The sequence below is a fragment of the Pantoea sp. 18069 genome (assembly GCF_902706035.1).
Taxonomy (GTDB): domain Bacteria; phylum Pseudomonadota; class Gammaproteobacteria; order Burkholderiales; family Burkholderiaceae_C; genus Comamonas.
On the sequence record NZ_CACSJA010000021.1, the window covers coordinates 1 to 56,054 of the forward strand.

General features: G+C 64.9%; 51 protein-coding genes (1 of these 51 running past the window's edge). 27 read left to right on the forward strand and 24 right to left on the reverse strand.

Annotated features, from left to right (window positions below):
- Positions 1-326: 326 nt before the first annotated feature.
- Positions 327-1,586: an MFS transporter gene (locus tag GVL12_RS16410; RefSeq protein WP_159915932.1), complete on the reverse strand. Its 1,260-nt coding sequence runs from the start codon at positions 1,584-1,586 to the stop codon at positions 327-329.
- Positions 1,587-1,671: 85 nt separating this feature from the next.
- Between GVL12_RS16410 and GVL12_RS16415 the strand changes: the two genes are divergently transcribed.
- A complete protein-coding gene (locus tag GVL12_RS16415; protein ID WP_200843820.1) occupies positions 1,672-2,556 on the forward strand; it encodes a helix-turn-helix domain-containing protein in 885 nt (294 codons plus the stop codon).
- 36 nt (positions 2,557-2,592) lie between these two features.
- Here GVL12_RS16415 and GVL12_RS16420 read toward each other — a convergent pair whose 3' ends face one another.
- From GVL12_RS16420 to mnmG, 7 genes are all read right to left on the reverse strand, one after another.
- A complete protein-coding gene (locus tag GVL12_RS16420; RefSeq protein WP_159915936.1) occupies positions 2,593-3,696 on the reverse strand; it encodes a GGDEF domain-containing protein in 1,104 nt (367 codons plus the stop codon).
- A 13-nt stretch (positions 3,697-3,709) separates the two neighbouring features.
- Positions 3,710-4,621 (reverse strand): ParB/RepB/Spo0J family partition protein, encoded by a 912-nt coding sequence (locus GVL12_RS16425; RefSeq protein WP_159915938.1) that lies wholly within the window; start codon positions 4,619-4,621, stop codon positions 3,710-3,712.
- A gap of 5 nt (positions 4,622-4,626) precedes the next feature.
- On the reverse strand, positions 4,627-5,181 hold the full coding sequence (locus tag GVL12_RS16430; protein ID WP_159915940.1) for an alpha/beta hydrolase: 555 nt from the start codon (positions 5,179-5,181) through the stop codon (positions 4,627-4,629).
- Complete coding sequence (locus GVL12_RS16435) at positions 5,181-5,951, reverse strand: ParA family protein (protein WP_159915942.1); 771 nt, start codon at positions 5,949-5,951, stop codon at positions 5,181-5,183. Before GVL12_RS16435 ends, GVL12_RS16430 begins: the two co-directional genes overlap by 1 nt.
- A gap of 16 nt (positions 5,952-5,967) precedes the next feature.
- Positions 5,968-6,582, reverse strand: coding sequence for a LysE family transporter (locus GVL12_RS16440; RefSeq protein WP_159915944.1), 615 nt, complete (start codon positions 6,580-6,582; stop codon positions 5,968-5,970).
- Between the two features lie 87 nt (positions 6,583-6,669).
- Positions 6,670-7,329: a 16S rRNA (guanine(527)-N(7))-methyltransferase RsmG gene (rsmG, locus tag GVL12_RS16445; protein ID WP_159915946.1), complete on the reverse strand. Its 660-nt coding sequence runs from the start codon at positions 7,327-7,329 to the stop codon at positions 6,670-6,672.
- A complete protein-coding gene (gene mnmG / locus GVL12_RS16450; protein ID WP_159915948.1) occupies positions 7,326-9,299 on the reverse strand; it encodes a tRNA uridine-5-carboxymethylaminomethyl(34) synthesis enzyme MnmG in 1,974 nt (657 codons plus the stop codon). The genes rsmG and mnmG overlap by 4 nt, the downstream gene beginning before the upstream one ends.
- A 260-nt stretch (positions 9,300-9,559) precedes the next feature.
- Here mnmG and gstA point away from each other — a divergent pair, with 260 nt between their 5' ends.
- The gene (gene gstA, locus GVL12_RS16455) at positions 9,560-10,165 is read left to right on the forward strand and encodes a glutathione transferase GstA (RefSeq protein ID WP_159915950.1); all 606 of its coding nucleotides are present in this window, start codon (positions 9,560-9,562) and stop codon (positions 10,163-10,165) included.
- Between the two features lie 279 nt (positions 10,166-10,444).
- The gene (locus tag GVL12_RS16460; protein WP_159915952.1) at positions 10,445-11,563 is read left to right on the forward strand and encodes an alkene reductase; all 1,119 of its coding nucleotides are present in this window, start codon (positions 10,445-10,447) and stop codon (positions 11,561-11,563) included.
- 63 nt (positions 11,564-11,626) lie between these two features.
- Here the strand turns inward: GVL12_RS16460 and GVL12_RS26910 are convergent, their stop codons facing one another.
- Positions 11,627-13,306: a methyl-accepting chemotaxis protein gene (locus tag GVL12_RS26910; RefSeq protein WP_159915954.1), complete on the reverse strand. Its 1,680-nt coding sequence runs from the start codon at positions 13,304-13,306 to the stop codon at positions 11,627-11,629.
- A gap of 105 nt (positions 13,307-13,411) precedes the next feature.
- On the reverse strand, positions 13,412-15,712 hold the full coding sequence (locus GVL12_RS16470) for a cation-translocating P-type ATPase (RefSeq protein WP_159915956.1): 2,301 nt from the start codon (positions 15,710-15,712) through the stop codon (positions 13,412-13,414).
- Positions 15,713-15,867: 155 nt separating this feature from the next.
- Here GVL12_RS16470 and GVL12_RS16475 point away from each other — a divergent pair, with 155 nt between their 5' ends.
- Together GVL12_RS16475 and cueR are read left to right on the forward strand one after the other, a co-directional pair.
- Complete coding sequence (locus GVL12_RS16475) at positions 15,868-16,062, forward strand: heavy-metal-associated domain-containing protein (protein ID WP_159915958.1); 195 nt, start codon at positions 15,868-15,870, stop codon at positions 16,060-16,062.
- A 72-nt stretch (positions 16,063-16,134) separates the two neighbouring features.
- Positions 16,135-16,590: a Cu(I)-responsive transcriptional regulator gene (cueR, locus tag GVL12_RS16480; protein WP_159915960.1), complete on the forward strand. Its 456-nt coding sequence runs from the start codon at positions 16,135-16,137 to the stop codon at positions 16,588-16,590.
- Between the two features lie 290 nt (positions 16,591-16,880).
- Here cueR and GVL12_RS16485 read toward each other — a convergent pair whose 3' ends face one another.
- On the reverse strand, positions 16,881-17,537 hold the full coding sequence (locus GVL12_RS16485) for a TetR/AcrR family transcriptional regulator (RefSeq protein ID WP_200843821.1): 657 nt from the start codon (positions 17,535-17,537) through the stop codon (positions 16,881-16,883).
- A 134-nt stretch (positions 17,538-17,671) separates the two neighbouring features.
- On the opposite strand from GVL12_RS16485, the gene GVL12_RS16490 reads away from it, so the two are divergent.
- Genes GVL12_RS16490 through GVL12_RS16525 form a run of 8 tightly spaced genes read left to right on the forward strand, consistent with a single transcriptional unit; the run spans position 17,672 to position 26,371 of the window.
- Positions 17,672-18,541, forward strand: a complete 870-nt coding sequence (locus GVL12_RS16490; RefSeq protein ID WP_159915964.1) for an ABC transporter ATP-binding protein — start codon at positions 17,672-17,674, stop codon at positions 18,539-18,541.
- On the forward strand, positions 18,541-19,419 hold the full coding sequence (locus tag GVL12_RS16495) for a branched-chain amino acid ABC transporter permease (RefSeq protein ID WP_159915966.1): 879 nt from the start codon (positions 18,541-18,543) through the stop codon (positions 19,417-19,419). The genes GVL12_RS16490 and GVL12_RS16495 overlap by 1 nt, the downstream gene beginning before the upstream one ends.
- Positions 19,420-19,423: 4 nt before the next feature.
- The gene (locus tag GVL12_RS16500) at positions 19,424-20,461 is read left to right on the forward strand and encodes a branched-chain amino acid ABC transporter permease (RefSeq protein WP_159915968.1); all 1,038 of its coding nucleotides are present in this window, start codon (positions 19,424-19,426) and stop codon (positions 20,459-20,461) included.
- Between the two features lie 34 nt (positions 20,462-20,495).
- A complete protein-coding gene (locus tag GVL12_RS16505; RefSeq protein ID WP_159915970.1) occupies positions 20,496-21,677 on the forward strand; it encodes an ABC transporter substrate-binding protein in 1,182 nt (393 codons plus the stop codon).
- Positions 21,678-21,693: 16 nt separating this feature from the next.
- A complete protein-coding gene (locus tag GVL12_RS16510; protein ID WP_159915972.1) occupies positions 21,694-22,512 on the forward strand; it encodes an ABC transporter ATP-binding protein in 819 nt (272 codons plus the stop codon).
- A gap of 20 nt (positions 22,513-22,532) precedes the next feature.
- On the forward strand, positions 22,533-24,353 hold the full coding sequence (locus GVL12_RS16515) for an AMP-binding protein (protein WP_159915974.1): 1,821 nt from the start codon (positions 22,533-22,535) through the stop codon (positions 24,351-24,353).
- Positions 24,350-25,156, forward strand: coding sequence for an enoyl-CoA hydratase/isomerase family protein (locus tag GVL12_RS16520; RefSeq protein WP_200843822.1), 807 nt, complete (start codon positions 24,350-24,352; stop codon positions 25,154-25,156). Before GVL12_RS16515 ends, GVL12_RS16520 begins: the two co-directional genes overlap by 4 nt.
- A gap of 27 nt (positions 25,157-25,183) precedes the next feature.
- Positions 25,184-26,371 carry an acetyl-CoA C-acyltransferase family protein gene (locus GVL12_RS16525; RefSeq protein WP_159915976.1) on the forward strand — a complete coding sequence of 396 codons (1,188 nt, stop codon included), beginning with the start codon at positions 25,184-25,186 and terminating at the stop codon, positions 26,369-26,371.
- A 562-nt stretch (positions 26,372-26,933) separates the two neighbouring features.
- On the opposite strand, the gene GVL12_RS16530 is transcribed toward GVL12_RS16525, so the two are convergent.
- The gene (locus GVL12_RS16530; RefSeq protein ID WP_159915978.1) at positions 26,934-27,974 is read right to left on the reverse strand and encodes a recombination-associated protein RdgC; all 1,041 of its coding nucleotides are present in this window, start codon (positions 27,972-27,974) and stop codon (positions 26,934-26,936) included.
- A gap of 3 nt (positions 27,975-27,977) precedes the next feature.
- The gene (locus tag GVL12_RS16535) at positions 27,978-28,142 is read right to left on the reverse strand and encodes a hypothetical protein (RefSeq protein ID WP_159915980.1); all 165 of its coding nucleotides are present in this window, start codon (positions 28,140-28,142) and stop codon (positions 27,978-27,980) included.
- 136 nt (positions 28,143-28,278) lie between these two features.
- On the opposite strand from GVL12_RS16535, the gene GVL12_RS16540 reads away from it, so the two are divergent.
- Together GVL12_RS16540 and GVL12_RS16545 are read left to right on the forward strand one after the other, a co-directional pair.
- A complete protein-coding gene (locus tag GVL12_RS16540) occupies positions 28,279-28,824 on the forward strand; it encodes a Spy/CpxP family protein refolding chaperone (RefSeq protein ID WP_159915982.1) in 546 nt (181 codons plus the stop codon).
- A gap of 244 nt (positions 28,825-29,068) precedes the next feature.
- Positions 29,069-29,647, forward strand: a complete 579-nt coding sequence (locus GVL12_RS16545) for an acyloxyacyl hydrolase (RefSeq protein ID WP_159915984.1) — start codon at positions 29,069-29,071, stop codon at positions 29,645-29,647.
- Between the two features lie 1,470 nt (positions 29,648-31,117).
- On the opposite strand, the gene GVL12_RS16550 is transcribed toward GVL12_RS16545, so the two are convergent.
- The gene (locus GVL12_RS16550; protein WP_159915986.1) at positions 31,118-31,474 is read right to left on the reverse strand and encodes a zinc ribbon domain-containing protein YjdM; all 357 of its coding nucleotides are present in this window, start codon (positions 31,472-31,474) and stop codon (positions 31,118-31,120) included.
- 76 nt (positions 31,475-31,550) lie between these two features.
- Complete coding sequence (dinG, locus tag GVL12_RS16555; protein WP_159915988.1) at positions 31,551-33,713, reverse strand: ATP-dependent DNA helicase DinG; 2,163 nt, start codon at positions 33,711-33,713, stop codon at positions 31,551-31,553.
- Between the two features lie 1,018 nt (positions 33,714-34,731).
- On the opposite strand from dinG, the gene GVL12_RS16560 reads away from it, so the two are divergent.
- Complete coding sequence (locus GVL12_RS16560) at positions 34,732-35,955, forward strand: diguanylate cyclase (protein WP_159915999.1); 1,224 nt, start codon at positions 34,732-34,734, stop codon at positions 35,953-35,955.
- Positions 35,956-35,997: 42 nt separating this feature from the next.
- Here GVL12_RS16560 and GVL12_RS16565 read toward each other — a convergent pair whose 3' ends face one another.
- Complete coding sequence (locus GVL12_RS16565) at positions 35,998-36,978, reverse strand: XdhC family protein (protein ID WP_159916001.1); 981 nt, start codon at positions 36,976-36,978, stop codon at positions 35,998-36,000.
- A gap of 234 nt (positions 36,979-37,212) precedes the next feature.
- Positions 37,213-37,509 (reverse strand): transposase, encoded by a 297-nt coding sequence (locus GVL12_RS16570; protein WP_200843823.1) that lies wholly within the window; start codon positions 37,507-37,509, stop codon positions 37,213-37,215.
- A 98-nt stretch (positions 37,510-37,607) separates the two neighbouring features.
- On the opposite strand from GVL12_RS16570, the gene GVL12_RS16575 reads away from it, so the two are divergent.
- Together GVL12_RS16575 and GVL12_RS16580 are read left to right on the forward strand one after the other, a co-directional pair.
- A complete protein-coding gene (locus GVL12_RS16575) occupies positions 37,608-39,047 on the forward strand; it encodes an RNA-guided endonuclease TnpB family protein (protein ID WP_159916003.1) in 1,440 nt (479 codons plus the stop codon).
- Positions 39,048-39,206: 159 nt separating this feature from the next.
- Positions 39,207-41,267 carry a carboxypeptidase-like regulatory domain-containing protein gene (locus GVL12_RS16580; protein ID WP_159916005.1) on the forward strand — a complete coding sequence of 687 codons (2,061 nt, stop codon included), beginning with the start codon at positions 39,207-39,209 and terminating at the stop codon, positions 41,265-41,267.
- A gap of 107 nt (positions 41,268-41,374) precedes the next feature.
- Here GVL12_RS16580 and GVL12_RS16585 read toward each other — a convergent pair whose 3' ends face one another.
- Positions 41,375-43,111 (reverse strand): alpha/beta fold hydrolase, encoded by a 1,737-nt coding sequence (locus tag GVL12_RS16585; RefSeq protein WP_235033890.1) that lies wholly within the window; start codon positions 43,109-43,111, stop codon positions 41,375-41,377.
- A gap of 225 nt (positions 43,112-43,336) precedes the next feature.
- Between GVL12_RS16585 and GVL12_RS16590 the strand changes: the two genes are divergently transcribed.
- Together GVL12_RS16590 and GVL12_RS16595 are read left to right on the forward strand one after the other, a co-directional pair.
- Entirely contained in the window at positions 43,337-44,410 is a 1,074-nt protein-coding gene (locus GVL12_RS16590) for a UxaA family hydrolase (protein ID WP_235033891.1), read from the forward strand.
- Between the two features lie 76 nt (positions 44,411-44,486).
- Positions 44,487-45,419, forward strand: coding sequence for a dihydrodipicolinate synthase family protein (locus GVL12_RS16595; protein WP_159916009.1), 933 nt, complete (start codon positions 44,487-44,489; stop codon positions 45,417-45,419).
- An 8-nt stretch (positions 45,420-45,427) separates the two neighbouring features.
- On the opposite strand, the gene GVL12_RS16600 is transcribed toward GVL12_RS16595, so the two are convergent.
- Positions 45,428-45,715: a hypothetical protein gene (locus tag GVL12_RS16600; RefSeq protein ID WP_159916011.1), complete on the reverse strand. Its 288-nt coding sequence runs from the start codon at positions 45,713-45,715 to the stop codon at positions 45,428-45,430.
- Here GVL12_RS16600 and GVL12_RS16605 point away from each other — a divergent pair.
- The 4 genes from GVL12_RS16605 to GVL12_RS16620 are packed head-to-tail and all read left to right on the forward strand — an operon-like array spanning position 45,706 to position 49,180.
- A complete protein-coding gene (locus GVL12_RS16605; protein ID WP_159916013.1) occupies positions 45,706-46,647 on the forward strand; it encodes an ABC transporter substrate-binding protein in 942 nt (313 codons plus the stop codon). The two genes, GVL12_RS16600 and GVL12_RS16605, sit on opposite strands and share 10 nt — an antisense overlap.
- A 40-nt stretch (positions 46,648-46,687) precedes the next feature.
- On the forward strand, positions 46,688-47,581 hold the full coding sequence (locus tag GVL12_RS16610; protein WP_200843826.1) for an ABC transporter permease: 894 nt from the start codon (positions 46,688-46,690) through the stop codon (positions 47,579-47,581).
- Positions 47,574-48,371, forward strand: coding sequence for an ABC transporter ATP-binding protein (locus tag GVL12_RS16615; protein ID WP_159916015.1), 798 nt, complete (start codon positions 47,574-47,576; stop codon positions 48,369-48,371). Before GVL12_RS16610 ends, GVL12_RS16615 begins: the two co-directional genes overlap by 8 nt.
- Complete coding sequence (locus GVL12_RS16620; RefSeq protein ID WP_159916017.1) at positions 48,371-49,180, forward strand: alpha/beta hydrolase; 810 nt, start codon at positions 48,371-48,373, stop codon at positions 49,178-49,180. The genes GVL12_RS16615 and GVL12_RS16620 overlap by 1 nt, the downstream gene beginning before the upstream one ends.
- A gap of 137 nt (positions 49,181-49,317) precedes the next feature.
- Here GVL12_RS16620 and GVL12_RS16625 read toward each other — a convergent pair whose 3' ends face one another.
- From GVL12_RS16625 to GVL12_RS16635, 3 genes are all read right to left on the reverse strand, one after another.
- Positions 49,318-49,995 (reverse strand): GntR family transcriptional regulator, encoded by a 678-nt coding sequence (locus GVL12_RS16625; RefSeq protein ID WP_159916018.1) that lies wholly within the window; start codon positions 49,993-49,995, stop codon positions 49,318-49,320.
- A 32-nt stretch (positions 49,996-50,027) separates the two neighbouring features.
- Positions 50,028-51,824 (reverse strand): allophanate hydrolase, encoded by a 1,797-nt coding sequence (gene atzF / locus GVL12_RS16630; protein WP_159916020.1) that lies wholly within the window; start codon positions 51,822-51,824, stop codon positions 50,028-50,030.
- A 97-nt stretch (positions 51,825-51,921) separates the two neighbouring features.
- Complete coding sequence (locus tag GVL12_RS16635) at positions 51,922-52,599, reverse strand: GntR family transcriptional regulator (protein ID WP_159916022.1); 678 nt, start codon at positions 52,597-52,599, stop codon at positions 51,922-51,924.
- Positions 52,600-52,753: 154 nt separating this feature from the next.
- On the opposite strand from GVL12_RS16635, the gene GVL12_RS16640 reads away from it, so the two are divergent.
- The 3 genes from GVL12_RS16640 (at position 52,754) to GVL12_RS16650 (ending at position 55,189) form a co-directional block, all read left to right on the forward strand.
- Entirely contained in the window at positions 52,754-53,152 is a 399-nt protein-coding gene (locus tag GVL12_RS16640) for a carboxymuconolactone decarboxylase family protein (protein ID WP_159916024.1), read from the forward strand.
- 10 nt (positions 53,153-53,162) lie between these two features.
- Positions 53,163-54,026, forward strand: a complete 864-nt coding sequence (locus GVL12_RS16645; RefSeq protein WP_159916026.1) for an NAD(P)-dependent oxidoreductase — start codon at positions 53,163-53,165, stop codon at positions 54,024-54,026.
- A 194-nt stretch (positions 54,027-54,220) separates the two neighbouring features.
- Positions 54,221-55,189, forward strand: coding sequence for a tripartite tricarboxylate transporter substrate-binding protein (locus tag GVL12_RS16650; RefSeq protein ID WP_159916028.1), 969 nt, complete (start codon positions 54,221-54,223; stop codon positions 55,187-55,189).
- A gap of 28 nt (positions 55,190-55,217) precedes the next feature.
- Here GVL12_RS16650 and GVL12_RS16655 read toward each other — a convergent pair whose 3' ends face one another.
- Positions 55,218-55,433, reverse strand: a complete 216-nt coding sequence (locus GVL12_RS16655; RefSeq protein ID WP_159916030.1) for a molybdopterin-binding protein — start codon at positions 55,431-55,433, stop codon at positions 55,218-55,220.
- Positions 55,434-55,480: 47 nt separating this feature from the next.
- A protein-coding gene (locus GVL12_RS16660; protein WP_235033892.1) for an LLM class flavin-dependent oxidoreductase crosses the window boundary here: on the reverse strand, positions 55,481-56,054 show its 3' end. The gene runs 797 nt beyond the window's last position; the window shows 574 of its 1,371 coding nt (coding positions 798-1,371); its start codon lies off the right edge, out of view — the gene reads right to left on this strand; the stop codon is at positions 55,481-55,483.

Below are 56,054 nucleotides of genomic sequence, written 5' to 3' on the forward strand. Positions count from 1 at the left end.
CAGGGCCAGCAGCGGATGAACAGTCCGTACTGCATCGAAAGGCCGGATATAAGGTTGCAATGAACCGCCGAGTCAAAACTTCAAAAGTTTGCTTGCATCACGGGAGGTGTCCATATAAGTTCTGCGGCGCAGCCCGGGACCGAGCACGGCAGGTTGCCCGTAGCGCAGCGGAGGGTCGCAGACAGCAGGGCTCGCCTTTCTTTTGGGTACTTTTCTTTGGCGACGCAAAGAAAAGTACCTCGGCCGCCGGGCCGAGACCCGGCCCCTGCCCGCGGCAAAGGCATGCCGTTAAAACCGCCCCCAACGCTGGCCCAACAGAAACTTGCTTACGCTGCGGCGTACCGCTGCGCCACCTTCTGGCCCACGAAGGCCGCCGACACCACGCTCAGCGCCAGCGCCGTCGCCGAGCCAAAGAACACGCCGCCGTAGAAGTGGGCATCGAGCATCGCGCCAAACACCGGCGCGGCCAGGCAAAAGCCCAGGTCCAGCCCCGAATACACCGTGCCATAGACCCGGCCGGTCGCGCCCGGGGGCGCGGCCTTCTTGATCAGCATGTCGCGCGAAGGGCCGGCGATGCCCGTGCCCAGGCCGGCGACGGCCGCGACGGCCAGCGCCACATAGCCCGGCAGCAGGCCCGAGCCCACGACGGCCAGCAGCACGGCCGACGCCAGCAGGCTGATCGCGATCAGCTTTTCCAGCCGCTGCACGCGGCCGACGAGAAAGCCGCCGATCAGCATGCCGGCCGCGCCGCACAGCATATAGCCCGTGGCCACCAGCGCCGTGAGGCTCAGTGGCAGCCCGTACATCGACTGCAGCGCCGGGCTCGCAAAGCTCTGGATGGCGCTGAGCGCGCAGGTGCTCCAGAAGAAGAACGAGAAGCACAGCCAGACCGAAGGCAGGCGCAGGAAGGCCATGGGATGCTCCACAGGCGCGTTCGCCGCCATGGGCCGGACCGCGGCAGGCACCAGCGGCTTGCGGTCATCCAGCGCGTCGCGGTTGAGCACCATGATCAGCAGCACCAGCGCCGCCAGGCCCGCGCCGCACAGGCAGGCTATGCGCCACGAACCCGTGGCCGTCGTGATGCCGGCCATGAACACCGGCGCCAGCGCCCAGCCCAGATTGCCCGAGATGCCATGCACCGAGAACGCATGGCCTATGCGCGGCGCCGAGACGCGCTTGTTGAGAATGGTGAAGTCCACCGGATGGAACGGCGCATTGCCCAGGCCCGCGAACACCGAGGCCAGCAGCAGCGTCGCGTAGCCCTGGGCCGAGCTCGCGATCACGCCGGCAACGATGAAGCTGGTGAGCGCGGCGAACAGGATGGGCCGTGCGCCCAGCCGGTCGACGATAAAGCCCGACAGCGCCTGCCCCACGCCCGACACCACGAAAAACACCGACAGCAGCACGCTGAGCTCGGAATAGCTGTAGCCGAAATCGGCGATCAGCCAGGGAAACAGCGGCGGCAGCAGCAGATGGAAAAAGTGCGAGGAACCATGGGCCAGGCCGATGAGTCCGATGGTGCGCGCATCCTGGTGCAGCGGCGTCGCGGCAGGGGCATTGGCAGAGGTTGACGGAGAAGCGTTCATGCGGCCATCTTAGGCAAGCGCGGCGCGGCATGTATGCGATAGACTGCCAAAAACTATCGCACAAATGCCAAAACCAGCCGCCGCCATGATTCCGTCACCCGCCGTGCGCAAGCTGGCGCGGCCGCTGTCCTATGTGTCCACGCTGGACCCGCATCTGTACGAGCCCAGCGCACAGCGGCCGGTGCGCGCCAAGATGCGCGAACTGCGCCGCGACACCCAGGTCATGCCCCACAGCCACCCCTGGGCGCAGATGGCGATTTCCACCGGCGGCGTGATCCGCCTGTCGATGGAGCATGCGACCTATATCGTGCCGCCGAGCCGCGCCGTCTGGGTGCCTGCGGGCCTGCCGCACGCGGTGACCATGGTCGAGACCGCGCGGCTTTACACGCTGTACTTTCTGCCGGCGCGCGACGGCGCGGGCGTGACGGCCGAATGGATGGACCAGCCGGCCTGGCAGCAGTGCCGCGTGCTCCAGGCTTCGGAGCTGCTGCGCGCGCTGGTGCAGGAGCTGTCGACCGACAGCGATGCCGGCCCGGCGCTGTCGCTCCAGACGCTGCAGCGCGAGCACCATCTGAGCGCCCTGGTCTGCGACGAGCTGCGCCGCGCGCAGGACATGCGCCTGGGCATCGTCATGCCGCGCGACAAGCGGCTGCTGCACCTGTGCGAGGCCGTGCTGGAGCAGCCCACGCGCCATGCAAGCCTGCAGGAATGGGCGCTGGACACCGGCGCCAGCCTGCGCACCGTGGCGCGGCTGTTTCGCAGCGAACTCGGCTGCACGTTCACGCAATGGCACCAGCAGGTGGTACTGGCCCACGCCGTGGCGCTGGCCGCGCGCCAGATGCCGATTGCGCGCATTGCCGCCGAGCTCAACTACACGCCCAGCGCCTTCAGCGCGATGGTGCGGCGCAGCGTGGGAATGACGGCCGCGGCCTTTCTCGGCCAGCACCGGCTGCAGTCCGATATGCCCTGAAGTGAAGCGCCCTGCGCTGCTCGGACCGCAGCGGTTTCACGGGCAGTCGGTGGCGCGAGCGTCATGGATGGCTTCGTCCGCGACGCACACCGTATCACGCCCGGACTGCTTGGCCTTGAGCATGGCAAGGTCCGCGCGGTGCAGCGTCTGCATGACGGATTCGCCTGCACGCAGGGTGGCGATGCCCGCCGAAACCGTGAGCCGCCCATCGGGCCGCGGCACCTGCGCGAGCAGCAGGCGCAGGCGATCCGCGAGCGCCTGCGCCTTGTCTTGCGCCTGTTCAGGCAGCAGCACGCAGAACTCCTCGCCGCCGAGCCGGCCGAACACATCGCTGGCGCGCAGGGCGCGCTGCAGCACGCCGGACATGCCGCGCAGCACGGCATCGCCGGCCGCATGGCCGTGGCCGTCGTTGAGGCGCTTGAAATGGTCGATGTCGAGGTACAGCAGCGTGAGCGGCGCGCCCGTCGCACGGGCCTTGACGGCCGCCTTTTCGGCCTGCTGCAGGAACTCGGCGCGGCTGCTCGCACCGGTGAGCGTGTCGGTCACGGTGAGCTCGGCGAGCCGGCATTCCTGCGCGAAGGCACGGTGCTGCGAGTCCTGGATGCGCAGGTGGCTGACGAAGCCCGTGACCAGCGCCATGCCCGCGAACAGCAGGCTGAACACGGTGTCGGTACGGCTGGCATCGTGCGCGATCACGAACGGCAGGAAGCAGGCATAGCTGACCAGCGCGCCGCCTATCCACTGCGCCCATGTGATCCAGAAGAAGCTCGTTGTGAGCACGATGAGTACGGCCGCGGGCACGAAGTACAGCAGCGGCCGGTCGGTGCCCAAGGCGCCGAGGTAGCTGTTCAAGCTGACCGTGCCAATGGTCGCCATGCAGCACCAGCCGTAAGCGCGCACCGAAGGCGCGCGCACGATGAGGTAGGCAAACAGCGCGGTGAGCGGCAGCAGCAGCACGCGCAGCTCCAGGTACTGCGGCGTGGGAATCAGCAGCCGCGCGAGCAGCGCCGCCACCGAGCCCAGCACGGCCGTCACGCCCATCTCGACGGCCGTGCCCTGCAGGCGCTTGAGCGTCTGCTCACGGTAGGCCTGCTCGCGGTCGGCAGCGGCTTCGAAGCCCATCAGCTTGCGATGCGGCATCGGTGCAGCACGTTCAGCCGCGCAGGCGCTCGATCAAGCCGTTGAGCTCTTCGATCGAGCCGAACTGTATGGAGACTTCACCCATGTCCTGCACCTTGCCGCGGCGGCGCACGCGTTTCTTGACGCGCACTTCGACCTGGGCCATCAGCAGGTCCGACAGCTCTTCCTCGATGCGCTTGACATCGCGCGACTTGTCCTTTTTCGCGGTCTGGGGCTTGAGGCTGAAGTCTTCGCCCATCTTCTTGACCAGCGTCTCGGCCTCGCGCACCGACAGCTTGCGCCCCGCGATCTGGTTGCCGGCCGTGATCTGCGTCGCGCGGTCGAGCGCGAGCAGCGCGCGCGCATGGCCCATGTCGATATCGCCGGCCATCAGCATTTCCTGCACCGGCTCGGCCAGGTTCAGCAGGCGCAGCAGGTTGGACGCCGCCGAGCGCGAACGGCCCACGGCCTGCGCGGCCTGCTCGTGCGTGAGGCCGAACTCCTTGACCAGGCGCGCCAGGCCCTGCGCCTCTTCGAGCGGGTTCAGGTCTTCGCGCTGGATGTTCTCGATCAGCGCCATGGCCGCCGCGGCCTCATCGGCCACGGCGCGCACCAGCACCGGCACGCTTTCCAGGCCGGCGATGCGCGCGGCGCGAAAGCGCCGCTCGCCGGCGATGATTTCGTACTGGCCCGCGTTCTCGCCTTCGGCCAGGCGGCGCACCAGGATGGGCTGCATGATGCCCTGGGCCTTGATGCTTTCGGCGAGTTCATACAGCGCGCCTTCGTCCATGCGCGTGCGCGGCTGGTACTGGCCGGCGACCATCTGGTCCAGCCGCAGGTCATGGGGCGTTGCCGCTGCATCAGCCTGCACGGCCGACTCCTCGACCTTGGGGCCGAGCAATGCTTCCAGGCCGCGGCCCAGACCCTTGGGTTTCTTTGTCACCATGGCTTTTAGTCTTTCAAAAGGGTTTGCAGCAGCGTCCGGCCCGCAGCCCAGTCACCCCGGGTCGGATCGTCCACCGTGTCGTCTAGCGCCGCGAACGTTGCGCCCCAGGCCTGGGCCAGGGCTTGCGCGCGCTCCAGGCTGCACGCCGCATGCGGCGCGCGGCCCACGAGAATGCTGGGAAAAGGCAGGCGCTGCAGCGCGATCGGCGACCAGCCCGGCAGTTGCTCGCGCAGCGCGGGTTGTTCGACATCGGTCGGCGCGACCAGCAGCGCGCCGCGCACCTTGGCTGCGGCCGGCGAATGCGCGGCCCACCAGGCCGCGAGCACGCAGCCCAGGCCGCTGGCGACCAGCACCACCGGTCCGGGCGCGTCAACCAGCGTCTCCTGCAGGCGCGCGCTCCAGTCGCCGCGCAGCGGCCGCTGCCAGTCGTGCTGCTCGAGCAGCACATCGCCATGCAGGCCCTGCCAGCGCGCGAGCCAGGGCTCGGCACGCGACTGTGGCCCGCCATCGGGCAGAAGCAGGATCTGCGGCTGGGAAGAGGAAGACGCGAACACCGGCATCACATCTTCTGGATGCGTTCCACCATCTCGCGGGCGAACTCGATGAAGGCCTTGCTGCCCTTGGCCGACGGGTCGAACACCACGCCGGGAACGCCGTAGCTCGGCGCTTCGGCCAGGCGCACATTGCGCGGGATCACGGTGTTGAACACCTTGTCGCCGAAATGGTCCTTGAGCTGGTCGCTGACCTGCTGCTGCAGCGTGGTGCGCGTGTCGAACATCACGCGCAGCAGGCCGATGATCTGCAGGTCCTTGTTGAGGTTGGCATGCACCTGCTTGATGGTGTTGACCAGGTCGGTCAGGCCTTCGAGCGCGAAGTATTCGCACTGCATGGGCACGACCACGCCGTTGGCCGCGCACAGGCCGTTGAGCGTGAGCATGGACAGGCTGGGCGGGCAGTCGATCAGCACGAAGTCGTAGTCGGCGTCGACGGCCGCGAGCGCGCCCTTGAGGCGCTTGTCGCGGCGCTCCAGCGCCACCAGCTCGATCTCGGCGCCGGTGAGCTCACGGTTGGCGCCAAGCACGTGGTAACCGACCTTCTCGGAGAACACCGCGGCCTCCTTGACCGACGCGTTCTCGAGCAGCACGTCATAGACCGTGAGCTCGAGGCTGCGCTTGTCCACGCCCGAGCCCATGGTCGCATTGCCCTGCGGGTCCATGTCGATGAGCAGCACGCGCTGGCCGATCTTGGCCAGGCCCGCAGCCAGGTTCACGCAGGTGGTGGTTTTGCCGACGCCACCTTTTTGGTTGGCAATACAGAAAATCTTGGCCATAGGGCTTTCGGATAACTTATTTGGAAATGGCCAGCTTGATGCCAAAGCCGATGAGGAAAGTGCCCGCCGTCTTCTCGAGCGCCTGCACGATGCGCGGGTTGGCGCGCAGGCGGTCGGCCAGATAGTGCGTCAGCAGCACGACGATCAGGGCGTAGAGCAAGGTCAGCACCGCCACGGTCGCCGCCATCACCGCGAAGGTGGTCAGGCCCTGGTGCGTTGCCGGGTCGACGAACAGCGGGAAAAACGCCATGTAGAACACGATGGCCTTGGGGTTGAGCAAGGTGATCAGCGCGCCCTGACGGAAATAGTGGTGCGGCTGCATCTGCAGCACCGGCTGGTCGCCGGGCCGGGCCAGCAGCATCCGGCAACCCAGCCAGGCCAGATAGGCCGCGCCCAGCCACTGCAGCGCGGCGAAGGCCAATGGGTGCGCGGCGAGCAGCGCCGACATGCCGGCCACGGCCAGCCACATCAGCACCTGGTCGGCGGCAATGACGCCGCCGCAGGCGGCCATGCCCGAGCGGACACCGCCCTGCCCGGTCGACGTGATCAGCGCGAGATTGCCGGGGCCGGGAATCAGCAAGAACAGGATGATGGCCGCGACGAACGCGCCGTAATCAGCAACGCCAAACATGATTTCCCCGGCAATAAAAGCCTGAGTTTATGCGAGGCGCAGACAAAGCACAGTCATCCATCCGCCCGAGCGGACCAGTCAACAGGATTACGCAGCCCGCATCCAGACAATGCAGCGCTCGGCATCGAGCGCCGGAACCTGTAATTGTTCCACGTGAAACACCTGCACATCGGCGGGCAGCGCGGCGATTTCCTCGACCGGGTGCTTGCCCTTCATCGCGAGCCAGACGCCGTCGGCCGCAAGCGCCGGACGCGACCAGCTGGTGAAGTCGGGCAGCGAAGCGAACGCGCGGCAGCTGACCACGGCATAGGGGCCGGTCAGCGATTCGACGCGCGCATGGATGCCGCGCAGATTGCGCAGCCGCAGGCTGGCCGCGGCCTGCTGGATGAACGCCGCCTTCTTGGCCACGGTGTCGACGCAGCTGACGTCGACGTCGGGGCAGCAGATCGCGAACACCACGCCCGGCAGGCCGCCGCCCGAACCCACGTCGAGCAGCGGCGTGAGCGCGCCTTCGGCGCGCACCAGACCCTGCACATGCCTTTGCAGCGGCGCGACGGCCGCGAGGCTGTCGAGCAGATGGTGGGTGAGCATTTCCTGCGGGTCGCGCACGGCCGTGAGGTTGTAGACCTTGTTCCACTTCTGCAGCAAGGCCAGGAAGTCGAGCAGCAGATCGACCTGGGCCGCGGACAGCGCCAGGCCCAGCGTGGCAATGCCCTGCTCCAGGGCCGGTCGCAGCGCGGCGCTCATGCGGCGTCTCCCTTGGCCGCGGGCGTGGCCAGCGTGAAGCCGCGAAAGCCGCCCTTCTTCAGATGCACCATCAGCAGCGAGATCGTCGCCGGCGTGATGCCAGAAATGCGCGAGGCCTGGCCCAGGGTTTCGGGACGGTGCTTTTGCAGCGTCTGGCGGGCCTCGAACGACAGCGCCGTGACCTGCAGATAGTCGAGGTCGGCCGGCAGCCGCTGGTGCTCGAGATGCGCCGCGCGTTCGACTTCGTCCTTCTGGCGGTCGATATAGCCCGCGTACTTGGCCGCGATCTCGACCTGCTCGATCACGGAGTCGCTCAGATCGCCCAAGGTTTCACGTGAAACATCGCCAGACACGTACTTGCCTTTGTCCAGGCTGGTGAGCTGCGAGTAGCTGACATCGGGCCGGCGCAGCAGCTCGAACAGGCTGTACTCATGCTCGATCGCCTTGCCCAGCACGCGCGCGGATTCCTCGGCCGGCAGGTTGCGCGGGCTGACCCAGGTCGACTTCAGGCGCTGGGTTTCGCGTTCCACGGCTTCGCGCTTGCGGCTGAACGCTTCCCAGCGCGCATCGTCGACCAGGCCCAGGCGGCGGCCGGTTTCGGTCAGGCGCATGTCGGCGTTGTCTTCACGCAGCTGCAGGCGGAATTCCGCGCGGCTGGTGAACATGCGGTAGGGCTCGGTCACGCCCTTGGTGATCAGGTCGTCGACCAGCACGCCCAGATAGGCTTCGTCGCGGCCCGGCGTCCAGGGCGCGTCGCCGCGCGCCTGCAGCGCCGCGTTCAGGCCCGCGAACAGGCCCTGGGCCGCGGCCTCCTCATAGCCCGTCGTGCCGTTGATCTGGCCGGCGAAGAACAGGCCCTGGATCTGCTTGGTCTCGAAACTCGCCTTGAGCGAGCGCGGATCGAAATAGTCGTACTCGATCGCATAGCCGGGGCGCAGGATGTGGGCGTTCTCCAGGCCCTTCATCGAGCGCACCAGTTCGTACTGGATGTCGAACGGCAGGCTGGTCGAGATGCCGTTGGGGTAGTACTCGTGCGTGGTCAGCCCTTCGGGCTCGAGAAAGATCTGGTGGCTGTCCTTGTCGGCGAAGCGGTTGATCTTGTCCTCGACGCTGGGGCAGTAGCGCGGGCCCACGCCTTCGATCTTGCCGGTGAACATCGGGCTGCGGTCAAAGCCCGAGCGGATGATGTCGTGCGTGCGCTCATTGGTATGCGTGACCCAGCACGGCACCTGCTGCGGGTGCATGCCGGCCTTGCCCATGTAGCTGAACACCGGCAGCTCGCCTTCGTTGATGCCGCCGGGCATGCCGTCGCCGGGCTGGGCTTCGCACTGCGAGAAGTCGATGCTGCGCCCGTCGATGCGCGGCGGCGTGCCGGTCTTGAGCCGGCCCTGGGGCAGCTGCAACTCCTTGAGCCGCGCCGACAGGCTCACCGCCGGCGGATCACCCGCGCGGCCGGCCGCGTAGTTGTTCAGTCCCACGTGGATCTTGCCGTCGAGGAAGGTGCCAGCCGTGAGCACCACGGTGCGCGCGCGAAAGCGTATGCCGACCTGCGTGACCGCGCCGACCACGCGGTCGCCTTCGACCATCAGGTCATCGACCGCCTGCTGGAACAGCCACAGGTTGGGCTGGTTCTCGAGCATGCGGCGGATGGCTGCCTTGTAGAGAATGCGGTCGGCCTGGGCGCGCGTGGCGCGCACCGCCGGGCCCTTGGAGCTGTTGAGGATGCGGAACTGGATGCCGCCCTCGTCCGTGGCCAGCGCCATCGCGCCGCCCAGCGCATCGACTTCCTTGACCAGATGGCCCTTGCCAATGCCGCCGATCGACGGATTGCAGCTCATCTGGCCCAGCGTCTCGATGTTGTGGGTCAGCAGCAGCGTCCTGCTACCCATGCGCGCGGCCGCCAGCGCCGCCTCGGTGCCGGCGTGGCCTCCGCCTACGACGATGACATCAAATTCTTGGGGATACAACATGCAATAACTCCGGGGGCCAATGCTTGGTGCACGGCCCTAATCTGTTCGCAGCGCGCCTGCGCCGGCCCGCGCCACGGATGGCCCCTGTAGCCATCCTTGCGGGAGAACCGGCAATTTTCCCACTTTTGCGTGTTTTTCGCCGCATGACCCCAGGCCACCACGCGAACAGCCGGGAAACCGGCGCGCGCTGCGCCGGCGGCAGGCGCGGCGGCGCCCGGCGCGTTAGCATGGGGTCGTCACCACTTCACTTTACTCCGACCATGAAGCTTTACTACAGCCCCGGCGCCTGCTCCCTGTCCCCGCAGATCGTGCTGCAGGAATCGGGCCTGGCCTACGAGCCCGTGCTCGCCAGCACCAAGACCCACCAGCTCGCCGATGGCACCGATTTCTACACCATCAACCCGCTGGGCTATGTGCCCCTGCTCGAACTCGACAACGGCGCGCGCCTGCGCGAAGGCCCGGCCATCGTCCAGTACATCGCCGACCAGGTGCCCGAAAAGAAGCTCGCGCCCGCCAACGGCAGCTTCGAGCGCTACCAGTTGCAGGAATGGCTGAACTTCATAGGCACCGAAATACACAAGGGGTTCGGCCCGCTGTTCAAGCCGACCACGCCCGAGAGCTACAAGCCCATCGCGCTCGAGGCAGTGACCAAGCGCCTGCAGTGGGTGGACCAGCAACTGGCCGGCAAGAGCTATCTGCTGGGCGAGCAGTTCAGCGTCGCCGATGCCTACCTCTACACCGTCTCGCGCTGGGCCGGTTTCGTCGGCCTCGACCTGTCGGGCATGGCCAACATCCTGGCCTTCCAGCAGCGCATGGCGCAGCGGCCCGCGGTGCAGGCGGCGTTGAAGATCGAAGGACAGAAATAACAAGCACCCCCTGAGCGACTTCGTGGCCGGGCCATCCCGCGCTTCCCCCTCTCAACCTTCGGTGGAGGGGGCGACGGCACCTTCGCGGCGGGGCGGCCCTTGCTCGGTGCCCCCATGCTGGGACATGCTGTAGATTGAGAGTGCCCAAAGCCGATGCCGTGTTCCACGTGAAACACGGCCTCGGCTTTTTGCATGGGGGCCGCGCATACCGTTACAGCCAGCGCGGGCGAACCAGGTCTGCTAAGGTTTTTGCTTACCTGAACAGCCAGAAAGCATTCCATGCCTACCTTGTTCGATCCCCTGCGAGCCGGCAAGCTGCAGCTGCCCAACCGCATCGCCATGGCCCCGCTGACGCGCAACCGCGCGCCCGAGGCCATTCCCACGGCACTGATGGCCACCCACTATGCCCAGCGCGCCAGCGCCGGGCTGCTGATCAGCGAAGCCACGGCGATCAGCCAGCAGGGCCAGGGCTATTCGGACGTGCCAGGTCTTTATGGCTCGGAGCAGCTCGAAGGCTGGAAGCGCGTGACCGACGCCGTGCACGACGCCGGCGGGCGCATCGTGACGCAGCTGTGGCATGTGGGCCGGATCTCGCATGAACTGCTGCAGCCGGGCCACCGCGCGCCCGTGGCGCCCTCGGCGATCACCGCCAAGGCCAAGACCTACCTGATCGATGCGCAGACCGGCAAGGGCCGTTTCGTGCCCACCTCGGCGCCACGCGCGCTGCTCGCGTCGGAGCTGCCCGAAATTGTCCACAGCTTTGTCGCCGCGGCGCGCAACGCCGTCCAGGGCGCGGGTTTCGACGGCATCGAAATCCATGCGGCCAACGGCTATCTGATCGACCAGTTCCTCAAGACCGGTGCCAACCACCGCAGCGACGACTACGGCGGCAGCATCGCCAACCGCGCGCGCCTGCTGCTTGAAGTGACCCGGGCCATCGCCGATGCGATCGGCGGCGGCCGCACCGCCATCCGGCTGTCGCCCGTGACACCCGCCAATGACATTACCGATGCCAACCCGCAGCCGCTGTTCGAGCATGTGGTGCGCGAACTGGCAAAGCTGAACCTGGCCTATATCCACATCATCGAAGGCGCGACCGGCGGGCCGCGCCATCTGCCCGACAGGCCCTTCAACTACCCCGGGCTGCACTCGGCCTACCGCATGGCCGGCGGCCAGGGGGCCTGGATGGTCAACAACGGCTATGACCGCGCAAGCGCCATGCAGGCCGTGGCCAACGGCTATGCCGACATCGTCGCCTTCGGCAAGCCGTTCATCTCCAACCCGGACCTGGTGCGCCGCCTGCACGACAACCTGCCGCTCGCGCCCTGGGACCAGGACCGCTTCTACGGTGGCGGCGAAGAAGGCTATACCGACTATCCGCGCTACACGGCCCCATAGGCCTGCAAATGCAAAAAAAGCCCATGGCCGTGAGGCCATGGGCTTTTTTCGCAGCGTCCTGACTCAGGCGCTGATCCGCGGCCGGCGCGGGGCCGGCGCCGCCAGCGACGGCTCGACCGGTGCGGCCACCTGGCCCTGGCGCGCGCCATAGCCGACGGCGGCCCGCATCATGCCGTTATCGTCCGCAAGGCGGAACTGGCTGACCACCTCGGCCAGGCGCGCGGCCTGCTCGCGCAGCGACTGGGCGGCAGCCGCCGACTCCTCGACCAGCGCCGCGTTCTGCTGCGTCATGCGGTCGATATCGCCCACGGCCTGGTTCACCTGGCCTATGCCCGACGATTGCTCGCCCGACGCGGCCGTGATCTCGCCAATGATGTCGCCCACGCGCTGCACGCTGTTGACGATCTCCTGCATGGCCTTGCCTGCATCCTCGACCTGGCGCACGCCGCCGCCCACGGCCTGCTCGCTGCTCTGGATCAGGCCCTTGATTTCGCTCGCCGCCTGGGCCGAGCGCTGGGCCAGGTTGCGCACTTCACCGGCCACCACGGCAAAGCCGCGGCCCTGCTCGCCCGCGCGTGCGGCTTCGACGGCCGCGTTCAACGCGAGGATGTTGGTCTGGAAAGCGATCGAGTCGATCAGCCCGATGATGTCGCCGATCTTGCGGCTCGAGGTCGTGATCTCGTGCATGCTCAGCACCGCCTGCTGCACGATCTGGCCGCCCTGCGTGGCCGTGCCCGAAGCCGAAGCCGAGAGCTGGTTGGCGAGCTGCGAGGACGACGCCGTCTGCTGCACGGTCGACGTCAGCTGCGACAGCGACGCCACGGTCTGCTGCAGGTTGCTTGCGGTCTGCTCGGTGCGCGCCGACAGGTCCTCGTTGCCCGAGGCAATTTCCTGGCTGGCCGTGGCAATGCTGCCGCTCGCATCGCGCACCTGGCGCACCATGGAGCCCAGGCCGTTTTGCATTTCCTCGAGCGCGCGCTGCAGGTCGGCGACTTCATCGCGGCCCACCACCTCGGTACGCTGCGACAGGTCGCCCTGCGCAATCGCCAAAGTGGTCTGGCGCACGCGTTCGAGCGGACGACAGATCGACACCATGTTCAGCAGCGTCAGTGGCACGACCAGCAAGATGGCGATCAGCACCGCGAGCACGAACAGCCATTGGGTCTGGGTGGCCACGGCCTGCTCCTGGGCGACGAGTTCGTCGACCTGGGAGTTGAGCAGCTTTTCGAGCTCGACCATCAGCTTGTCGGCTTCGGCAAACTCGACCATGGCATTCGCACCCATGCGATTGGCAATGGTCGCGGTGTCGTAGCCGCCGGCTTCGAGCTGGCGCGCCACATGCTGGAACTTCTGGCTGTAGCTGTCCAGGCGCGCAAGAACGTCCTTGACCAGCGCGTTGTCCGCGTCGTCGGCGCCGACAAGGAAGCGCCCGCCGACACTCTTGGCGGCCTCCAGGCCCTGGTTCCATTCACCCATGGCCTTGCGTACCGCTTCGGGACGTTCGTACTGGATGATCATGTCCTTTTCCGCCAGGCGCACATCGCCCATGGACTTGCGCAGCTCCACCAGATGCCGCAGCTTGGTGTGGGACTGGTCGATGAACTGCTGGCTCATGTCATGGATGCGCAGCATCCCCAACATTCCCGCACCTCCCAGAAGTGCCAGCAGCGTGAGCACCATTACTATCGCGCCAATCATCCGCATCCGGATGGTGAGCATCCGCATGAGCACCAAAACATTCATGATCTATCGTCCTCTTCACTGACAAGCAAATTGCGGGAGAAACACGTTCACCTGCACGAACAAAATGTTGCAGTTTGCCAGAGGTCTGGAAAAGAACTCCCTTGATCAACGGGTATATGTGGTCCTTTTTAACAGCAAGGCGTTGGCCATGACCGTGACCGAACTCAGGGCCATGGCCGCGCCCGCGACCACCGGGCTCAGATAGCCCAGCGCCGCGAGCGGGATTCCGGCCACATTGAAGGCGAAAGCCCAGAACAGGTTCTGCCGGATTTTCATCACCGTGCGATGCGAGATGTCGAGCGCCTGCGCCACCAGCCGAGGGTCGCCGCGCATCAGCGTGATGCCGGCCGCGTGCATCGCCACATCCGTGCCGTTGCCCATCGCCATGCCCACATCGGCAGCGGCGAGCGCGGGCGCATCGTTGACGCCGTCGCCCACCATCGCCACGGTGTGGCCCCCTCGACCATCGGCGCGCAGGCGCGCGATCTGCGCCGCCTTGTCGGCCGGCAGCACTTCGGCGAGCACTTCGCCGCGGTCCGGGTCCAGGCCCAGGCGGCGCGCCATCGCATAGGCCGCGCCCTGGTTGTCGCCCGAGACCATCACCGTGCGCAGGCCGCGCGCGCGCAGCTCGGCAAGTGCTTCAGCCGCACCGGGCTTGGGCTCGTCGCCGAAACCCAGCAGCGCACGCAATTGCAGGCCCTGGGCACCGCGCTCGGCCACGGCCGAGACCGTCGCCCCGTCCTGCTGCCATTGCGCCGCCGCCTGCGCCCAGGGCGCCGCGTCAAGGCCGGGCACGGCGAGCTCGCGCATCCAGCGCAGGCTGCCGATCAGCACTTCACGGCCCTGCGCCCGGCCTTCGGTGCCGCGTCCCGGTACGGCACGCACCGCCTCGGGTGCGCCCACATTCAACTGCCGCGCCTGCGCAGCCTGCAGCACGGCGCGCGCCAGCGGGTGCTCGCTGCCGCTTTGCACGCTGGCCACATGCGCCAGCAGGCTGTTCTCGTCGGCACCGGGCGCGACCATGAACTGGGTCAGCTGCGGCCGGCCCTGGGTCAGCGTGCCGGTCTTGTCGAACGCCACGGTATCGATCTTGTGCGCGAGCTCCAGCGTCTGTGCATCCTTGATCAGAATGCCCTGCTTCGCGGCCACGCCCGTGCCGGCCATGATGGCCGTGGGCGTGGCCAGGCCGAGCGCGCAGGGGCAGGCAATCACCAGCACCGCGACCGCGTGGATCAGCGCCTCTTCCGCCGGCGCACCGGCAAGCAGCCAGCCGACCAGCGTCAGCAGCGCGATGCCCAGCACGACGGGCACGAACACCGCCGCCACCTGGTCGACGAGGCGCTGGATGGGCGCCTTTCCGGCCTGCGCATCCTCGACCAGCCGGATGATGCGGGCCAGCACGGTCTCGCTGCCGACGGCGCGCACCAGCACCACGATGCGCCCTTCGCCGTTGATCGAGCCGCCGGTCAGTGCATCGCCTGTTTCACGTGAAACAGGCAGCGGTTCGCCGGTCAGCATGGCCTCGTCGACCTGGGTATGGCCTTCGTGCAGCACGCCATCGACGGGAATGCGCTCGCCCGGGCGCACGACGATCCGGTCACCGACCATGACTTCGGCGACCGGCACGTCGACTTCGCCGTCGCGGCCCAGCAGGTGGGCGGTGTCGGGGCGCAGCGCGTAGAGCGCGCGTATGGCTTCGGTCGTCTGGCGCTTGGCCCGGCCTTCGAGCCACTTGCCGAGCATCACCAGCGTGATCACCACGGCCGAGGCTTCGAAGTACAGGTGCGGCATGGTGCCCGGCGCAGCAGTTATCCACAGCCACATCGACAGGCCCCAGCCGGCCGATGTGCCGAGCGCGACCAGCAGTTCCATATTGCCCGTGCCCGCCTTGAGCGCACGCCAGCCGGCCTGGTAGAAGCGCGCGCCGAGAATGAACTGCACCGGCGTCGCGAGCATGAACTGCAGCCAGGCCGGCAGCATCCAGTGCGCGCCCCAGAGCATGCCGACCATGGGCAGCGCCAGCGGCGACGACAGCGCGATGCCCACGGCCACGGGGCCAAAGCCCGCCCAGGCCGTGACGTCCTGCTGCGGCCCTTCGGATGACAATGTGCGCGGCTCGTAGCCCGCATCGCGCACCGCACGGCGCAGCCGCGCCTGCATCTGCTCGGCGTCTTCGCCCGCGGTCTGCACCTGCACGCGCACGCTTTCGGTCGCCAGGTTGACCGCGGCCTCGGCCACGCCGGGCACGCGCCGCAGCGCACGTTCCACGCGCCCCACGCAGCTCGCGCAGGTCATGCCGCCGACGCCAAAGTCCACCGTGGCCAGGGAGCCGGCGGAATCGCCCGGCGTGGAGACGCCCGACGCGGTCAGCGTTGGGTCCGTGGAGGAAGCGGAAGAAGTATTCATGGCCCGAGGTTAATCCTTGACGCCATGTCAAGGTCAAGCCCCGCAGTGGATCACCCTGTGGATAACTTTGGCGCTTGACCTTTCCATGGTGTTAAGGTTCATCATGCAGCCATGGCCCATCCGGCGCCAGAAGTTATCCACAGGAGTGAAGCAGCATGCAACATGTATTCGAAGTCCAGGGAATGACCTGCGGCCATTGCGAAAAAGCCGTGACCCAGGCGCTGCAGCGCATCGACCCCGAAGCCGCCGTACGCATAGACCGCGCGCAAGACCGCGTCGAAGTCGAGAGCACGGCCGAGCGCTCCGCACTGCAGGCAGCCGTCCAGGAAGAAGGCTACAGCGTGGCCTGAATGCGGGCGGCGGGCGCGGCGCTGCCGCGTTTTCCCACACGCATCCCACAACTCTTCACCAAAGTTATCCACATGGTGTCAACACCGTCTTCCACACAGCAATGGCCGGTGGCCATAGGCGAAGCGGCACGCCGCGCCGGGGTGTCGGCACGCATGCTGCGCCATTACGAAAGCCTGGGCCTGCTGGCGCATGTGGCGCGCAGCGAAAGCGGCTATCGCCAGTACAGCGCGGCCGATGTGCACGCGCTGCGCTTCATCCGCCGCAGCCGCGACCTGGGTTTCTCCATCGAGGAAATCTCCACCCTGCTGGGCCTGTGGCAGGACCAGGAGCGCACCAGCGCCAGCGTCAAGCAGATCGCCCAGGCGCATATAGCCAGCCTGGCCCAGCGCATCGCTGCGATGCAGGCCATGCAGCGCAGCCTACAGTCGCTGGTGCAGTGCTGCCATGGGGATGACAGGCCGGATTGCCCGATATTGGATGATCTGGCGGCGGCGGATGAGGCCTCGGCCTCTGCGCGTTCATACTGAGCTGCCTCCCATCTTGAGGACAGGCCGTTCATCCTTCGACGCGGCCGGCCAGGCAAGCTCTCAAGAAACAGCTTTTTTGCCAACTAAATCAATGACTTAGAAAGCACTCGATTTGAGCAAACAGCGGCGATGGATGGCCGACGCTCAAAATACCGACCCTTCGACAAGCTCAGGGTGAACGGGATTTTGAGGTCATGCCTTACCCTGTCTCTTGATAACGCACGGCGAGACTTCGTCTCGCTTACCCCGCTCAGGGCGAGCGGAAACACAGGTCTGCACTCAAGCCATCGCTAACGCTTTAGCACGCCCCCCAGCAGCGTCTTCAGACAATGCTCCGCCACCTGTTCCGGCGAGTATTCCCCTCCAGGCTGGTACCAGCGGCCTATCCAGCTCAAGGCGCCGCCAATCACGAAAGCCGTCATTTTCGGGTCGCAGGGCGCCAGACTCCCCTCCTCCACGCCCTGGGCCACGAGGCGGCGGAACTCGTGGTCTATCGCCGCCTTGATGCGCCGCAGCTCGGCGCGGTTGGGCTTAGAGATCTGCTCGTCGCCGACGCGGATCAGGCACATGCCGAAGTCCTGCGTGACGATGCGCGCATAGACCTGCATGCAGGCCGTGAGCTGGTCCAGCGCCGTGCCGCCCTCGCTGCGCGAAGCCTCGATGCCGTCGAGCATCAACTGCAGCCCCTGGCGCACGCAGCCCAGCAATATCTCCTCCTTGTTCTTCACGTAGTAGTAGAGCGTGGGCTTGCTCACGCCCAGCCGCGCGGCAATGTCGTCGAGCGACGTCGCATGGAAGCCGCGCTCGTTGAACAGCTGCGCGGCCGCCGACAGCACGGCCTGGCGCTTGGCCTCGCGCTGCTGCGCGCTATGTTGCGTGGCCGGCCAGAGCGGGTCCTCGTCGGCCGCGGCCTCGGGGTTCTGCGTAGGCTTAGAAGAATGGTTCATACGTGTTTCCATGGGTGGCGGGAAAGTACCAATGCCTGCGGCAGTGGACACCCACCAGAATCCTACTCGTGAGTAAGAAGTCTACTGACCAGTAGATCCCCCTCCGGTTCGAACAAACCCGCAGAAGAAGGCCGATGGAGACACACCCCCCAGGCAGCCCCGCTGCCCCCCTGCTTCAGGTCGACGGCATCACGCTGGCCTTTGGCGGCGTCAAAGCGCTCAACGGCGTAGGCTTCGCCGTGCAGCCCGGCTCGATCACCGCGGTGATCGGCCCCAACGGCGCGGGCAAGACGTCGCTGTTCAACACCATCTCGGGCTTTTACCGCCCCGCCCAGGGCCGCATCCTGTTCGAAGGCCGCGACATCAGCCAGGTGCACGCGCCGCAACGCGCGCGCCTGGGCCTGGGCCGCAGCTTCCAGAACATCGCGCTGTTCCGCGGCATGACCGTGCTCGACAACATCAAGCTCGGCCGCCACGCCCACCTCAAGACCAACGTGCTCGACGCGCTGTTCTACCTGGGCCGCGCGCGCCGCGAAGAAGCCGCGCTGCGCGCCGACATCGAGGAGCGCATCATCGACTTCCTCGAGATCGACCACATCCGCCACGCGCCGGTATCGGCGCTGCCCTACGGCCTGCAAAAGCGCGTCGAAATGGCGCGCGCGCTGGCCATGCAACCCAAGGTACTGATGCTCGACGAACCCGTCGCCGGCATGAACCGCGAGGAGACCGAGGACATGGCGCGCTTCATTCTCGACGTGCGCGCCGAATGGGGCGTGACGGTGCTGATGGTCGAGCACGACATGGGCATGGTGATGGACCTGTCCGACCATGTGGTGGTGCTCAACTTCGGCCAGGTGATTGCCCAGGGCACGCCGGCCCAGGTCCAGGCCGACCCCGAAGTGATACGCGCCTATCTGGGCTCGGGCGATGTCGGCGACCTGCGCCAGCGCCTGCATGCGGGCCTGACAAACACGGCCGCAAGCGCCGGCATGGGAGCCAACTGATGGATTGGGCCTACCTGTTTGAAATCAGCCTCACCGGCCTGGCCGGAGGCGGCCTCTACGCGCTTGCCGCGCTGGCCTTCGTGATGGTCTACAAGGCCACGCGCGTGGTCAACATCGCCATCGGCGAAATCCTGATGGTCGGCGCCTACCTGTTCTTCACGTTCTCGGCGAGTTTCGCGCTGCCGCTGTGGCTCGCGATTCCGGCCGCCGTGCTGTGCTGCGGGCTGCTGGGCGCGGTGATAGAGCGCACCATCATCCGCCCGCTGCTGGGCGAGCCGCCGATCTCGGTGTTCATGGTCACGGTCGGCCTGGCCTCGGTATTGGTGGGTCTGGTCGAGATGATCTGGACCGCCGACCAGCGCCGCCTGCCCGACTTCATGCCCACCCAGCCGATCATGGTCGGCGAAGCCTTTCTCGCGCCCAAGATCTTCTGGGGCGCGGTGATCGCCGTGGTATTCATTGCCGTGGTGCTGCTGGTGTTTCGCTTCTGGCGCGGTGGCGTGGCGCTGCGCGCCACGGCCTCGGACCAGGCCGCGGCCTACTCCATGGGCATCAACGTGCCGCGCGTGTTCTCGCTGGCCTGGGTGGTCTCGGCGATGATCGCCGCGGTCTCGGGAATCATCGTCGGCTCGATCGGCGGCATCTCCTCGTCGATGGGCGTGTTCGGCCTGTCCGTGCTGGTGGTGGTGATCGTCGGCGGGCTCGACAGCGTGCTCGGCGCGCTCATCGGCGGGCTGTTCATCGGCCTCATCGAAGCGCTGGCCGGGGCCTTCCTCGGCGGCGAATACAAGCTGCTGAGCACCTTCATCATGCTGGTGATCGTGCTCATGATCCGCCCCTACGGCCTGTTCGGCACCCGCGAAATCGAGAGGTTGTAGTCCCATGAGAATCGGCACGCTCAAGCAAAGTTACGTCGCGGACGCGGCACTGTTCGACTCGCGCACGCAGAAGGTCTGGCTCGCCGTCGCGGCCGCGCTGCTGTTCGTCTTTCCCTTCATGGCCAGCGACTACTGGCTGTACCTCGCCTGCCTGGTGAGCATCAACGTCGCCAGCGCCACCGGGCTCAACATCCTGACCGGCTACACCGGCCTGGTGAGCCTGGGGCAGGCCGCGTTCATGGGACTGGGCGCCTACACCGTCGCCATACTCGAGACGCGCCTGGGCACGCCGTTCCTGCTCAACCTGCTGGCCGGCGGCCTTGTCGCCATGCTCGGCGGCATCGTGGTCGGCATTCCCTCGCTGCGCGTCAAGGGCCTGTACCTCGCGATCGCGACCATCGCGGCCTCGTTCATCGCCCACTTCCTATTTGCCAACCTCGCGCTCACGGGTGGCACGACCGGCATTTCCATGCCACCGGCCAGGCTCTTCGGCGTGCCGCTGGAGACTTCGTTCCAGCTCTACTGGGTGATCGTTCCGGTCACGCTGCTGATGCTGCTGGGCGCGGCCAACCTGTTTCGCACGCGCATAGGCCGGGCCTTCATCGCCATCCGCGACCGCGACATCTCGGCCGAAGTGCTGGGCATTCCACTGCTGCGCTACAAGCTGCTGTCGTTCGGCCTGTCGTCGTTCTACGCGGGCGTGGCCGGGGGCCTGTGGGCCTACTTCTTTCGCGTGGTCACGCCCGAGAGCTTTCCGCTGCTGATGTCGATCTTCTTTCTCGCCGCGATCATCGTCGGCGGCATGGGCAGCATTCTTGGCGGCATCCTCGGCGCGGTCTTCATGACCATGGTGCCCGAGTTGCTCAAGCTGGTGGTCGACCTGCTGCCCGGCGGCAGCGAACTCACGGTGTTTCTCTCGCCCGTGCGCACCATCATCTTCGGCCTGCTGATCATCGGTTTTCTGGTGTTCGAGCCGCTGGGGCTCGCAGAAGTGTGGCGGCGCATTCGCCGCTTTTTCCACCTGTGGCCTTTCCGCAATTGAGCGGCAGCGCCCTGTCATCGACGAGGAACAACGCATGCAACAGAACCTGACATCCCGGCGCCGCCGCTCGCTGCTGCTGGCAGCCGGCGCAAGCCTTGCCGCCCCGCTGGCCGCGCACGCCCAGACCGGCGGCGAAGACATCGTCATCGGCGGCTCGATTCCCATGACCGGCGTGTTTGCGTTCGCGGGCGTGGGCATCAACCTGGGCATAGGCGACTACGTGAAGATGGTCAACGACGCGGGCGGCATCAAGGGCCGCAGGCTGCGCTACGTGCCCGAGGATACGGGCTACAAGGTCGACGTCTCGGTCGCGGCCTACAAGAAGCTCACCAGCCAGAACAAGATCAACCTCTACTACGGCGACTCGACCGGCTTCTCGAAGACCATCAACCCCGAACTCGACCGCAACGGCGGCATCCTGATGGCCGGCGCCTCGTTCGCGACCGAGCTCAACGACCCCAAGAAGTACCCCAACCAGTTCCTCGTCGGCCCCGACTACACCGAGATGTTCGGCATCCTGCTCAAGCACATTGCCAAGGAGAAGCCCGGCGCCAAGGTGGCCTTCGTCTACTCCGACTCCGAGTTCGGCCGCGACCCGATCGAGGCCAGCGAAGCCATGGCCAAGCAGCTGGGCCTGTCGGTGCCCGTCAAGCTGATGACGCCGGCCGGCAGCGTCGACGTGTCGACCGAAGTCATCAAGCTGCGCCGCGCCGCGCCCGACTACACCATCTTCCACGGCTACATCCTCGCGCCGATTCCCGAGTTCATCACCCAGGGCAAGCAGATGGGCATGACCAGCAAATGGATGGGCACGTTCTGGACCATGGACAGCTCCACCGTGATGCGGATGGGCCCGGCCGGCGACGGCTTCATGGGCGTCATGCCCTACCGCTACTACTACGACACTTCGGCGCCCTCGCCCACGCTCGACAGGATCCGCAAGCTGCGCCCCGAATACCAGAGCACGGCCTATATGCAGGGGTATCTTGCGGCCATGCTGTTCGTCGAATCGGCCAGGCGCTGCCTCGACGCGGGCAAGCCGCTCAGCGGCCCCAATCTCAAGGCCGCGCTCAACAGCCTCAAGGACTTCGATACCGGCGGCCTGATCGGCGTGCCCATCACCATCCGCGGCAACTCCATTCCCGTGGGCCGCGTCTACCGCGCCGACATGAAGGAGCAGAAGATGGTGCCGGCCTCGGACTGGATCGCGCTCTGACGCAAGGGAAACACGTATGACCCGACAGGCCCCGGACCTGGTCCTCGAAGTCAACAACATCGAGGTCATCTACAACAAGGTGGTGCAGGCCCTGCGCGGCCTGTCGCTGGTCGTGCCGCGCGGCGAGATCGTCGCGCTGCTGGGCAGCAACGGCGCGGGCAAGTCGACCACGCTCAAGGCCGTCTCCGGCCTGCTGGCGCTCGAGAACGGCGCGCTGGCCAGCGGCAGCATCCTGTTCAACGGCCAGCCGCTGGCCCAGCTCGCCCCGCAGCAGCTGGTGCGCCGCGGCCTGTCGCATGTGATGGAAGGCCGGCGCGTGTTCGAGGACCTCACGGTGGAGGAAAACCTGGTCGCGGCCAGCTACGCGCTCACCGGCAGGCCGAACGCCAGGCCCGACTACGACCTGGTCTACAGCTACTTTCCGCGCCTGCACGAGCGCCGCAAGGGCCTTGCCGGCTACCTCTCGGGCGGCGAGCAGCAGATGCTGGCCATAGGCCGCGCGCTGATCGCCGAGCCCACGCTGATCCTGCTCGACGAGCCTTCGCTGGGCCTGTCGCCCAAGCTGGTCGAGGACATCTTCGGCATCATCGCGCGCATCAACGCCGAGCGCGGCACGTCGATGCTGCTGGTCGAGCAGAACGCCACCGTGGCGCTGGCCGTCGCGCACCGCGGCTACATCATGGAAAACGGCAAGATCGTGATCGACGGCCCGGCCGAACATCTGGCCGGCGACGCCGACGTGCGCGAGTTCTACCTCGGCATGGGCGGCGCGGGCGAAGCCAAAGGCTTCAAAGACATCAAGCACTACAAGCGCCGCAAGCGCTGGCTGTCCTAGGGCCCAGGACCCGTTCACACATGCAAGACGCTTTCACCCTCCCCGACCGCACCCTGCCCCAGCAGCTGCGCGAACTCGCGCGCAGCCAGCCGCAGCGCGTCGCCATCCGGCAAAAGGACTACGGCATCTGGAAGCCCGTGACCTGGGCCAGCTACCACCAGCGCGCGGCCCACTTCGGCCTGGGCCTGCGGGCCCTGGGCCTGCCCGCGGGCGGCCATGTGGGCGTGATCGCCGAGAACCGCCTCGAATGGGTGCTCGCGCAGATGGGCTGCGGCCTGGTCGCGGCCGTGACCGTCGGCGTCTACCCCACGAGCCCGACGAACGAAGTCGCCTATGTGGTCGCGCACGCCGACATCTCCATCATGGTCTGCGAAGACCAGGAGCAGGTCGACAAGCTGCTGGCCGCACGCGCCAGCCTGCCGCGCCTCACGCACATCGTGGTCATGGAAACCAAGGGCCTGCGCAGCTATACGCCCGAAGAGCGCCAGCTGATCGCCACCTTCGACGAAGTCGAGGCGCTGGGCCGCGCGGCCTGGGAAGCGGGCCGGCACACCCTGATCGACGAGGCGCTGGCCCAGCAATCGTTCGACGACATCGCGCTGATGATCTACACCTCGGGCTCGACCGGCAAGCCCAAGGGCGCGATGATTTCCTGGCGCAACATCCGCGGCGTCGCACCCGGAATCATCGAGCGGCTGCAGCTCAGCGCCGAGACGCGCCATCTGTCCTATCTGCCGCTGTGCCATGTGGCCGAGCAGATGCTGACCACCTTCGTGCCCATCTACCTGGGCGCGCAGGTGCACTTCGGCGAATCGATACGCACCGTACAGGAAGACCTGCGCGAAGTCGCGCCCAGCATGTTTCTCGGCGTGCCGCGCATCTGGGAAAAGATGCACGCCAGCCTGAGCATCAAGCGGCTAGAGACCGGGCGCTGGCAGCGCTGGCTGATGGACCGCGCGCTCGCCGCCTGCACGCCGCTGGCCGACAAGCCGCGCGCGCAATGGAGCGTCAGCGACAAGCTCACCTACGGCCTCTGGTACTGGCTGGTGCTGCGCGCGCTGCAGAACTTCCTGGGCCTGCGCTGCGTGGAAGTCGCGCTCACCGGCGCCGCGCCGATTCCCGCCGAAGTCGTGCGCTATTTCCGCGTGCTGGGCATTCCACTGGTCGAGGTCTACGGCCTGACCGAATCGACGGGCATGGTGCTGGGCCACCGCATAGACCAGGTCATTCCCGGTACCGTGGGCGAACCGATTGCGGGCGTCGAATGGCGGCTGGCCGACAGCGGCGAGCTGCAGATCCGCGGCGAGATGGTGTTCGCGGGCTACTACAACAACCCCGAAGCCACGGCCCAGGCGCTGCAAGGCGGCTGGCTGCACACCGGCGACGTGGTGCGCCAGGAACAGGGCCAGCTGAAGATCGTCGACCGCCTCAAGGACATCATGATCACCGCCGGCGGCAAGAACCTCACGCCCTCCGAAATCGAGAACGCGATGAAGGCCAGCCCCTACATCAAGGAATGCGTGATCGTCGCCGAAGGCCGCAAGTTCGTCGCCGCGCTGGTCATGCTCGACGCCGAGACCGTGGGCCAATGGGCGCAGGCGCGGCGCATTCCCTTCACCCATTTCCGCTCGCTGGCCGAGCACCCCGAAGTACTGGCGCTGATCGACGGCGAAATCGCCACGGGCAACGAGCGCCTGGCCCAGGTCTCGCAGATCCGCAAGTTCCATTTGCTGACCAAGGAGCTTGACCACGACGACGGCGAAGTCACGGCCACGATGAAAGTGCGCCGCGCGAGCATCTACCAGGCCTATGGCACTGAAATCGAGGCGCTCTACCGATGAACTCCATGCCCCCCGACTCCCCTCCCTGCGAAGAAGCGCTGCGCATCGAGCGCGACGGCGCCATCGTCACGCTGGTCTTCAACCGGCCCCAGGCACTCAACGCCATCAACGTGGCCATGGCCCAGGCGCTGCTGGCCGCGCTGCAGGACATTGCGCAGGACGACAGCGTGCGCGCGCTGGTGCTGCGCGGCGAAGGCCGGGCCTTCATGGCCGGCGGCGATCTGCTCACGCTGCAGCGCGACCCGCTGGCCGGCGTCGACGCGTTGCTCGCGCCGCTGAACCAGGCGCTGCTGCTGCTGGCCAAGCTGAACGCGCCGGTGATCGCCCAAGTCCAGGGCGCGGCGGCGGGCGCGGGCCTGAGCCTGATGCTGCAGGCCGACTTCGTGCTCGCCGCCGAAGGCGCGCAATTCAACCTTGCCTACATCAACCTCGGCGCGAGCTGCGATGTCGGCGCGTCCTGGGCGCTGCCGCGCTGGGTCGGCCTGCGCCGCGCGCTCGAGATCGCCATGCTCGGCGAGGCGCTCGACGCCTCCCAGGCGCTGCAGATGGGGCTGATCAACCGCATCGTGCCGGCCGCGGAACTGCCGGATGAAGTGCAGCGCCTGGCCGCGCGCCTGGCCCAGGGCCCGACCCAGGCGCTGGGCCATATGCGCCGGCTGATGCGAGCCTCGCTGGAGACAGACCTGCAGGCCCAGCTTCAAGCAGAATGGCAGGCGTTTCGGGCCTGCGCGCAAACCCATGACCTGCGTGCCGGCATCGATGCATTCTTTCAAAAGCAGCCGGCGCGCTTCACGGGCCGTTGACTGCAAAGTTATCCACAGGATCAGGCAATGACTACTCGCGAGATTTTCGTCGTCAGCAGCGCACGCACCGCCATAGGCACCTTTGGCGGCAGCTTGAAGGACGTCCCCAACACGCAGCTCGCCACCACGGCCGTCAAGGCCGCGATCGCGCGCTCTGGCCTCGATCCGCAGGCCATAGGCCATGTGGTCATGGGCAATGTGATTCCCACCGATACCAAGGACGCCTATCTCAGCCGCGTCGCGGCCGTCGACGCCGGCTGCCCGATTGAAACGCCGGCGTTCAACGTCAACCGCCTGTGCGGCTCGGGCCTGCAGGCCATTGTCTCGGCCGCCCAGGCAATCGCGCTTGGAGACTGCGACGTGGCCGTCGGCGGCGGCTCGGAATCGATGAGCCGCGGCCCGTACTTCGACACCGCGGCGCGCTGGGGCGCGCGCATGGGCGACGCCAGGAGCATCGACTACATGCTGGGCATCCTGCATGACCCCTGGCAGAAAATGCACATGGGCATCACCGCCGAGAACGTCGCCGCGCGCTACAAGATCAGCCGCGAGCAGCAGGACCAGCTCGCGCTGCTGAGCCAGCAGCGCGCGGCTGCGGCCATCGCCGCGGGCTATTTCAAGGAACAGATCGTCCCCGTCGAAATCGCGACCCGCAAAGGCACGGTGCTGTTCGACACCGACGAGCATGTGCGCGCCGCGACCACGCTCGAAACCCTGGCCGGCATGAAGCCCGCCTTCCAGAAGGACGGCGGCAGCGTCACGGCCGGCAATGCCTCGGGCCTCAACGACGGCGCCGCTGCCGTGGTGCTGGTCGCGGGCGATCGCCTGGCCGGCCTGAACGCCAAGCCGCTGGCACGCCTCGTGGGCTATGCGCACGCGGGCGTGGAGCCGGCCTACATGGGCATAGGCCCCGTGCCCGCGACGCAGAAGGTACTGGCGCGCACCGGCCTGAAAATCGCCGACATGGACGTGATCGAAGCCAACGAAGCTTTCGCCGCCCAGGCCTGCGCCGTGATCCAGGAACTCGGCCTGGACCCGGCCAAGGTCAACCCCAACGGTTCGGGCATCTCGCTGGGCCACCCCGTGGGCGCGACCGGCGCCATCATCACCACCAAGGCCATCGCCGAGCTGCACCGCACGGGCGGGCGCTATGCGCTGGTGACGATGTGCATTGGCGGGGGTCAGGGGATTGCGGCGATTTTTGAGCGGGTGTAATTAACGCCCCCACGCTTGCTCGCTTCGCGTAGCTGCGCGCTGGGGGGCGCAGCCCCCCACAGCGTTTGCCGCCCGGCGGCGGCTCGCGTCGCCCCCCAGAGTTCGCGCCCAACCGTTCGCCCTGAGCGAGGTAAGCAAGCCGAGGCCTCGCAAGGCGTTAAAAAGAAACAGCGGGCTTCAAAATCCCCGTTCGCCCTGAGCCTGTCGAAGGGTGAACGGCCTGCGCTCAAATCATGAGGACGGGCCGTTCATGGTTCGACAAGCTCACCACGAACGGTTCAAAGTTTTGTCGCTGTTTGCCCAAATCGGTCACTTTCTAAGTCATTGATTTATTTGGGGAAAAAAGCTGTTTCTTGAGAGCCTGTCGAAGAGTGAACCGCCTGCGCTCAGGGCATGAGGACAGGCCGTTCATGGTCCCACAGGGGCGCCGAGTCAAGCTCACCGCGAGCGGTTTTTCCTTTCGTACTGAGCCTGCCTGGCCGACCGTGTCCAAAGGTGAACAACCTGTCCACCAAATAAAAAAGAGCCGCATAAAGCGGCTCTTTTGCATGGCGCGGACCGATCAGAACGGCGCGGATTCAGGATCCGAATCCTCAGGTGCCTCCTTGGGCCCCGTCACGGCCATTGCCTTGCCCTTGCCAGCCGCCACGCGCACACCCAGCACTTCGGCTGGCGCAGGCTGCTGCAGCGCCGCCGGCAGGCCTTCGCCCAGTGCCGTGCGCCCTTCACCGCCCAGCGCCTCGATCAGGTCGGGCAGCAGCCGGCTCAGTTCGCCCGTGGCAATCGCCACGTCGGCGTCAAAACCGCCGTCGTCCTTGGACTGGCCGTCGAACACGGTTTCCAGGAAGGTGATTTTCTTGACCTGCAGGCCTTCGGTCAGCAGCAGCGAAACCCGGTCGTCCCAGGTCAGCGCGAGCTTGGTCGGCAGCTTGCCGGCTTCGATATGCGCCTTGACTTCATCGATGTCCAGCGGATGGCGCGCATAGCGCACCACCGACTTGGCTTCGTCGGCGCTCTTGAGTTCGCACTCCTGGTCGATGGTGAAGCCCACGGGTGGCTCCTGGCTGGACAGCCAGTGCGCCATCGCGGCCTGGGCCGAAGTCTGCGTGTCGAGCAATGCCACGGCAAAGCCCGGCAGTCCGTCGACCAGCAGCGTCACGACTTCGTCCGCGCGCGTCTGGCTGCCCGTGTCGAGCACCAGAAAGCGCGCCGCGGAGTCGATCCAGATCCACATGCCGCCCTGCTTGGTGAAGGCCATGGGCAGCAGATCGAGCTTGGCCTCGTCCTTGAGCTCCTGCTTTTCCTTCTTGCCCGGCTTGCGGCCCGAAGTGCGCTCGATGGCGTCGGCCTTTTCCTGCACCTTGCGGTTGAGCACGCTGGCCGGCAGCATCTTGCTTTCACTCATGAAGCGCAGGATCCACTGCCCCCCTACCGACTCGGCAAACAGGCCTTCGCCCTCGCCACGCGGCTGCACCCAGCCCGCGGAACGCTCCTGCGTGGCCCCGCACTCGGTGAAAGGCGTGCGCGCCAGCGCCTCCTCCACCTGCTCCAAAGTGCCCTGCCATTGCTCTGCAATGCGGTACACGATCATGTTCTTGAACATCCACTACCTTTGTTCATTCGGCTGCGGGGGCTTGCCGCCGGCCTGCGCCTGCAACCCCCTGCGCCCGGTGATGGCCAGCATCACCCTGGTTGATTTGAAATCGGCATCTCGGCGCAAACCATACAAGGCTTCAACGCCGTTGAGCCTGTAAAAAAGCGTTTCACGCATATGCCGCAAGTTGGCACTACTTTACACAGCATCACGCAGCCCACACGCGAGCATTACATGCGCGTCGCAAACTGACATCCAGCGCTGCAGTTTCCCTGCCACAGCGTGTTCATCCATCCAAGAAAGGACTAGCTCCATGGCTATTTTCCAACGCACCCTGACTGCCACCGCCGCTGCTGCCACCGTCTTCGCCGCGCTGGCCATGCCGGTATGGGCCCAGACGCCGGCCGCGCCCACTGCAGCCACCACCACAGCCGTCGAACCCGCAGCCCGCGCTCCAGGCCACCAGCCGCGTGACCATGCGGCCCATGGAAAGCGCATGGCCGAAAAGGCGCAGAAATTCCAGGCGGCGCTGCAATTGACCGAAGCCCAGCAGGCCGGCTGGAACAGCTACCGCGAAGCCATCAAGCCCGCGCCCCATGCCAAGCGCATGGACCGTGAAAGCTTTGCCAAACTGACCACACCACAGCGCATCGACCATATGCAGCAGCAGCGTACCGAGCGCAACGCCCAGGCAGACCGCCGTGCGCAAGCGACCAAGGCCTTCTATGCGACGCTCACGCCCACGCAGCAGAAAACCTTTGACGAGCAGACATTGCGCCATGGCAAGCACCACGCAAAGCGCCATGGCCCCCATGGCGAACACGGCAAGGCACCAGCGGCGGCCACACCCGCCAGGTAAGACGCCCGGCGAGCGCCTCGGGACTCTCAAGCAGACGCAAAGCAGGCCTTGGTGCCTGCTTTTTTGTCGCCGGGCCGCCCCAAGACAAAACGATGGGGGGCTTTGCCTCCCAGGCCCCCACACGCAGTGAGGCAAGCGTGGGAGCTTTTTTTATAGCCGGTTGGCATCCACCGTGCGGCACCAGGACAACTTATCTACACTTGTTTAAAAGCGTAAATGATTCTGTCCACAGGAGTTGTCAACAATGCACTTGAAAATATCCCGGCGGCTTGCATACTCATGGGCGAGCGGCGCGGCATTGTGTCTTGCCAGCTGGGGCGCGCAGTCCCAGGTCGTTTTCAACGACCACTCTCCCACCTGGTATATCCAGGCGGCGGTCGCGTCAAATGATGCCCATGCAGCGAACCTTGGCGTGACCTTGCCCTGGCAGCAATGGACCTACGCCCTGGGCTCGGGCCAGATCACAGGCCACTGGGACCTGTTTGCAAGCCATTGGTCCAGCCGCATGACCAACGACGAACGCCAGCGCTCCTATGTCTTCGGCGTGGTGCCCACGCTGCGCTGGCGCGGCGCACAAGGCCAGTCCGCGTGGTTCGCCCAGGCCGGCACCGGCCCCACATGGTCCACTGCGTACTACCAATCCAGCAACAAACGCTTCAGCACGCGATACAACTTCGCCACCCACCTGGCCGTCGGCACCAACTTCGGGGCGCGGCGTGAGCATGAAGTCATGCTGCGCATTGAACATTTTTCGAATGCCGGCATCAAGCGCCCCAATCCCGGCGAGAACTTCCTGCAACTGCGCTACGCCCACCGGTTCTGAACCGTAGCAGTTATCCACAGAGTCGGCCGCAAAAGCTGAAAACTCTGCCCTCCAACCGCCCGCCAGGGCGGTTTTTTTACGCCTGAAAGGCCTGTGGATAAGCCTGGGGGAAATTTTCGCATATCTTCATTGTTATCCACAAGCATACTGATCAATGAGAAGTTATACCCAATCCAGATGCAGCAGCACCTGCCCTCTGGACACATGCTTTGATTGAATGCAAGCTGTTGATTTTCATAGAAAATATGCAGTTATCCACAAAAACAAGAGTGCTCTACTACTACGACTATCTATAAATAGAAATATTAGGAACAACAACAGCGCACAAAATTTGAGCAGTTTTTCAGAAGTCCACAAACGACCGCAGCCATGGATTTCAGTACCAACGCCCATCAAAAAATAAACACAGCGATAAAACAACGATGGAAATCCATCGCAAAAAAAGTTATCCACTCATAAATTAATAGCAAACTATTGTTTATATGCATGGGAAACATGCCTAAATATGTGAGAAAAACAACGGCACAATAGTCTGTGGATATCTAAATATCAACCTGCTACTTATCAACAGGAAGTTCATATTTCTTGAAGTTATCCACTTTTGCTGTACATCCGGAGCAGGGCTTCACGCACAGCGTTTCGAAAAACAGAAGTCATTGATTTGTATAAGAAAAATAGAGTTATCCACAGAAACGGGCCGCATCTACTACTACGACTAATTTCTTATAGTGAAATAAATGAACAACCAGGAGAGTTCCTGGGACAAGCCTCGGAAACACCGCATCCAGACAAATCCGTCTTGCATCTCCAGCGGAAAAAGCGCAAAGTTCAAACCTCTCGGAGCCATCCAGCGTGAAAAGCACCTGATTTCCGGAAAAAACGAACGGAATGGGGAAAACTTCGTGTCGCAGCACTGAAAACGAATGGTTATCCACAGCTTGTTATCAACACCTGTGGAAAATGCGCGCTGCCGCAAGGCTGGGCGGCTAAGTCGTTGTTTTTATTGGATGTTCAAATAATTTCAACGCAATGCCCGGTGAAACATTGCGGCCGTAACCGGGTTACATCGTGTTTTTGTGCGGATTCATGCCCGGAGCAACTGGTACTGTGCAGCGGTACGGGCATTTGCGGTCTGTGACGCGGGCAGGGCGCATCGCAAGGCCCGGGGCATGCCCGGATGCCCGGCATGCCCTGCATCGGCGCCTGGATGGCCTCAGGGGGCCTTTGGCGCCAGTCGTTGGGGGAGGTTGTGTGGATGGCCGGCGGTCGGGAGCCGCATGCAGCGTCCGACCCACGATGTAGCTGGCCAGGGAGAGGTACCCGTGCCGGACGGCACAAAGGGGGCCATGCCGCCATCGTGGCGAAGGCGGCCGAGGGGATCAGCAAACCGCAGCGATGGCGGTTTGCGCGCGCCTGGAGCAGGCGCAATGCGATGTACCGGGGGCTGTGGCCCGGCCGGCACCAGGACGCTCAGGCCTTTTTCAGAAACACCGACTTGAGAATGAAGTTGCCTTGCTCGGTCTTGCAGTCCACGTCGTGGTCGCCATTGCCGTGCACCAGGCGAATGCTTTTGACCTTCGTACCTTTCTTGATCACGGTCGACGAGCCCTTGACCTTGAGATCCTTGATCAGCAGCACGGCGTCGCCATCGGCCAGCAGCGTGCCATGGGCATCCCGGATGCTGCCGTCACTGGTTTCGCCGTCCTCGGCGGCCTGTAGGCCGCTTTGCGGCCATTCGAACGCGCAGTCGGGGCACAGGTAGCTCGTGCCATCGGGGTAGGTGTTTTCAAGGCCGCACTGGGGGCAGGCAGGGACATGTTCTGGCATGGGGAGACTTTCTCTTTCTGTGGAAACAAGGCGAGGGCACGATGGGCCCCGCTCCTTTTAGAACGTGTTCACGTTCTTATCGCGGCGCGCGCTTTTCAAGCGCAAACGGCGGCAGACCGTTGAGCAGCCGCTGGCCGTAGCTGGTGCGCACCAGGCGCTTGTCGTAGCAATATACAAAAGCCCTGTCCTCTTCGGTGCGGATCGCGCGTCCTACCCATTGCGCCAGGCGGATGGCCGTGGCCGGTACCACCAGCTCGCTGAACGGGTCCCTGCCGGCACTGCGCAGCCACTCGGCGCGGGCTTCTCCCACGGGGTCGTCGGGCGGCGCGAACGGCAGCTTGGTGATGAACAGCGACTCGCACAGCGCGCCCGGCAGATCCAGCCCCTCGCCGAACGACTGCATGCCGAAGATGATCGACGCCTGGCCGTCCGCGACGCGCTCGCGGTGCAGGGCGAGCAGCTGGGCACGGGGCATGGCGGTCTGCACCAGTACGTTCGAGCGCATGGCGGTCGAGAGGGCGTCTACGGCCTGGCGCATCTGCTCGCGCGACGTGAACAGCACCAGGGCGCCGGATTCGACGCGTGCCAGGTCATGCAGCAGCGCATCCACCATCTCGCTGGTGAAGGCGCTGGCCAGGCGTGGATCGGCATGGGTTTCGGCGGCCACGAAAATGCCTTGCGAGGCGTAGTCGAAGGGACTGGGGACTTCAAGCGTCGTCACCGCCGCATCGCCGTGCAGGCCCGACTCGTGCAGGAAGAAGTCGAATTGCCCACAGCTTGTCAGTGTGGCCGAAGTCAGCACGGCACCCCGTACCTGGGACCACAGATGCCGGCGCAAAGTCGCTCCGGGCAGCAGCGGACTGGCATGGGCCTTGACCACGATGAATTCGCCATCTGTCTCCAACGTGAACCATTTCGCGTTGGGAACATACTGACTGCTGTCATTTTCCGCGGGCTGCTGCAGCAGAAGCTGAGCGGTGTCATAGACCGATTCGAGCCGGGGAGCGAGCGCGCCGACCTGTGCATACATTGTGGACAACCTGCGGGCTTCTTCGGGTTTGTCGCGAATTTCCACACGCAGGGCCTTGGAGATCGCGCGCAGCGCATCGAGAAAGCCGTTGGCATGGTGCGAGGCCTGGGCGAGCGGCTCCAGCAGTGCCTCGGGAAGAATTCCGCGCGTCGCGCGCACCCGCGCCGGGCCCCAGCTGTCCTTCTTCGACTTGAGTTCGTCGCCATAGAAATCCATGACCAGCCGGGCCAGGTCCTGCAGTGTCTGGCGCAGCTGGCTCGAGTGGGTCGGCACGTCGGCCACTTCCTCGACTTCGAGCAGCGTGCCCACGCGCAGCGCGCGGCTGGCGAGCTTGTCGATCCAGCCCAGCCGGCTCAAATCCAGCGCACAGGCGAACTGGGACAGTGCGGTGGCCGGCAGGTGGTGGGCTTCGTCGAGCACCAGCAGGCAGTTGTCCAGGTCGGGCAGCAGCCGTGCGCCCAGCGAGGACAGCAGCAGGTCGTGGTTGGCGACGATCACCTGGGCCGCGACCATCGACTTGCGGCGCTCGTAATAGGTGCAGCCGTCAAAAGCCGGGCAATGTTTGCCGGTGCAGGAACTCGATTCGGCCGCCACCGGACTCCAGGCCTCGGGCTCGGGAGGCGTGGCCAGGGAGTCGCGGTCCCCATCCCAGACACCGGTGGCCATGGCGTCGGCCATGCTGGCATAGAACTGCATGCGTGCCTCGAGCTCCTGCGCGGGGCGGGGGCGGGTGGCGGCTTCCTCCTCGGCGAACAGATCGTCGGCCTCGTCGTGCGATTCGCCCGTGCCCGCGAGGCGCTCGAGCTTGAGCTTGCAGACAAAGCGTCCTCGCCCCTTGGCGAGAGCGAACTTGAAAGGCTGATCGAGCTGCGCGGCGAGCGCGGGCAAATCCTTGTTGACCAGCTGCTCCTGGAGCGCGACGGTCGCCGTCGAGATCAGCACCCGCGTGCCGCGGGCCAGCGCGAGCGTGATCGCGGGAATGCTGTAGGCCAGCGATTTGCCGACCCCCGTGCCGGCCTGCACGACCGCAATGGACCGTTCCGGCGCAGGGGCGTCGTCATCGACTTTTCCGAGCTGGGCGGTGCTGAACGTGGTGGCGACCTGGGCCGCCATGCGCCGCTGCCCATCGCGGCTGCGGAACCCGGGGATGGACGCGACGACGTCATCGAACGATTCAAGGCCCAACTGGGCCCACTTTTGCTGGGACATTGAGAGCGAAATGGACTGGCCCATCGAGCGCCAGTCGTAATAAATAAGAAATAAAACACGGATATGTAGCGAATAAGATGTTAAATCTTATGTTTTTTACGCTACATCGCATGTTTTTGAACGCCTGCAGCATGCGTTGCACCTGCATTTGGCACACCCTTGGGGCAGACACCTGTCTATTTTCGCAGGACTGGGGATTCTGTGGATAAGCGCGGATAAGTTTTTGACGGCTTCGCAAGGTCTCAACTTATCCACAGCGTTTCCAGCCGAAATCCGTCTGCATGCATTGTGCATATACCTGGGGGCATGCATGTGGATAGTTTTGTGAACAAGGAAAAAAGACGTTTTATTTCAGTGAGATAGAACAACTGTGCACAGCTTGTTCGGAATGTTTTCCGGCAGCCGATTTTGTCGATGTTTGCGGCGTTGCGGATTTATCCACAGGGCTGAATGCCGGACCGCCGCGCGCGCTGTGCATAGCGGTCCGGCGACATGCGCATTTCCGGGTGTTTTTGTCTGCCGGGCGTCTGCTGACAGTCTGGCTGGAGCGCGTGTGAAATGCCTGCTTAAAAAACAGGCAAAAGAACCATGATTTCAGCAAGAACTGCGCAGAAAACCTGAGTTTCCCTGAAAAAACTTCATCTTGTTGCTATATAAATAATAGCAACATACCTATGGATTCAAAGGAAATTCAAGAAAACAATGGGGGGAATTCTGGCTTTTCCATGGGATGCCGGTTCGAACTGAAAAACCCGTATTTGTAATTTTTCATATCTTCAGGCCATGATGATCCAGGCTGCTGTATGGTCTGGACAGATAGCTGGCTGCCCGGCGCGCTGAAACGCTGGGGTGTCGGCAGATTGCAACAGTGCGTTAACAAAAGCTATTTCTATGACAAATTAGAAACAATTGGATTTCTTGTTTCTCCTTGCCAAAGGCCACCCCGTCGCTGCCGATTCGAAAAGCGTGAACAGGCTCTAGCTTTCATATGCTTTCCTCGCCTATCACCCCGTCTGCGATGGATAACGCTTCATACCTTTATCGGCATGAACTGCAAAGTCGTTATCGCTGGCTGCGCTTCGCGCCCGATGTCGAGCGCGAGTTCATGCGTTTCCTGCGCGAAACGCAGTCATTCAATTTCGTGGCTTGCGTCTGGATCGGGCTGGCGCTGTGGCTGGGCGTGGTGGGCTGGGATGTGCTGCGCTACGTGCAACATATCGAGGGCACGGCGATCGAGGCGCGCTATCTGCAAACCGTCATTCCCGCGCGTCTGGTGAATCTGCTGGCGCTCGGTGGACTGCTGGCGGCTCTGCCGCGTCTGCGCAACAGCGATTGGCTGGGTGCCGCGGGCCTGGCGACCATCGCGGTGTATTGCATCTGCACCTTTGCGAGCGCCTACTTTTACAAGCTCCTGGGGGTCGGCGATGGCATGGCGGCCTCTATCCTGATACTGATGACGGTGCTCTTTCCCTGCGGCATGACGCTTCGCCAGGCGCTGCCGACGGGCTTGATGCTGCTTGCCGCCTACTGGTTCACTGCGTGGAAGATCCTGCCGCCCCTGCACTGGATGGCATTTCGTGAAACCGCCAGCTTGCTGACGGTGTGCATGTGCATGATGGCGTTCGGCAGCTATCTGCGCGAGCGTGGAGCGCGTGAACAGTTTCTGCTGCGCCGCCTGCTCGACTGGGAGGCGGCACACGATCCGCTGACGGGCCTGGCCAATCGGCGCAGCTTTCAGCGCCATTTCGAGGTCTGCCTGGCGCAGGCGCGGCGCGATGGCAAGACATTGATGCTGGCGATCCTGGACCTCGACCATTTCAAGCTCTACAACGACCATTACGGCCACAAGGCGGGCGACCGGGCCCTGCAGCAGGTGGCGCTGCTCCTCGGGCACTATGCGGCGCGCCCCATGGATCTGGCGATCCGCCTCGGAGGCGAGGAGTTCGGTCTGCTGAGCTATGCCGATGAAGTCCCGGCGCTGACACGGCGCATGCAGCACCTGCTGGCGCAGTTGCAGGCCCTGCAGATCATCCATGAATACTCGCCCACGGCGCCCTGTCTCACGGCGAGCATCGGCATTGCGCAGGCCGAGCCGTCGGCAACGACCGACAGCCTGTTCCTGCAGGCCGACGCCCAGCTCTACCGCGCCAAGAATACGGGCCGCAACCGGGTCTGCGGGCCGGAGGACACCGAGGCACAAAGCAGGAATCCGGCCGAAAGAACGGCCGTTGCTGCGGCATGAGAGGGCGCACCGGGGAGACTCGCGCAGGGCGTGAGGCGCGGTTCAGGCGCTCGCGTTCGGGTTGCCGTTCTTTTGCGCGATGACCTGGGCCATGATGCTCACGGCGATTTCGGCCGGGGTCTTGCTGCCGATCGACAGGCCCGCGGGCGAGTGCAGGCGCGCGAGCGTGTCGTCGGTGACGTCGAAGTGCTGCTGCATGCGCTCGCGCCGGCCCTGGGCGTTGCGGCGCGAGCCTATGGCGCCGACATAGAACGCCGGGCTCTGCATGGCTTCGAGCAGCGCCATGTCGTCGAGCTTGGGGTCGTGGCTCAGCGCGATGACGCAGCTGCGCAGGTCGGGCCGGAAGGCCGTGACGGCGTCATCGGGCATCAGCGAGGTGCGCTGCACGCCCTGGATCTGCAGCGAGGCCATGTACTCCTGGCGCGGGTCACAGATGGTGACGACGAAACCGTTGAAGATGGCCATGGTCGCCAGGTATTCGCTCAGCGTGCCGGCACCGATGAGCAGCATGCGGTAACCGGGGCCCAGAACGTTGTGCAGGGCCTGGGCGTCGATCTGCAGTGCCTGGGGCGCATCGGCCTGGGCCAGCGTGGCTTCGCCGGTGGTGAGATCCAGGCTGCGGCGCACGAGCGTGCCCGACAGCAGGAGTTCGGTCAGCTGCCGCAGTGCGTGCGCGTCGGGATCGAACTCGAGCACCAGTTCCAGCGTGCCGCCGCAGGGCAGGCCAAAGCGGTGGGCCTCATCTGCGGTGACGCCGTAGGTCACATGCCGGGGCGGCTGGCCCCAGCCGCGTGCATGGTCCATCTGCTCGCCCAGCCGGGTGTAGCGCTGCAGCAGGTCGTCCTCGATGCAGCCACCGGACACCGAGCCCACGGTCTGGCCGTTTTCGCACAGGGCCATCATGGCCCCGACGGGCCGGGGCGACGAGCCCCAGGTGCGCACGACCGTGGCCAGCACGGCATGCAGGCCCTGGGCGCGCCAGTGGTGCAGTTGTTGCAGGACGGTGATATCGATGTGGTTCATGCGGAATGCGCTTGGCACGGCCGGGTCGGCATGCAGACAGTGTGCCAGCGGGCAAGGTTCAGAAAAAGAGCCGCCCGCAGGCGGCGCCCGTGCGCACAGGCAAAGGCGCACCCGGGATATTGTGATCCAGGCCGGCGCGGCTGAAGCCTTGAACACCAAATCCGCGCATTCCCCCTGCCAGGCGAGGTGGCCGCGAAGCGGCATCAAGGCAAAGCAGAATCGTCAGGAGGGGGTCTAGCGCAGACTGTCGGTTCTTGTAAAAGCCCCGGCCTTTGCCGCAGACTTGCGGGCATGTTCTCCTGTCCCCTGCGCGTCCACATAGGCCCGTAGCGCCTCCAGCGTAGCGCCGCCCACGCTCCCCACAGAGTAAGCCCGGTGCCAAAACAAGGGCTTGCTATGGAAATGCGCCAAATGCGCGGCAAAGCGATTTCTGATGCGCCGGGCACTGGCTGTCTTGAGGTTGTTGATCAGCACCGAAATATCCAGCTCAAGCACTTGGGGCGAGAGCGTCTTGCGCCGGTATTTCGTCACAAAAGCGATGTGTAGCTCGATGTTAAAAACAGCGGGAGAGCTAAGGATTGTTACTTTTCATGCTGGCGCCTTACTGATTTCTCCACGAGCATGGCGACATGCAGATCGGCCATCGTTTTCGCTGCTATCCCACGCCTGCCCAGGCACAGACCCTGCTGCAATGGATAGGCTGCCAGCGTTTCATCTACAACGCCAAGGTGGGCGAAGACCGGTATTTCAGGCGTTTTGCACGCAAGTCCCTGGCACACACGGGTCAGTTCGCGCCCGTCGATCAGCAGTACAGCCATTTCAAGACCGAGCTCACACCTTGGCTGTCCGAAGTGCCCAGCCAGATTCTGCGCAATGGCGCGGTGCTGTGGAAGCAGGCCTACAGCCGTTATTTCCGAAAACTCGGCGGCCGGCCCACGATTCACAAAAAACACGGCAGACAGGCTGTCTGGCTGACGTCCGAGTTGTTCGCGTTCAAGCCTGTCGTGGACAGGGCTACGGGAGAAATCACCGGCCACCAGCTGTGCATCGGCACCAGAAAACATCCCGTGGGCGTGCTGGCATTCAAGGCGCACCGGGCCTGCCAGCCTCCCGCTTCATTGCACATCAGCATCCATGCCGGCCAATGGCATGTCTCGTTCAATGGCGACGATGGCCTGATGGAGCCCAGCGACAAGGAAACCACGGCCTGGCTCAGGCAGTTCGATGCGCCAGAGCTGCTCGCCATGACCCTGGGGCTCGATCGTGGCGTGACCCTGCCACTGGCGGGCAGTGACGGGCAGCAATTCGTTTTTTTGCCGATTCAGGTCAAGCGCCTGGCAGCGCAGGAAAAACACAGAAAGCGCTGGCAAAAGCGCCAGGCCCGCAGAACCCAGGGCTCCAGCAACTGGGTCAAGGCCAGGCGCAAGGTGGCACGCTACCAGCGCTATGGCGCTGATGTGCGCCGGGAGTTGGCGCACCAGACCAGCCATGTCCTGGCGACAGACACGCGCTACAAGCTGTTTGTCTTTGAGGCGCTGAAGATCAAGAACATGACCCAAAAGGCCAAGCCCCAACAAGACGCGCAAGGCCGTTGGCTGCGCAATGGGGCTGCGGCCAAGTCCGGGCTCAACAAAACGATTCTGGCCTCTGCCTGGGGCCAGACAAAAGTGTTTTTGCAGTACAAGGCGCGTCGCCAAGGCAAGCTGGTGATAGAAGTGCCGGCGTTTTATTCTTCGCAGGAATGCGGCGCTTGCGGCCACATTCACCAGGGCAACCGGGTTTCCCAATCCGTGTTTGTCTGTCAAGGCTGTGGACACACTGCACATGCCGACCACAACGCGGCAACAGTCATTGCCGGGCGCGGGGTCAGGCAATTGCTGGCGGGCAAGAGTGCCGAAAAGGAGAGGAAGACCTGCCGGATCGCAAGACAGAAGGTAGGGGCGGAAGGCTCCGAACCGGGTGTAGAAATGCGCCCTACGCTTGGTGAGACTGGGGTAAGTCGCTGGGGTGGCAACACGCCGGCGCACTGGTCTTGGACCCAAGAAACCCCCGCTATAACGCCGGTTTAGCGGTGGGAGTCTTCATATCACGGCAAAACCCTCTGCGGTTCAAGCTTGCATTCTGCAAGTGAAAGATTAAATTGATGGCAATCGGCTCCTGGCGAACGGGAGCGTTTGGCGGCGCCGGCCATGCGCTGGACCTGCCGCCGTTGGCGCGGGGAGAATCCAATGAAATCGCACGCTCTCAAGTGGTGGTCGCTGTGCGCGGCACTGGCCCTGGTCGCAAGTTTTGCGGCATGCGATGCGGGGCTCGATTTCACGGCGCCACCAGGTGTGGCTGCTCAAGCGGCGGGGCCCGATCCGCATGAACGGGAAGCACCCTTGTCCGCCATGTTCCTGTCGCTGGTACGCAGCAGCGATGGGCTGCAGGCGCGCGGCGCACCGCTGAAGTTCAAGGCGATGCCGGCTGCCTTGTCCCGCGACCCGAGCGCGTACACGGTCTACTTGAACGGGAGCCTGCTCGACGAATCTGCGCTGACGGTCGCGGCAGACGCGCTCCTCATCCACTCACCCCTCGAAGACGGCAGGAATGCAATCCAGGTCTTTGCCCCGGACGGCGCGGGAGCGCCGGTGGAAGCCGAAGCGGTCGTCTGGGCGGGCTCCGCAGTTGTGCAGGGAAAAGTGGTGGATGAAAGCGCAAACCCGGTCAACGGTGCGAGGGTCGTCGCCGCACTCGGTGACGACCCCACCGTCACGGCGACCACGGTGACCGACAGCGCGGGGCAGTACGTCTTGAAGAACTTTCCCGCACGCACGGTGCTCGTGACGGCGACCGGCCCTGCGGGATTGATCGGACTTTCCGGTGCAACGGCGGGCGTGGCCGGAGGCGCCTTCCCCGATATCGTGCTCCTGGGTTTTGGCGCTCCGGCTACTTCAACCAACAAGCGCTTTCTCGCAAGCACGGCGGGATGGATCAACCGCAATGGTGCGCGCCTGTCCCTGGTGGAGCATGTGCAAAGCCCGGGACCGGGACCGGAAGCGGCGCGGGCCGGCGCCCTGTCGGCAGATCCACAGCCCGACCTTCGCATAGGCGCGAGCGGCCCGGGGCCCCGGACCGCCACCTACACTTTCATGCCGCCCGCAGATACCAGGACGGTACGCATGCGATACCGTTTGCAGACTGCTGCGTTGGCGCAATTCTTTGGATCTGCGTACAGCGACGCGTTCCATGTCGTGCTGCGAACCAAGGGCGCAGAGAGCGCCGCAGTCGGCGCTTCCATGAATGCGCTCGGAAGGGATGCTTTTGATGACAACGGGTCCACGGCCTGGAAGGAACTGAGCGTGGAGCTGGCCACTGTGGGGGAGCCCGTGCAGGTGGAGGTGATGGTGGCCAACATGGCCCATGCGGGTGATGCCGGCGTGGAGTCCGCCGTGATCGTGGACTTCGTTGCCGCCAGTCCATTGGCGATTACGCAGGCCCGCCTTTTCGACATCGACAATTCCGCGCTCAATTATCTGAGCGCCGCCCACCATACGTACTTCAACGCCACCACGCGCGTTCATGCCACGTTCAAGGTGACTGGCCCCGTGGCCGCCCAGCTGTCTTCCCTGGAGCTCCAGGTGCTGCAAGCGGGCGTGCTCAAGGCCAGGGGCGTGCTCGCCGCGTCGTTATCGCCGTCGCTTTACAAGGCCTTCGGAGCATCCGGCGTCGAGCTCGGCAGCGCGCAGCTTGCGTTCGAGATTCCCGCGAGCGAGCTTGCCACGGTGAACGCCGCAAGGGACGGCCCGCTGAATCTGAAACTGGTGGCAAAGGCAGGCGATGGAAGCATTGCGCAGAAGGATATGGGCAATGTGCAATTGCTGGACCACTGGAAAGGCCCGAACCGGTATGGCGGCCGGGACGAGAGCCGGGGCGGAGACGATTGGCTCACCCCGACGGCACGCGACGCCTGCAGTCCAGTGGGCGTCACCTGGGGCGACTTCAGCAACATGAACGCAGGCTCGTTTGCTCCCGACCATGCTTCCCATGCAACGGGCAGGGACGCGGATGGCTGGTATGCAGGCTACAACGCCAGGGATGCGGCTGCAGCGAAAAAGATGATCGCGTTGCTGAACACGCCGGGTGTTGGCAGCAAGGTGAAGATTGTGTACGTCACCCACACCCCGAGCAGCGGGAATGCCTTCCATGACGCCTACAAGGACGTGACGCTGGCGGACGGACGCAAAGCCAGGTCGGTCATCCGCAATTACGCCGGCCACAGGACGCATTTCCACTGGCATATGGGTTGAGCAGGCAGGGCGTGCTGACGCCCTGAGCGCCCGGCACCGGCTGGGACGGCGCCGGGCGCATGCCGGTGCGCGGCGTATGCGCGCATACGCCGCTGCGCGATGCCGGCTCATGCATCTTCATCATCTTCTTCCTCACCCAGTGGCTTGCCAGCGCAGATGCCGGCGCTGGCGCGTGCCGGCACCTGGCCATGCAGGAAATAATTGGCGACCTGCTTGTCCACGCAAGCCGTGCCGTAAGGAAATACCATGTGCTGATACTCATTTCTGACCATGATCATGCGCGTGTTCGGCAATTCATCCAACGTATTCATCGCGCTTTCAACGGGGGTCGCCGCATCGTAGCGACTGTGCAGCATCAGCAACTCTCCAGCCTTGCGGATTTCAGCAATCGGCGGCAGTTTCTTGTCCGCGCCACTCCAGTAAAGGCAGGGGTTGTAGGCGTAGCGCTCCTGAGCGAACGGATTGCGGTCCGCAAAATCCCCGGCCAAAGCACTCCAGTACTGATCGGAGCCATGCGAGCCCATCGTGCCGGTATCGTTGCAGCGTACGCTCCAGTGCACGAAATCTTGCTTGCCCAATTGGTTTGCTTCCTTGGGGGTAAAAAGCATATCGGACAAGATATCGGCTTGCTCAGCCACTTGCGCAATGTCGAAGGCGGACGATGCGGCCATCGCGACCTGCAGGTCTTGCAAGCTGGCCTGCGGGTTGTGCGACAGCAGGTCTTGCAGACCGAGGGCCGCGGCAACCGCGAAAGTATTGCGATTGAGGTCGTCGGACTCGGTGTGATCCCAGAATTGGATCAATGCCTGCTTCATCCGCGCGGAAACCGCGAGCAGACGATTGCGCAGCGCAGTGGCATCGGTGCCCAGACCGAACCGGTCGGGGTTGCTTGCGGCATGCGGCAGCAGCACTTCATCGATGACGCGCTGTTCGGCCTGGGCTTGTGCCAGGTATGCGTCCTCCAAGGTGGCGGTGATGTCCATGCTGCTGTCGAGCAGCATGCGCCCGACACGCTCGGGAAACAGCCCCGCATACCAGCTGCCCAGCCAGGTACCGTAGGAATAGCCGATGTAGTTGAGCTTCTCTTCCCCCAGCAAGCCGCGCAGCAGGTCCATGTCGCGCGCAGTGGCCTCGGTGTGGATATGCTTGCTCATTGGCGTGGCGGCGCAGGCCTGAGCCAGCACACGCGCGTTGTGCTGAATCTTCCGTACATTTTCCGGGCTCGGATCGACGATCAAGTCATCATCGGGCACCAGCGCTTCGTTCAGCTGACAGTTCAACGGGCTATGGCGCCCCGTGCCCCGCGGTGAGAAAGCGACCAGATCGTAGCGGCGGGACATCTCCTGAAGCAGCTCACCTCCCTCCTGCGGGTCCCCTTGCGCCAACCTCGAACTGAGTGACGGCGCCACGGACAGGCCATCCATGCCAGGGCCGCCCGGATTGAGCACAATCGCCCCGAGCTTTCGCGGCGTTTGTTCGGCAGCCACCTTCAAAACCTCTATTTGCAGTTCGGCCGACGACGGATTGGCGTAGTCGAGCGGCACGCGCATCAACGCGCATCGGGCGCGTTCGCCCAATTGCGCAAGTTCGTCTTCGTCCTGCGTGGCCGAAGGATCGCAGGCTTGCCAGTTCAGCGTTTGCTGCTTGAAAGAGGCCAGCAGATCCACCGGGGGCTCCACGCCACCGCCTGCGTTGCCGCCGCCGCCAGCACTACCGCCATCGCCGCCGCCGCATGCCACGAGAATCACTGCAAACAGCGCGGCGCCGGCCAGCCGGCTGGAACGTTGCAGCGATGGCCAGCGGTATGTCGCTGGGGCCAAGAAACCTGGGGCAGACTCAAGCATAAAAGCATCCTTGCGAGGCGAAGTGGATCAGTGCGACCACCACCCTCCGGGAAAGCCGCCAGATTCGCGCCTGGCAACCAGGCGCAAACCCGCGAACGCCGCGCTCAAGCCACGACGTTGCATGAAGGGTGTTGGCGACTTTTAGTAACCTCGCCAGAACGCAAGTTCCTGCGCCGGCCGCTTCGGCCAAAGAGGGAGCCCGCAGCGTTTCGCGGCGGGCGGCTTGTGGGCTATCCGAACATCGACGGCGTGGTGGGCCTGAGCCACGGCACGGGCTGCGGAATGGAGATGACCGGCGAGCCCATGCATCTGCTGCGCCGAACGATTGCCGGCTATGCGCGCAATCCGGATTTTGCCGGCGTGCTGGTGATAGGCCTGGGGTGCGAGCGCAATCAGATCAAGGGCCTGATAGAGCAGGAGGCGCTGGCCGAAAACCGCCTGTTCAGGACCTTCATCATGCAGGAGCAGGGCGGCACCAGGAAGACGGTGGAAGCCGCGATCGCGGCCGTCGACGAGATGCTGGAGGAGGCCAATGCGGCCCGGCGCACGACGGTGCCCGCAAGCCATCTGCGCATAGGCCTGCAATGCGGCGGCTCGGACGGCTTTTCCTCGATCACCGCCAACCCCGCGCTGGGTGCGGCGATGGACATCCTGGTGCGCCATGGCGGCACGGCCATCCTGTCCGAAACACCGGAAATCTATGGCGTCGAGCACACGCTGACCCGGCGCGCGCGCAATGCGCAGGTGGGCCAGAAGCTGGTGGACCGCATCCTGTGGTGGAAACACACCTATTCGCCCGGCCGGGATGTGCAGATCAACGGCGCGGTGAGCCCGGGCAACCAGGTGGGCGGCCTGGCCAACATCTTCGAAAAGTCGCTGGGCTCTTCGATGAAAGGGGGGACGACCGGGCTGATGGAGGTGTACCAGTATGCCGAGCCGGTGCGCCAGGCCGGCCTGGTGTTCATGGACACGCCGGGCTTCGACCCGGTATCGGCCACCGGCCAGATCGCGGGCGGCGCCAACCTGATCTGCTTCACCACCGGGCGCGGTTCGATGTTTGGCGCCAAGCCCGTGCCCTGCGTCAAGTTGGCGACCAACACGGCGATGTTCGAGAGACTGAAGGAAGACATGGACATCAACTGCGGCGGCCTGATGGATGGCGAAGAAGACATGCCGCAGGTCGCGCAGGCCATCTTCGAGCTCATCCTGCGCATCGCGTCGGGCGAGAAGTCCAAAAGCGAAGCGCTGGGCCTGGGCGATCACGAGTTCGTTCCATGGAACATCGGCATCGTGAGCTGATGCGGCGGACCCTCTTGTCGGCCCAGGCGCAAGCCTGGGCCGATGCGAACCCAATCACTTCCTGGACGCAGAAAAAATGACGACTCCTTCCCAGAACCTGCAAGGTGTGTTCTCGCCGGTGCTCACGCCGTTTTCCGCCGACTTGCGGCCCGACCCGGACCGCTTTGTGAAGCACTGCCGGTGGCTGCTCGATCAAGATGTCGGACTGGCGATTTTCGGCACCAACTCCGAGGCCGCTTCGCTGTCCCTGCGCGAGCGAATCGACCTGCTCGAGCACCTGATAGCGCATGGCATTGCGCCCGACAGGCTCATGCCTGGCACGGCCAGCTGTTGCCTGACGGAAAGCATAGAAATGACCAAGGCGGCGGTGGCCGCGGGTTGCGCCGGCGTGCTCATGCTGCCGCCGTTCTATTACAAGGGCGTGAGCGACGAGGGGCTGTACCGCAGCTTCTCGACCATCATTGAAGCGGTGGCCGATGAGCGCCTGAAGATCTACCTCTATCACATCCCGCCCGTCTCGCAGGTGCCCATCAGCCTGGCGTTGATCGAGCGCTTGCTCAAGAGCTATCCCGGCGCGATCGCCGGCGTCAAGGACAGCTCCGGTGACCTTGACGGCATGCTGGCGATGATCCGCGAGTTCTCCGGCCAGGGCTTCTCGGTGTTTGCCGGCAGCGAGGCGCTGCTGCTGGAGAACCGGCGCGCGGGCGGTGCGGGCTGCATTACCGCGACGGGCAATGTGAATCCCACGGCCATCATGCGCCTGTACCGTGAATGGCAAAGCCCGGACGCGGACCAGCAGCAGCAAGCCTTGGTTCAATCGCGCGGCGCATTTGCGCAGTTCCCCATGATTGCGGGAATGAAGGCGGCCATCGCCTGGAAATCCGGGCGCAGCGACTGGCTGCATGTGCGCCCACCGCTGCTTGATCTGGACGAAGCCCAGCAGCAGGCGCTGCAGTCTCTACTGGCCTCCATGGACTTTGACATTCCAAATGCCGGGCAGCTTGTCTGAAGCGTGATTCACCAGTGCAAAAACGCCGGCCTGCACGCCGGCGTTTTTGTTTCCGCCGCACCGCCACGGCGTCGCAATCCCCGGATTTGCCTCATCTGCGTGCAGGTTGATCGCAAATGGTGCGCGCCGCCTTGCCGCATGCCGTTCTCCAGAGGGGAAAGCGCCGGGAAAAGTGTGAAAACAGCTGGCACGCAGCTTGCTTGAATGGCTTTGACTGCCTTGTGTACAAGAGAGTATTCAAGGGCAGATCGATTTTCGCCAAAGCCCAACTCAAGAAGGAACTGCCATGTTTTCACGTCGACTCTTGCTTGCTTCTTTGACTTCTTCTGCACTGGCAGCGTCCGTGGTGGCGCCCGCGCACGCCGCAGACAAGGTCATCAAGGTCGGCACCTTGAAGCTGATCCATGGCATCACGCCGTACTTCTATGACAGGTTCACGCCGGCCGGCTACAGGATAGAAGTGATTCCTTTCGAGACCCCGACCGACGGCAAGAACGCCGTGGTCACCAAGTCGGTGGACTTCGGCACCTATGGCCTTGCAGCCGCGACGCTGGGCGCGGCGGCTGGCGAGCCGGTGGTGATCATTGCGCCGCAGTGCAATGGCGGCATCGCGATCGTGGTGCGCAAGGACGGCGGCGTGGCCGCGTTCAAGGGCCTGAAGGACAAGCGCGTGGGCATTCTGCCGGGCTCGACCCAGGAAGCCGTGTTCCTCGACCGCCTCAAGGCCGAAGGCATGACGATCAAGGATGTGAAGTCGGTGCGCGTGTCGTTCAGCGAGATGGCCGGAGCGCTCGAGCGCGGCGACATCGACGCCTATGTGGGCGCCGAGCCCGGCCCGTCGATCAGCGTGGTCAAGGGCGTGGGCAAGGTGCTCGAGTACCCGTACAGCACGCCCACGGGCGCGGTGAACATGGTCATGACCACCCATGCGGACACCGTGAAAGACAAGGCCGAACTCGCCAAGGTATTCCTTGAAATCCATCGCAAGGCATCGGAGTACGCCATGGCCAACCGGCCCGCGCTGATCGAGATGGCCGGCGCCAGGCTGGGCCTGCCGGCCGATGTCGCCAACCTGGCCGCGGACAACGTCAAGCTGACCTGGAAGATCGACGACGACTGGATACAGCGCAGCAAGTACTACGGCTCGCTGATGCTCGAGCGCAAGCAGATCCGCAAGCTGCCCGACTACAGCCGCTTCATCGTGACGGGCCTCAACCCCCAGTCCTGATCGCTCTCCCGCCCTGCAGCCCGTTCCGGAAAGATCCGCCATGTCCACTTCCACCCTTGATACCAGTGCGCGTGCCATGCCCCATGCCACTGCGGCCCAGGCGCAGAACCTTGCGCCAGAGTTCGTGATGCCGGCCCAGCCCGGCGCGCTGCACCTGTGGCTGGTGAAATGGGTGGTGCCGGCGCTGCTGCCGCTGGCCTTGCTGCTGGCCTGGGACCTGGCCATTCGCTGGTCGGGAACCATGCTCGTGCCGCCGCCCAAGGAAGTGGCGCTGATGCTCTGGGATTTCGCGTTTGGCGGCATCTACGACGATGCCTTCAGCGAAACCCTGGGCACGCACTGGCTGCAGTCGATGGCGCGCGTCTATGGCGCGTTTGCGCTGGCCGCGCTGGTCGGCATTCCGCTGGGCCTGGTGATAGGCAAGAACGCGACGATACGCCGCGTGGTCGACCCCACGCTGCAGATGCTGCGCCCCGTGCCGGTCACGGCCTGGCTGCCGCTGTCGATGATCTTCTTCGGCGTGGGCCCGAACGCCGCGATCTTCCTGGTGTTCCTGGGCGCGTTCTTTCCCATCGTGATCAACACCACGTTCGGCGTGAAATCGGTCGAGGTGCGCCTGTTCGAAGCCGCGGCGATGCTGGGCTGCTCGGGCGCCTCGATGTTCCGCCAGGTGGTGCTGCCCGCGGCGCTGCCGTCGATCTTCAACGGCCTGCGCCTGGGCCACGGCATTGCCTGGTTCCTGATCGTGGTCGGCGAGATGACCGGCGTGCCCGAAGGCCTGGGCGCGGCCATCATGGACGGCCGCATGCTCTCGCGCACCGATGTCGTGATCTCGGGAATGGTCGTCATCGGCTTCACGGGCTTTGTCACCGACCGCCTGCTCGTCGCACTCAACAACCGTCTGCTCAAGTGGAGCCCGCAACACAATGTCTGATTCCATCGCCACCCGCGCGCCTACGCCCATTCTCGACATTGCCAACGTCAGCAAGGTCTTCAACCTCAACGGCCGTCCCATCCATGCGCTCAAGGACGTCAACCTGCAGATCCACAAAGGCGAATTCGTCTGCCTGATCGGTGCCTCGGGCTGCGGCAAATCCACGCTGCTGCGCATCATGGGCGGCTTCGAGCCGGTGTCTACGGGTTCGGCTCGCATGTACCACGCGCCCATCCAGGCGCCCGGGCCCGAGCGCGGCATGGTGTTCCAGGATTACGGCCTGTTCCCCTGGCTCACGGTGCGCGAGAACATCGCTTTCGGCCCCAAGCAGCGCGGCCTGCCCGCGGCCCGGCTCAAGGAGATTTCGGACCGCTTCGTGAACATGGTGGGCCTGGGCAAGTTCGCCGAGCATTTCCCCAACCAGCTGTCGGGCGGAATGAAGCAGCGCGTCTCGATCGCGCGCGCGCTGGCCAATGACTGCGAAGTCTTGCTGATGGACGAGCCGTTCGGCGCGCTCGATGCGCTCACGCGCGAAGTGCTGCAGCAGGAGCTGCTCGACATCTGGGCCAAGACCAGACTGACGGTGATTTTCGTGACCCATGCAGTGGAAGAGGCGGTTCTTCTGGCCGACCGCGTGGTGGTCATGACCGCGGGCCCGGGCCGCGTGGAACGCGACTACCGGATTCCGCTGGAGCGCCCGCGCTGCATCACCGCGCCCGAGTTCAACGTGGTGCGCCGTGAGCTGACCGAAATGCTCAGCAGCCATGTGTCGCTGCCCAAGGCCGCGTGATGATAGACAGCCTGCAGGCCCTGCCCCAGGCGTTGCGCGACGCGGCCTATGACAACACGGCCGCGGTGCGTGACAGCGCGGCGCAGCTCGCAGGCTTTGACGCGCGCAGCGACGCGCTGGTGGCGCGCGTGGTCGGCCAGATCGACCAGCGCTACGGAGCTGCCCAGCGCCAGGTCTTCGACTACTTCGCGGGCCGAGCCGACGCGCCCACGCTGCTGTTCATTCACGGCGGCTACTGGCAGATGCGCCACAAGAACAGCTTTCGCTTTGTCGCCGAAGGCGCGCTGGCGCTGGGCATCAACGCCGCGCTGCTGGGCTATACGCTGGCGCCCCAGGCCAGCCTCGCGCAGATCGTGCAGGAGGTGCGGCAAGGCATTGCGGCCGTGCGCGCCCATGCACAGATGCTGGGCCGCAGCGGCGATGTGCTGCTGTGCGGCTGGTCGGCCGGCGGCCATCTGGCGGCGCTGGGCCTGGGCTGCGAAGGCGTGCGCGCGGGCCTGGGCATCAGCGGCATCTACGATCTTGCGCCGCTGCAGCACACGTATCTCAACGCGGCCTTGCAGCTCACGCCGGCCGAAGTGCAGACGCTGAGCCCGCTGCATTTGCCACCCGTGAACAAGCCGTTCGTGACCGCGTTTGGCACGGCGGAACTGGCGCAGCTGCAGGCGCAGAGCCAGGCGTTTGCGCGGTATCGCGAGGGTTGCGCAGGCGGGCTGCTGGCCGTTGAAGATGCCGACCATTTCAGCATCTTGAATGCGCTGGCCGATTCGCAGGGGGCGCTGTTGCAGCGGTTGATTTCCTGTCTGTAGAACCGGGGTGTGCTCATTTTTAGGGCAGGCCGTTCATGGTTCGACGGGCTCACCACGAACGGGGGAGCCGTGCGTCCGGAGTCCAGAGCCCGTCGAAGGATCGAAGGATGAACGGCCTGCGCTACAGAAGAAAAGACTCAAGCCGCAACCCGCCCCTGCCTGGCCGCCTGCAGCGTATGCAAGGTGATTTTCTTCACTTCATCGCGGCTCACCGCTATGTGTTTTTGCAGCAGCGCCTTGGTCGTGGCCGTATCGCGTTCGAGCAGCGTCTGCAGAATCTGCGCATGCTCGTCATAGGCCGCTTCGATGCGGTAGTTGCGCGTGAATTCGAGGCGCCGCACGATGCGGATGCGCTCGGTCAGATCGCAGTGGATGCGCGCCATTTCCAGGTTGCCGCTGGCATGCACCAGCGCCATGTGGAACGCTTCATCCATCTGCGAGACTTCGGCGCACGCATGAAGCCGCTGGGACGGCGCCACGCACCACAGCGCGCACAAGGGCGCCAGCCTTTGCGCGAGATCGGGCGCCGCGCCCAGCAGGTCTATGGCCGCGCATTCGAGCACCGAGCGCACGTCGTAGAGCTGCTCGAACACATGGAAGTCTATGCTGTTGACCAGCCAGCCGAGCTTGGGCATGACCGAGATATAGCCTTCGCGCTGCAGCCGCACCAGCGCCTCGCGTATCGGGGTGCGGCTCATGCCCAGCAGCGCGCTGACTTCGTTTTCACTGAAGCGGTCACCGGGAACGAAGTGAAAGTTGTCTAGCGCCTGCTTGAGCTGTGTGTACGCCGAAGCGGCGAGGCTGGTGTGGGCCACGGTGGTCTCCTGGTTTCTTGTCGTGTGACGGTCTAGCGCAGGCTGTTGCAATACGCGCGCCAGCCGCCGAAATTCGTGATGTCGGTGGCCTGGGCCAGTGCATGGGCTTCGCAGATGAAGCCCTTGCAGGTCTCGCCGCTGGCCAGGGTGACCGAGCCGATTCCCAGCGGTGACGGCACGCCCGCGACAAAGCGCCCGAAGTGGGCCAGCGGCATCTCCCAGACTTCGACGGCAATTGCCGCGCCATCTTGCGCGCGTGACAGCCCGGGCTTGGGCGGCACCGTGCCTTGCAAGGCATAGAGGCGGTAGCTGGCGCTGGTGTGCGTGGCCTGCACGAAGCGCGCGCCGCAACTGTGCAGTTCATGGTTGAGCGGCATGCCGCGCAGATGCGCGCCGACCACGGCCACCTTGATCATTTCGCCGTGCGCGGCCACGTTCCAGGTGGCGGGCTCTGCGCTGGCGCTGGCGCTGGCCTGCAGGCCCGTGACGCCCGCGGGCAGGCCGGCGTGCTGCTCGAGCTGCGCCGCCCAGCGCACCAGATCGGGCTCGCGCCAGCCGGGTGCTATCAGCGTGATGCCAAACGGCAGACCGTCGGGCAGGCGGCTGGCGGGAATGGCGATTGCCGACCAGCCCAGCAGGTTCACGAAGTTGGTATAGACGCCCATCTCCGAGTTGACGGCAATGGGGTCGGCCATGACTTCATCGATGCGCGGATGGCGCGGCGCGGTGGGCACGCACAGCACATCCCACTGCTGCCAGATCTGCTCGGCCTGCTGCTTGAGGGCCAGCAGCCGGTACTGGGCGGCGAACGTATCGGCCGCGGAAAACTTCTGGGCCACATCGAGCACGCTGCGCACCACGGGCAGCATTTTTTCAGGCTGCTGCTCGTAGATGCTGCGCGCGCCGACCACGCGTTCCGCGACCCACGGGCCCTGGTAGAGAAGCTGCGCGACTTCGAACAGCATGTCGAAGGAAATGTCCTGCAGCTGGGCGGTCCGGGCCTGCAGCTGCGCCGAGAAGGCGGCGAACGCGGCTTCGTAGCCGGCCGAGAGCTTGCGGGCCGCGGGCGTGGCCACGCGCAGCTGCGCCAGCGGCTTGTGCGCGGGCGCCATGGGCCGGGGCCGCGAGTAGCCGTCCGCCGCATCCAGCCCTTCCATCAGCGACATCACGCGTGCGCTGTCCGCGACGGTGCAGGCCAGCACGCCAATGCAGTCCAGCGTGCGGCAGGCAGGCACCAAACCGGTGCCGCTGACTGCACCAGGCGTGGGTTTGAGGCCCACGATCTGGTTGAAGCCCGCGGGAATGCGCCCCGACCCCGCGGTGTCGGTCGACAGCGCGAAAGGCACGAGACCGCGTGCGACGACCGAGGCCGAACCCGAGCTCGAGCCGCCGCAGATCAGGCGGCTGTCAAACGTATTCGGCACGACGCCGTAGGGCGAGCGCGTGCCGACCAGGCCGGTCGCGAACTGGTCGAGGTTGGTCTTGCCCAGAACGATGGCGCCGGAATTTTTAAGGCGTTGAACGGCAAACGCATCGCTTTGGGCAACGTAAGCGAATTCCTCGCAGGCCGCGGTGGTGAGAAAGCCCGCGACATCGATGTTGTCCTTGACCGCGAAGGGCACGCCATACAGCGGCAGCTGGTCGCGTCCCAGCGTTTGCTCCAGCGCGGCAAGTTCTTTGATTTGCGCCTGCAGCTGTTCAATGCTGGCAATGCTTATCCAGGCTGTATCCCCTGCATCGCAGGCACGCCGCTGCGACTCCAGCAGGTCGGCCGGTGTTGCGCCCCGGGCGTATGCGTTCTTCCAATCTTCGAGTGTGCCGATCAGCATGATGAATACCCTGATGTATACAAGATGCGCTGATCAAGCAGTTTGTGTGCCAGCTGGCGCTGGCCGCAGGAGACTCAGGGGAGCGTGCCGCCGCTGCTCAGGACGACTGCGCTGCGGACATGCTGCGCAACACGTTTTCACCGGCTTTCTGGACATGCGCGCCACACAGCGCGGCTGCGGTCTGCGCGTCGCCTTTTTCTATGGCGGTCACGATGGCGTCGAGCTCGGCCAGCGTCTGCGGCAGGCGCCCGGGTTGGGACAGGGAGATGCGGCGCAGCACGGTCACGCGGTTGTTGAGTTGCTTGAGCATCTGGCCCGCGACCAGATTGCCGCAGCCTTCGACCAGGATGTCGTAGAACTGGTTCTTCAGCGTCAGCAGCGCCGCCTTGTCGTGCTCCTGGTCCAGGCGCACGAGTTCGTCGAGCTTGGCCCGCAGCGCCTGGCGCTGCGCGGCCGTGGCGTGCAGGGCAAAGCCTTTTCCCGCGAGGCTTTCGAGACTGGCGCGGACTTCGTAGATGTCACGCACTTCCTGCACCGAAATGCTGGTGACTTCGGGGCCCTTGTGCGGAATGATGGTGATCAGTCCTTCGGCCTGCAGGTGCTGCAGCGACTCGCGCAGGCAGGAGCGGCTCACATCGAGGCTTTCGCACAGCTCGCGTTCGGAGAGTTTCTGGCCCGCGGCAAGAACGCCATCGAGGATGGCGGTGCGCAGGGCATTGGTCGTTCGTTGGCGCAACGAAGTGTCTTCGCGGGGAACACGCAGCATCTGGTTCATGCAAGCATCCTACTTGGTTCTCATGCAATCAGATTGTCATACACAGAAATCCGACGCAGCGCAATGCACGTTTTCATGATGTCAGATTGTCTGACAATCTGAATAATAAGCACCATCACCGCTTTTCGCGGTCTTCCACTACCAAGGAGCTTTCATGACCCGTGCCTACGCCCCCAAGAACCCGGCGCTGTTCGACCAGGGCCTGTCCACCCGCCGCGAAGTGCTGGGCGCTGAATATGTCGATGCGTCGATCAAGAACGCGACCGACTTCAACATCGACATGCAGGAACTGGTCACGCAGTACTGCTGGGGCGATGTCTGGAATCGTCCAGGCCTGGAGCGCAAGACCCGCTCTTTCCTGAACCTGGCGATGATCACGGCGCTGAACCGTCCGCATGAGCTCAAGCTCCATGTGCGCGGTGCCATCAACAACGGGCTGACCAAGGAAGAGATCAAGGAAGTGTTCCTGCAGGCCGCGATCTACTGTGGCGTTCCCGCGGCGATCGACTCCTTCCGCGTGGCATCGGAAGTGTTCAAAGAGATGGACCTTTGAGGGGACACACATGAGCCGCATTGGATTCATCGGTTTGGGAATGATGGGCCGCCCCATGGCCCATCTGCTGCACGCTGCCGGGCACAGCCTGGTCATCCAGGACGCGAACCAGGAAGTCGCGACACGCTTTGCCGCGGAGCACGCAACGACCCTGGTCGCCGGCGCCGCCCGGGACTTCGCGGATTGCGACGCCATCATCACCATGCTGCCGAACTCGGACATCGTCGATACCGTGGTGCACGGGCTGCAGCCGCAGCTGCGGCGCGGCGCCTGCGTGATCGAGATGAGCTCCGCCGACCCCAACCGCACGCGCGCGCTCGCGGCGCGGCTGCAGGCGCAAGGTGTGGCGCTGATCGACGCGCCGGTGTCTGGCGGCGTCAAGAAGGCCGTTGCCGGCACGCTGGCGATCATGGTCGGTGGCGATGCACAGGTGTTTGCGCAGCACAAGCCTGTGCTCGAATGCCTGGGCAAGGCGATCAGCTATGTCGGCCCGGTGGGCGCGGGGCATGCGCTCAAGGCGCTGAACAACTATGTCTCCGCGGCAGCGCTGCTGGCCACGGCCGAAGCCATTCATGTCGGTGCGGCGTTCGGCATCGAGGCGGCAACGATCGTCGATGTGATCAATGCCTCCACGGGCAAGAACAACACCACCGAGAACAAGGCCCACCAGTTCATGCTCAACGGCGCCTTCAACTCCGGTTTCTCCCTGGCCTTGCAGGCCAAGGACGTGGGTATCGCCGCGGCGCTGGGCACTTCGGTGAGCCTGCCCATGGAACTCGCGCAGAAAGTCCATGCCATGACCGCCGACGCCTCCCAGGCGCTGGGCCCCACGGCAGACCACACCGAACTCTACAAGTTCGTCGGCCACTCCTAGGCCGTTGTGCGAGGCGGCGCCCGGGCCGCCCCGCACGGGACACCTCCATGCGTTTGCAACCGGCTTGCCTGCCCGCAGGGCAGGGGCTGGGGCGGGACCGCGACCGTCTTTTGCCGGGCCATGCATGGGAGCCATCAAGCCGGTGACGCCAGCACTGATGCGATTCATATACCCATAACCAGGAGACATTCATCATGCGTTCTTTTACCCAAACCGTTCTCGCCGTGGCCTTGGCCGCCGGCTCCATGGCCGCGATGGCTTTCCCGACCAAGCCCGTGACCATCGTCGTCCCGTATGCCGCGGGTGGCTCGACCGATGTGCTCGCGCGGGTGCTCGCCGAAGCCTTGACGCGCGATCTGGGCCAGCAGGTCATCGTCGAGAACGCCGGCGGCGCGGGCGGCACGATAGGCACGGCACGCGTGGCGCGCGCCCAGAACGACGGCCACACGCTGCTGCTGCACAACATGGGCATCGCCACCGCGCCTGCGCTCTACAGCAAGCTGAGCTTTGACGTGAAGAAGGACCTGGAGCCGGTTGCGCTCGCGGGCGACGTGCCCATGATCCTGGTGCGGGGCCAGCGCTTTGCGCCCGCCACGCTGACCGATCTCATCGGGCAGATGAAAGCCCAGCCCGGCACCGTGAAGTTCTCGCATGCGGGCATTGGCGCCACTTCCCACCTGTGTGCCATGCTGATCAACCAGACGCTGGGCACGACCGTCACCATGGTGCCGTACCGCGGCACCGGCCCCGCGCTGCAGGACCTGATTGCCGGCAATGTGGATGTGATCTGCGACCAGCCCGTGGCGACGGGCCCGCATATCCAGGCCGGCATGCTCAAGGCTTATGCGATGGCGACCAAGGAGCGCCTGGCCACCATGCCCGATGTGCCCACGTTCTCCGAGGCCGGCATGCCGGGCTTCGAGCTCGCGGTCTGGCATGGGCTGTATGCGCCCAAGGGCACGCCCGCAGCGGTGATCGAGCGGCTGAACAAGGCCGCGCGCGTGGCGTTTGGCGAGCCGGCGCTGGTCAAGCGCTTCACCGACATGGGCGTGGTGATTCCGCAGGGCGACCGCCTCAAGCCCGACGTGCTGCGCCAGCACACTGCGGCGGAAATCCAGCGCTGGGATCCGGTGATCAAGGCCGCGGGCGCCAAGGCGGAATAAGACGACTGGGGCGACGCCGATGGTCTTGTCAGAGCTTGGCGATGGACACTTCGGTGGATTTGACGAGCGCCACCACTTCGGAGCCGATGACCAGTTTCAGGTCGTCGACCGAACGCGTGGTGATCACCGAAGTCACGATGCCCCAGGGCGTCTGCACGTCGACTTCCGAGACCACATCGCCGCGGATGATCTCCCGCACTTTGCCCTTGAACTGATTGCGAACGTTGATGGCTTGAATGGTCATGATGTGAGTGAAGTGGAAGGGGTGGAAGAAGCGGTACAGGTGGAACTTCAGGCGGGAACGGCCTGCTCGGAGCGGGCCCGCGCACGCGCCAGCGCCGCCGGATGCTGGGGCCGTGCCAGCCCCAGGTGCTCGCGCAAGGTGCGGCCCTCGTATTCGGTGCGAAACAGGCCGCGGCGGCGCAGCTCGGGCAGCACCAGTTCGATGAAATCGTCCAGGCCTCCGGGGAACCATGGGCCCATGATGTTGAAGCCGTCTGCGCCACCTTCCTCGAACCATTGCTGCAGCTGGTCGGCAATCGATTTCGGTGTGCCCACGACCTGCTGGTGGCCGCGCGCGCCGGCGATCTTGAGGTACAGCTGGCGAATCGTCAGGCCGTCGCGGCGCGCCAGGTCGATCAGCAGGCGCTGGCGGCTTTGCGGGCCTTCGGTCGGCGGCAGCTCGGGCAGCGGCCCGTCGACCGGGTAGCTTGAGAGGTCCACGCCGCCCGAAAGTCCCGCGAGCAGCGACACGCCCACCGCGGGGTCGATCAGCGACTGCAATTGCTCGAACTTCGCCTCGGCTTCTTCCTGCGTGCGGCCGACGATGGGAAAGATGCCGGGCATGATCTTCACGTCATCGGGG

What these genes read in the sequence shown, in the direction of transcription:
- GVL12_RS16410 (WP_159915932.1), bottom strand. Translation starts at nt 1,586, where the DNA reads ATGAACGCTTCTCCGTCAACCTCTGCCAATGCCCCTGCCGCGACGCCG.
- GVL12_RS16415 (WP_200843820.1), top strand. Translation starts at nt 1,672, where the DNA reads ATGATTCCGTCACCCGCCGTGCGCAAGCTGGCGCGGCCGCTGTCCTAT.
- GVL12_RS16420 (WP_159915936.1), bottom strand. Translation starts at nt 3,696, where the DNA reads ATGCCGCATCGCAAGCTGATGGGCTTCGAAGCCGCTGCCGACCGCGAG.
- GVL12_RS16425 (WP_159915938.1), bottom strand. Translation starts at nt 4,621, where the DNA reads ATGGTGACAAAGAAACCCAAGGGTCTGGGCCGCGGCCTGGAAGCATTG.
- GVL12_RS16430 (WP_159915940.1), bottom strand. Translation starts at nt 5,181, where the DNA reads ATGCCGGTGTTCGCGTCTTCCTCTTCCCAGCCGCAGATCCTGCTTCTG.
- GVL12_RS16435 (WP_159915942.1), bottom strand. Translation starts at nt 5,951, where the DNA reads ATGGCCAAGATTTTCTGTATTGCCAACCAAAAAGGTGGCGTCGGCAAA.
- GVL12_RS16440 (WP_159915944.1), bottom strand. Translation starts at nt 6,582, where the DNA reads ATGTTTGGCGTTGCTGATTACGGCGCGTTCGTCGCGGCCATCATCCTG.
- rsmG (WP_159915946.1), bottom strand. Translation starts at nt 7,329, where the DNA reads ATGAGCGCCGCGCTGCGACCGGCCCTGGAGCAGGGCATTGCCACGCTG.
- mnmG (WP_159915948.1), bottom strand. Translation starts at nt 9,299, where the DNA reads ATGTTGTATCCCCAAGAATTTGATGTCATCGTCGTAGGCGGAGGCCAC.
- gstA (WP_159915950.1), top strand. Translation starts at nt 9,560, where the DNA reads ATGAAGCTTTACTACAGCCCCGGCGCCTGCTCCCTGTCCCCGCAGATC.
- GVL12_RS16460 (WP_159915952.1), top strand. Translation starts at nt 10,445, where the DNA reads ATGCCTACCTTGTTCGATCCCCTGCGAGCCGGCAAGCTGCAGCTGCCC.
- GVL12_RS26910 (WP_159915954.1), bottom strand. Translation starts at nt 13,306, where the DNA reads ATGAATGTTTTGGTGCTCATGCGGATGCTCACCATCCGGATGCGGATG.
- GVL12_RS16470 (WP_159915956.1), bottom strand. Translation starts at nt 15,712, where the DNA reads ATGAATACTTCTTCCGCTTCCTCCACGGACCCAACGCTGACCGCGTCG.
- GVL12_RS16475 (WP_159915958.1), top strand. Translation starts at nt 15,868, where the DNA reads ATGCAACATGTATTCGAAGTCCAGGGAATGACCTGCGGCCATTGCGAA.
- cueR (WP_159915960.1), top strand. Translation starts at nt 16,135, where the DNA reads ATGGTGTCAACACCGTCTTCCACACAGCAATGGCCGGTGGCCATAGGC.
- GVL12_RS16485 (WP_200843821.1), bottom strand. Translation starts at nt 17,537, where the DNA reads ATGAACCATTCTTCTAAGCCTACGCAGAACCCCGAGGCCGCGGCCGAC.
- GVL12_RS16490 (WP_159915964.1), top strand. Translation starts at nt 17,672, where the DNA reads ATGGAGACACACCCCCCAGGCAGCCCCGCTGCCCCCCTGCTTCAGGTC.
- GVL12_RS16495 (WP_159915966.1), top strand. Translation starts at nt 18,541, where the DNA reads ATGGATTGGGCCTACCTGTTTGAAATCAGCCTCACCGGCCTGGCCGGA.
- GVL12_RS16500 (WP_159915968.1), top strand. Translation starts at nt 19,424, where the DNA reads ATGAGAATCGGCACGCTCAAGCAAAGTTACGTCGCGGACGCGGCACTG.
- GVL12_RS16505 (WP_159915970.1), top strand. Translation starts at nt 20,496, where the DNA reads ATGCAACAGAACCTGACATCCCGGCGCCGCCGCTCGCTGCTGCTGGCA.
- GVL12_RS16510 (WP_159915972.1), top strand. Translation starts at nt 21,694, where the DNA reads ATGACCCGACAGGCCCCGGACCTGGTCCTCGAAGTCAACAACATCGAG.
- GVL12_RS16515 (WP_159915974.1), top strand. Translation starts at nt 22,533, where the DNA reads ATGCAAGACGCTTTCACCCTCCCCGACCGCACCCTGCCCCAGCAGCTG.
- GVL12_RS16520 (WP_200843822.1), top strand. Translation starts at nt 24,350, where the DNA reads ATGAACTCCATGCCCCCCGACTCCCCTCCCTGCGAAGAAGCGCTGCGC.
- GVL12_RS16525 (WP_159915976.1), top strand. Translation starts at nt 25,184, where the DNA reads ATGACTACTCGCGAGATTTTCGTCGTCAGCAGCGCACGCACCGCCATA.
- GVL12_RS16530 (WP_159915978.1), bottom strand. Translation starts at nt 27,974, where the DNA reads ATGTTCAAGAACATGATCGTGTACCGCATTGCAGAGCAATGGCAGGGC.
- GVL12_RS16535 (WP_159915980.1), bottom strand. Translation starts at nt 28,142, where the DNA reads ATGCGTGAAACGCTTTTTTACAGGCTCAACGGCGTTGAAGCCTTGTAT.
- GVL12_RS16540 (WP_159915982.1), top strand. Translation starts at nt 28,279, where the DNA reads ATGGCTATTTTCCAACGCACCCTGACTGCCACCGCCGCTGCTGCCACC.
- GVL12_RS16545 (WP_159915984.1), top strand. Translation starts at nt 29,069, where the DNA reads ATGCACTTGAAAATATCCCGGCGGCTTGCATACTCATGGGCGAGCGGC.
- GVL12_RS16550 (WP_159915986.1), bottom strand. Translation starts at nt 31,474, where the DNA reads ATGCCAGAACATGTCCCTGCCTGCCCCCAGTGCGGCCTTGAAAACACC.
- dinG (WP_159915988.1), bottom strand. Translation starts at nt 33,713, where the DNA reads ATGTCCCAGCAAAAGTGGGCCCAGTTGGGCCTTGAATCGTTCGATGAC.
- GVL12_RS16560 (WP_159915999.1), top strand. Translation starts at nt 34,732, where the DNA reads ATGGATAACGCTTCATACCTTTATCGGCATGAACTGCAAAGTCGTTAT.
- GVL12_RS16565 (WP_159916001.1), bottom strand. Translation starts at nt 36,978, where the DNA reads ATGAACCACATCGATATCACCGTCCTGCAACAACTGCACCACTGGCGC.
- GVL12_RS16575 (WP_159916003.1), top strand. Translation starts at nt 37,608, where the DNA reads ATGCAGATCGGCCATCGTTTTCGCTGCTATCCCACGCCTGCCCAGGCA.
- GVL12_RS16580 (WP_159916005.1), top strand. Translation starts at nt 39,207, where the DNA reads ATGAAATCGCACGCTCTCAAGTGGTGGTCGCTGTGCGCGGCACTGGCC.
- GVL12_RS16585 (WP_235033890.1), bottom strand. Translation starts at nt 43,111, where the DNA reads ATGCTTGAGTCTGCCCCAGGTTTCTTGGCCCCAGCGACATACCGCTGG.
- GVL12_RS16595 (WP_159916009.1), top strand. Translation starts at nt 44,487, where the DNA reads ATGACGACTCCTTCCCAGAACCTGCAAGGTGTGTTCTCGCCGGTGCTC.
- GVL12_RS16605 (WP_159916013.1), top strand. Translation starts at nt 45,706, where the DNA reads ATGTTTTCACGTCGACTCTTGCTTGCTTCTTTGACTTCTTCTGCACTG.
- GVL12_RS16610 (WP_200843826.1), top strand. Translation starts at nt 46,688, where the DNA reads ATGTCCACTTCCACCCTTGATACCAGTGCGCGTGCCATGCCCCATGCC.
- GVL12_RS16615 (WP_159916015.1), top strand. Translation starts at nt 47,574, where the DNA reads ATGTCTGATTCCATCGCCACCCGCGCGCCTACGCCCATTCTCGACATT.
- GVL12_RS16620 (WP_159916017.1), top strand. Translation starts at nt 48,371, where the DNA reads ATGATAGACAGCCTGCAGGCCCTGCCCCAGGCGTTGCGCGACGCGGCC.
- atzF (WP_159916020.1), bottom strand. Translation starts at nt 51,824, where the DNA reads ATGCTGATCGGCACACTCGAAGATTGGAAGAACGCATACGCCCGGGGC.
- GVL12_RS16635 (WP_159916022.1), bottom strand. Translation starts at nt 52,599, where the DNA reads ATGAACCAGATGCTGCGTGTTCCCCGCGAAGACACTTCGTTGCGCCAA.
- GVL12_RS16640 (WP_159916024.1), top strand. Translation starts at nt 52,754, where the DNA reads ATGACCCGTGCCTACGCCCCCAAGAACCCGGCGCTGTTCGACCAGGGC.
- GVL12_RS16645 (WP_159916026.1), top strand. Translation starts at nt 53,163, where the DNA reads ATGAGCCGCATTGGATTCATCGGTTTGGGAATGATGGGCCGCCCCATG.
- GVL12_RS16650 (WP_159916028.1), top strand. Translation starts at nt 54,221, where the DNA reads ATGCGTTCTTTTACCCAAACCGTTCTCGCCGTGGCCTTGGCCGCCGGC.
- GVL12_RS16655 (WP_159916030.1), bottom strand. Translation starts at nt 55,433, where the DNA reads ATGACCATTCAAGCCATCAACGTTCGCAATCAGTTCAAGGGCAAAGTG.